Here is a 57671-nt window from a genome sequence, read left to right as displayed (position 1 = left end):
TCGTCTGCCAAGCGCACTCTTCGTAGTTGATGTAATGAAGGAGAACATTGCCGTTCGCGAGGCTAACCGTCTGGGTATCCCCGTATTCGGTATCGTTGATACTAACTCTGATCCTAACAATATCGACTTCGTTATCCCTGCTAACGACGATGCTAAGGACTCTGTAGAGGCTATCCTGAATGCCTGCTGCACCGCTATCGCCGAGGGTATCGAGGAGCGTAAGGTAGAGAAGGCCGACGAGAAGGCTGCTGATGCTCAGGCTGAGGGCGAGGAGCCTAAGGCTAAGCGTGCTCCACGCAAGGCTCGCAAGGATGCTGAGCCAAAGGCTGAGGCTGCTGCTGAGTAAAATGTAATAATGTAAAAATTAAAAAATTAAAAGATAATGGCTATTTCAATTGATGATATCAAGAAGCTTCGCGCAATGACTGGCGCTGGTCTGGCTGACGTAAAGAAGGCTCTGACCGAGGCTGAGGGCGACTTCGACAAGGCTAAGGAGCTCCTGCGTGAGCGTGGCCTCGCTATTGCTGCTAAGCGTAGCGACCGTGAGACATCTAATGGTTGTGTACTCGTTAAGAGCGTTGATGGCTTCGCTGCTATGATCGCCCTGAAGTGTGAGACCGACTTCGTTGCTAACGGTGCCGATTTCATTGCTCTTACTCAGAGCATCCTCGACGCTGCTATTGCTGCTAAGGCTAAGGATATTGAGGCTGTTAAGGAGCTTACTCTGGCCGACGGTCAGAAGGTTCAGGACGCAGTTACTCAGCGCTCTGGTATCACCGGTGAGAAGATGGAGCTGGATGGCTACCTGACTCTCGAGGGTGAGAACATTGAGATCTACAACCACATGGCAAAGAACACTCTCTGCACCATGGTTCAGACCAACAAGCCCGCTGCCGAGCAGGGTCACCTGGTAGCTATGCAGGTTGCTGCTATGAAGCCAGTAGCTCTCGACGCTCAGAGCATCGATCCAAAGATTCTCGACGAGGAGTACAAGACTGCTGTTGAGAAGTCAAAGCTCGAGCAGGTTCAGAAGTTCGTTGATATGAAGCTCAAGAAGGCTGGTTTGAACCCCAACCTGGTTGATTCTGAGGATCACATCGAGAGCAACATGTCGAAGGGCTGGCTCACACAGGAGCAGGCCGACGAGGCTCGCAAGATCATTGCTGATGCAAAGGTTGAGGGCGAGGCTAACCTGAAGATGCCAATGATTGAGGGTATCGCTAAGGGTCGTGTTGAGAAGTTCAAGAAGGAGAACTGCCTGGTTGACCAGGAGTTCCAGTTCGGCGACGGCGACAAGGCTACTGTTGCTCAGTGGCTCGCTAAGCAGGACAAGGATCTGAAGATCGTTGCCTTCCAGCGCTTCACACTCGTTGCTGACTAATTCATTTAGCAATATAGACAGGATCGGCATTGCGAAAGCAGTGCCGATTTTTTATGAGACTATGAGAAAAGTAATAGGAATAGGAGAAACTATACTGGACATCATCTTCCGCGACGATCAGCCTATTGGTGCTGTGCCTGGCGGTTCGATGTTCAACGGACTGATATCGCTTGGTCGTAGCGGCGTAGATGCGGCTTTTATCAGCGAAACGGGCAACGACCGTGTGGGGCGTCGCATCATCAGTTTCCTGGAGGATAATCATGTTGATGCCTCGAATATCAGCGTGTATCCCGAGGCCAAATCGCCCATATCTCTGGCATTTCTGAACGAGAACAACGATGCCGAGTATATCTTTTATAAGGATCATCCCCACGACCGCCTGGAGTTTATCACGCCCGATATCCAGCCTAACGATGTGGTGATGTTTGGCTCGTTCTATGCCATCAACCCTGTTATCCGTCCACAGATGCTGGCATTTCTGCAGTATGCACACGAGCAGGGTGCCATTCTTTACTACGATGTAAACTATCGTGCGTCGCATCTCAAGGATCTGGTAAAGGTTACGGCCAATATCCTTGAGAACTTTGAGTTGGCCGATATCATCAAAGGCAGCTCGGAGGATTTTGAGAATATGTATAACAAGACGGGGGCCGATAGCGTGTACCGTTCGCAGATAGATTTCTACTGCAAGAACTTTATCTATACGCAGGGTGCCCAGCCTATCGAGTTCCGTGCGCAGGGTGGTTTGGCCAAGCAGTATCCTGTAGCAGCCACACAAACGGTTAGTACCATTGGCGCAGGCGATAACTTTAATGCCGGCTTTGTGTACGGACTGCTTAAGTATGGCGTTACACGTGATATGCTGCACGAGGGCGTTGATGCGGCCATCTGGGATAAGGTGATAGCCGAGGCCCAGCAGTTTGCAGCCAATGTGTGTGGTAGCATTAACAACAGCGTTGATACCGCCTTTGGCGAACGCAAAAAAACAGAATACCTTTCTGAGCTTGAAGCAATGGAATAGTTTTTTTGGCACGGATTACACGGCTTTTTTTATAAAAAAGACACGGCTTTAGCATTGCAACTATAGCCGTGTTTTTAATTTATTAAAGCCGTGTTCGCTCGGCTTTGCCGCTTGGCTCGTCCAAGAATCCGTGCCTAATACTATCAGCCTAATTACTTCTTTTTCTTGCGGGGCTTGCGCATGGCCCAGCCTTCTTCGCTAAAGTCGGGCTCCTTGCCTTTCAATTCGCGTGGTGCCTTGCCCATCAGCTCGCGCCAGTTATCTTTCTTCTGGCGCTTGGGCTTGCTTGAACGCTCGCCGCCCTTGCCCTGTCGCTCGCCACCCTTGCTGGCATCATCGGCGTCGTTGCAACGCACCGTCTGACCCTTGTAGCGGATACCTGTCAGCTGCAGCATTACCTTCTTAGCATCCTTTTCGGGCACCTCAAAGTACGAAATGCTATCCAGCAGGTCGATATGGCCCACCTCCTGGCGTCCGCCCACAAATCGGTTCAGCGTCTGCATCAGCTCGCCTGGGTAGAAACCGTTGCGCTTACCAAGGTTGATAAACAGTCGGCGGTAACCCTTCTGCGGCTTGTTCTGCAACTTCTGCTTGTCGCTCTGCTGGCGTCGGTCCTTCTTTTCAGGCACCACAGGCTCAATCTCTGGTGCGTCGGCATAGTAGGCCAGGAACTTACCAAACTCAAGCGATACAATCTTCTTTATCAGCTCGTCCTTGTCGATATACTCAAAGTAGCGGTTGATATCCTGCATGAATGGGGCAATCTCCTCGTCGTCAACGTCGGTCTTAACAATCTGGTCCATCACCTTATAGAGCTGCTTTTTGCAGATCTCTTCGGCCGATGGAATCTCGGCCTTTACAAACTCTTTGCCGATAATCTTCTCGATGTTACGGATCTTAAATTTTTCGCGACTGTGTACAATCGAGATAGATGTACCTTTCTTGCCCGCACGGCCTGTACGGCCTGAGCGGTGAGTGTAGCTCTCGATGTCATCGGGCAATCCGAAGTTAATCACGTGCGTCAAGTCGTCAACGTCCAGTCCGCGTGCAGCCACATCGGTAGCTACCAGCAGCTGTGTCAGGTGGTTGCGGAACTTCTGCATCGTCTGGTCGCGCTGCTGCTGGTTCAGGTCGCCATGCAGCGATTCGGCATTATAGCCGTCCTTAATCAGCTTGTCGGCCACCTCTTGTGTCTCTACCTTGGTGCGACAGAAGATAATGGCAAAGATGCGTGGATAGAAGTCTACGATACGTTTCAGCGCCAGATATTTATCCTTGGCGTTCACCATATAATAGATGTGGTTTACGCTCTCGGCGCCCTCGTTGCGGCTGCCCACAACTATCTCTTTGTAGTCGTGCAGATACTTCTTGGCCACACGCTCCACCTCTTTGCTCATAGTGGCCGAGAACATCAGCGTGTGATGATCGGCCGAGAGCGACTCGAATATCTCGTTGATACTGTCTGAGAAGCCCATATTCAGCATCTCATCAGCCTCGTCGAGCACAATGTTAGTTACTTGCTCCAGGCGGGCAATGCCGCGATGCATCAGGTCAACCAGTCGGCCTGGTGTGGCCACGATAATCTCAACACCCTTTTTCAGCGCGCGCATCTGCGGCTCGATGGCAGCGCCACCATACACGGCCTCTACATGCACGCCATCCATATATTTGGCAAAGTCGCGCAGGTCGTCGGCTATCTGCAGGCACAGCTCACGTGTTGGCGAGAGCACCAGTGCCTGTGTGTAGCGCTGTGTTGTGTCGATGCGCTCAAGCAATGGAATGCCGAACGCTGCTGTTTTTCCGGTACCAGTCTGGGCCAGGGCTATCACATCGTTTTCGTTGCCCAGCAGGTATGGTATTACCGCCTCCTGTACAGGCATCGGATGTACAAACCCTAACTCTTCGATGGCTTTGCGAATCTGCTCGCAAACGCCTAATTCTTCAAATGTCTTCATTAAATAAATTTATCTTACTACTTCTGTAAATTCTGGCTTGCCGCCCTTTTCTACGGTTACGTAGATGGTTGCGGTGGCCTCTTTGCCGTTCATGCCGCGTGTTTTTACGCTGAACTCATAGTCGGTGCCATCGGGCGTTTCGCGCTTACCTACTGTCTGAGGTGTGCCGAGAGGGAACTGATAGCTCGAGCAGGCGGCGTCAAACAGCGCCTTCTCGGCATCGGTTACGGGCTTCTGTGCTGTATAGGCTGGCAGGGCTTTTACGCGGCCTTTCTTGTAGCCGTTCTCTGTCAGAAAACGGTCCAGCTCCTTGGCTGCTTTAGCCACGCGGGCTGTACGTACGCCATAGCCCTGGGCAATCTTGGCCTTGGGCAGTGCCTTTTTCAGGTCGGCCGATGATGTGTTCAGTCCGCCGCTGCCAAAGGTGCAGAAGGGCACAATCGTCTTACCTGCAAAATCCTGCCCGTTTAGCAGGGTTACTATCGGATTGGCATAGGTGCCAAACCAGATGGGGTATCCTAAAAAGATAACATCGTACTTACTCATATCCTTTTTAAGGGGCTTGATAGCTGGCCACTGGCCGTTAGCTCGCTCCTTGTTGCCACGCTGGATGGTAGCCTGAAAATCGCCTGTATAAGGCTCAACAGCCTCTACGGCTTCGATGTCAGCACCCAGTTGTTTCTGGATTTCCTCGGCTACGGTCTTGGTTGTACCATTCTCTGAGTAGTAAAGCACCAGCTTCTGCTGTGCCCAGCTCGTTGCAATGCCTGTAATCATTGCCAATGATAAAAATAGTTTTCGCATAATAATTTTGTTTAATTGTCTATAATCGTTTGCAAAGATACAAAATAATTTGTAATTTTGCAAGCATTATGAAAATATGTGTGTTTTGTTCTGCCAACGAGCAGATTGATGCCGAGTTTTTTACGCTAACTGCCGAGCTTGGCAAGTGGGCTGCTGAGAGTGGTCATAGCATCGTGTATGGCGGTGTTAACCAGGGCCTGATGGAGTGTGTGGCCAAGGCTGCCAAAACGGCTGGCGGCCGTACCATCGGTGTGGTGCCTACCAAGGTAGAAGAAACGGGACGCACCAGCGATTACGTAGAGATAGAGATACCTTGCGATAACCTGACCGACCGCAAGCAGCTGATGATGGACCAGAGCGATGTGTTTATCGCCCTGCCAGGCGGCATCGGCACGCTCGACGAGGTGTTTACTGTTGCCGCATCGGCCACCATCGGCTATCACCACAAGCCCGTCATCCTATATAACATGAAAGGCTTCTGGGATCAGCTGATAGCCCTGATGGACGATCTGCAGGCCCGCGGCATGATTCGCGGCGATTGGCACCAGTACATCAAAGTGGCCAACAGCTTAGACGACATCAAAACTCTTTGTAGTTGCTAAGCAACTCAAACATGTAAGGTATAAAGGCATACGTATCGTCGCGCTTGCCAAAACGTACCATGATGAGGTTCTTGTATGGGTTTACATACAGCACCTGTGCACGTATGCCGTGGGCGTAGAATCCGGGATATTCGGGCTTTTCGGTCATCCAGCTGGTGTTGTACCAGTTAAAGTGGTAGCCTTCGTTATCGGTATTGTAATCGGTTGACTGCTTAATCCACTCCTCGCTCACAATACGTTTGCCGTTCCACATACCCTTGTTCAGATACAGTCGACCTATCTTGGCCAGGTCTTTCATGCTGGTGCTGATGCCGCCAAAGGCATGCGCCATACGGTGTTTCTTGCTATCGATGTTTACGATGGCAGGCGATTCCATCTGTAGTGGCTTCCATACCTTCTCGCTCAGGTAGCTGGTATAGCTTTGACCAGTGGCACGCTGTATTACCACGCCCAGTATCTGTGTGGTCATACTCTCGTATTTGTGCTTGGTTCCCGGTTCGTTCTCGAATTTCAAACCGCGAATCTGCTTCATTACGTTTTTGCCATAGTTAAGCTTGGCCATGGCGTTCAGGCGTTTCAGGTCCTTCAGTCGCAGCGAGTAAGTATCGTCAAAGTCCAGGCCGCTACGCATGTCAAGCAAGTGTCGGATGGTAAGTTTCTGCCACATCTTATCCTTCTTTTTCAGTTCGGGCAGATAGTCGGTTACAGGGTCGTCGATGCTTTTAATATAGCCCTCGTCAACCGCAATGCCACAAAGCAGCGATGTGATGGATTTTGAAACCGAGAACACCGTAGCCAGTCTGTCGGTAGTGATATCGCCTACGCATTTTTCGTAGATGATGCTGTCGTTCTGTATAATCAGCACGCCCTGTGTATCGGTCTTGCCGTCGAGCGCCTGCCATAGCGTTCTTGGCTTTTTGTAGGCGGGTGGTTGCGTAAAAAAGTGCAGGGTGTCTATCCATTCGGCCTGCTGCTTGGCGTAAGGAAAGCTGAATGCGGTTGGGCCGTTGGCAATCGTATCGTGCACGTGATGCTCAAAGCTGTAGGATGTAGGTCCGGCTGCGCCGTCGGCCTTGTAGCCGCGAACGATGGCGCACGATGTAAAAATCAGGCAACTTGCAGCTAAGGCAAGGTTGTTAAGTAATTGCAGTTTCTTCATTTTTTCTACTATCTGTTTTGTTAATTCCGGCTGCAAAAGTACAAATAGTTTTTCATATTCCAAGCGCCTGTTTGCAAAACGTCTAAATATTATACATTCCCATTTATGGGAGCATAATGTTCTTCGACAAGCGAAGCGGCAAAGCCGATTTCCCACGTTGGGAATGAAACGTTCCCAGGTTGGGAACAAAACATTCCCAAGTTGGGAAAAAATTCGCGCTTTTGCAGGCGATGGGACAAGGCATCTGCTAACGTTTTTGATTTATAGTCTATAGGCCGGCATCGAAGCCAAGGCCCGAAAAGAAGCAGTGTGGATTACCATCAGGTAGTCCACACTGGCTTTTTATCATTGTAAGTGCTAATATTTACTTGGCACCAATCTCTTTAATCAGGCGGTCGGCTTTTCCCCAGCTTTCCATCATGTACAGCACGTAGCGGATATCAACGCCGATGCAGCGGGCCAGCTGCTTGTCGAAGAAGATGTCTGAACTGAGTGAATCCCAGTTGCCATCAAAGGCCAGGCCGATGAGCTCGCCCTTGCCGTTGAACATAGGCGAACCTGAGTTACCACCGGTGATGTCGTTGTTCGACAGGAAACACAGGTGCATCTTGCCTGTGGTTTTATCGGTATATTTACCAAAATCCTTCTTAGAGAGCAGCTCCTTCATGATAGGCTCGGCCTCGTAGTCGATAACGCCATTCTCGCCTTGCTTCATCTTCTCAACAATGCTCTCGGCGGTAGTGTAATAGCCTGAGGGCTTGCCGGCCAGCAGGTACTCGCCTACCTGACCGTACGAGAGGCGCATGGTGAAGTTGGCATCGCTGTAGTTAGGCATATCCTCCTCCATGCGCAGCTTGGCAGCACACAGGTAGCGCTCCTGCACGGCGATAGAATCGTAAACCTCGGTAGCCTCGGCTATAATGTCGCTTATGGTGTTGTTAAGACTCTCGCCAAAGGCCACACCAGGATCCTTACGGAAGCTCTTCTTGTTGATATAGATTTTCTTGCCGTTCTTCATCAGCTGCGACTTCTTGAAAAGATAGTCGATATACTTCTGATAGTTGCCGCCAAAGTCGCGATCAACTACCTGATAGAAGTCTGGCAGGTATTTCTCTTCAACCTGAGTGCGATAGAATGCCATGGCTGCAGCCTGAATCTCCTTGTCGGTAGCCTCGTCCCACTCGTTGCTGTTGTCTTCGAACTCTATGTACTGGCTCTTGGGCTTATTCTCATCGCCCTTAACGGCAGCGCCGTTCTGGGCACGATAAGCACGGCGTGTAAGCTCGTCGGCGCTACGGCCGCCAAAGGTCTCGCTAAAGTAGGTGAGTGCCTTAATGGCCTTGAACTGCTTAGCGTACAGGCGCTCCAGAAGGTCGAAGTCGAGTTTGCCCTTCAGGAATCCAGTTGAATCCTGCCAGCAGCGTATCTTCTGTTCGAACTCGGCCTTCTGCTTAATCAATCCGATAGAGTCGATACACTTGTTCATACCGATAGAGTTCTTCCAGTAGTTTGAGCTCTGGGCGTACTTAGAGTCGTACTTGATACGTACAGCCTCGTCGGCGCGCATGTGGCGGATCATGATGTCCTGCTTAATCTCACGAGTCTTATAGCGTGGCTCATTTTCGGCATCGCGACGCTCGCGGATACCATAGCTTGAGAGGTAGCGGTTGGTAGAGCCTGGATAGCCGATGGTCATAGAGAACGAACCTGGCACGTAGCCCTGCAGCGATACGGGTGCCCACTTCTTTGGGTGGTAAGGCACGTTATCCTTTGAGTACTTGGCAGGACCGCCGTTTTTTGGATCAACATAGATGCGGAAAACCGAGAAGTCGCAAGTCTGTCGGGGCCACATCCAGTTATCGGTCTCGCCACCAAACTTACCCATCGACTTGGGCAGGGCGAACACCAGGCGCACATCGTTGAAGTCGCGATAGGTAGTAAGGAAGTAGCGGTTGCCCTCGTAGAAAGGCTTCAGCTCTACGCGCAGGGTTGAATCCTGCTGGCGGATGGCCTTGCTCATAGCGTTTTCTACAGAATCAACAAACTGGGCGCGCTTGCTTTGCGCCAGGTTGTTAAGTCCTAATGAGTCGAGATAGGCTGTTACATCCTTCTGCTCAATCATAAAGCTTACAAACAGGCGCTCGTTGGGCAGTTCCTCTTCGTAAGAGTTAGCTACAAAGCCGTTCAGCATGTAATCGTGCTCAACGGTAGAGTGCGAGCGGATGGCCTCGAAACCGCAGTGGTGATTGGTAAACACCAGTCCATCGGGCGAAACGACTACACCCGAGCAGAAACCGCCAAAGTTAACCACGCAGTTTTTAACGGCATCTTCGCCGTAGTACAGCGCGCTGTAAGGCAACTCAAAGTTCTCCTGCTTCATGGTTTCGTAAACGGCATTGGGCAGGTTGTAAAGTGTCCACATGCCCTCGTCGGCCTTAGTGCTTGTAAGGCTGCATGCAGCAAGTAAAGTAAAAAGTAACTTTTTCATATATTTATTTTGTTTTCTTGAATTTCTTTCCGATAACGGGCAGGCTTGAAAGGGGCATGTCGGTTTTGATGATGCGGTAGATAAAGCCTAAAATCATCAGGCTGTTCCAGATGAGTGATGCCCAGGCAGGCAGTCGCTGCTCGCCCCATTTCATCAGGGCAAAGAAGGCACCTGCGGCAATAAAGTAAATAATGATATCCTTCATAGGATAGGGGATGGGATTCTGTTTCTGACCAACGATATAGCTCAGTACCATAGCTGTGCCATAACCTGCCAGTCCGCCCCAAGCGCAGGCCCAGTAGCCTATCTGGGGGATGAAGATAACGTTAACGCCAAACAGCACAGCGCAGCCTGCCAGCGAGAACCAGGCACCATAGATGGTCTTGTCGATAAGCTTGTACCAGAACGACAGGTTGAAGTAAACGCCCATAAATATCTCGGCCATCATCACTATCGGCACAATGCCCAGTCCCTCGCGGAACTTATCGCCTACCAGGTACTTGAAGATATCGATATAACCCATCACGCACAGGAATGCCAGCAGCGTGAATATCACAAAGAACTTCATCGACTTGGCATACAGCTCCTTGCTGTTCTTATCCTTGGCCGAACCGAATACGATGGGCTCGTAGGCAAAACGGAAGGCCTGGGTAATCAGGGCCATTATCATTGCAATTTTGATGCAGGCACCATAGATACCTAACTGATGGCGCCCCTCCTCAGAGTCGAGGATACGTGGCAGCAGTATCTGTCCGGCCACCTGGTTCAGTATGCCTGCAATACCCAGCACCAGCAAGGGCCACGAGTAGCTAAGCATCTGTTTGCACTTCTGGCTATCGAACTGCCATTTAAAGCCCACCAGCTCGCTGATGAGGCAGAACGATATAATAGTGGTACACAGCAGGTTGATGGCAAAGGCATAACCGATGTGTATCTGCCACTCGGGGTTGATTTGCGGCATCAGCCAGTAAGCCACCACGTTAAGCGTAACGCTCATGAAGATAAACAGCAACTTGAGCGATGCAAACTTAATGGGGCGATGCTTGTAGCGCAGATAGGCAAAGGGGATGGCCTGGAAGGCATCTTGAGCCACGGTTACAAACATCATGCCTACGTACCACTTGTGGTTGGGGTAGTCGAGCACGCTGGCGATGGGGTTGATAAACAGCAGTACCAGTGCAGCAAACGTGAGGCACACGCCGCCAACCATCATCAGCGCCGTGCTATATACACGCATCTTGTCGCCCTCTTCCTTATTCATAAAGCGGAAGAAGGTGGTTTCCATACCAAACGTCAGCAGCACCATCAGTAGGGCTGTCTGGGCATAGATATCGTTGTAGATGCCGTAGTCGGCACAACTCTTAAGCGTATAAGTATAGAGAGGCACCATCAGGTAGTTCAGGAATCTACCAACAATGCTCGAAAGGCCGTAGATAGCCGTGTCTTTTGCTAATGATTTTAAATTTGCCATAGTTTTTATCCGAAGAACATATATGCTATTGCGATGGCTGCGATGATGCCAGCCAAGTCGGCTAACAGTCCGCATGCCACAGCGTGACGTGTTTTAACAATGCCTACGCTACCAAAATAAACTGCAAGAATATAGAATGTGGTATCGGTAGAGCCCTGGAAAATACAGCTCAGTCGGCCTACAAACGAGTCGGCACCATAGGTGGTCATCGCATCAACCATCATGCCGCGGGCGCCGCTGCCACTCAGCGGTTTCATCAGCGCAGTAGGCAGCGCGCCTACAAAATCGGTATTACCTCCGCAGGCCTCTACACCATATTTCACGCCATCAATCAGCATGTCCATCGCACCTGAGGCACGGAATACACCGATGCCCACCAAAATGGCTACCAGGTAGGGGATGATGCGTACGGCAGTAGTAAAGCCCTCTTTGGCACCCTCGATAAACGCATCGTACACATTAATCTTCTTGCGAACGCCTGCCAGTATAAAGGCGATGATAATCAGCATCAGCATAATGTTAGCGGCGCTGGTGCTTACTTTGTTCATCAATATCGAGTCCATCTGTCCGAAGCCCCAGATAACTGTGGCTACCACCAGAGCTGCACCGCCAAGGGTAAGCAGCATGGTTTTATTGAGCAGATTGATCTTCTGGAAAAAGCTGGTGATGATGATACCTGCCAACGTAGAGAAGAACGTGGCCAGCAGGATGGGTATAAAAATATCCGTGGGCTGTGCAGCACCCATCTGGGCACGATACACCAGGATAGATATTGGTATGAGTGTAAGTCCGCTGGTGTTCAGTACCAGGAACATAATCATCGGGTTGCTGGCTGTATCCTTTTTCTGGTTCAGATCCTGCAACTGCTCCATCGCCTTAAGACCTAAAGGAGTGGCAGCATTGTCGAGACCTAACATGTTGGCGGCAATATTCATAAAAATGCTGCCCGTTACTGGATGGCCCTTGGGGATATCGGGGAACAGCTTGGTAAAAACAGGACTCAGCAACTTGGCCAGCACGTTTACCACGCCGCCCTTTTCGCCTATCTTCATAATACCCAGCCACAGCGACAGTACGCCTGTGAGGCCTAAAGATATTTCGAAAGCAGTCTTAGACGATGAGAACGTTGAGTCCATCATAGCTGGGAAGACGTCGAAATCTCCCCAAAACACCAGCTTTATCACAGCAATCACGAATGCGATGATAAAGAATCCTATCCAAATCCAATTAAGTACCATAACAGCGTGCAAAGATACAGTATTTTTCCGATATAAACAAGCATTATAGCTAATAAAAGCAAAAGAGAGCACCTGCTCCCGCAGCCGCTCACTTCAATTTTAGTTTGTTTAAGTATTTGATGCAAAGTAATTGGTTAAAAAAACCGGTTTACTTTTTTACCATGCAAAAATACTAAAAATAGTGCACCGCCAATGATTATTGTTGTTAAAATTCATTAAACGGCAGATTTTTTATTGAAAACAGAAGAGCACCTGCTCCCGCAGATGCCCTCCCCAACATTTATTAAAGTCTTATTTTTATTTTGAAAAATCCAATTATTATGGAATAAGGGTTATCTTATTCAGTTTGAATTTCTGGCCTTGAACCTGCAAGCTTGAACCTGGAGTCCAACCTAAGTTCTTTTCCATAGCCAAAACCTGAGCATCGTCAGAAGTCAGTATATAATCGAAGTATCCCTTACTGATGTCGGTATTTGAGCCGTTTCTATAGCTATTTGCCATTGTCCAGCCTTGCTCATAACCAGTAAAGATTGTGAATTCCCATTCATTTTCATTGCTATTGTAGTTAGTTGCAGTACTTTCTACATAGAAGCGTATGATGCTGCCACCTTTTACACCCTTATTCATAAATGCGTCCAAGGGGAGTGAAATCTTGTTGCTCCATCCAAAGTCAACTGGTCCTGTCCAAATTGCTGTTCCTTCGCTACTTGAGCCACCTGATGAACTGCTATTACTCTTGTTTGTATTATCGTACGTTACGCGGAGCAGTTTGAGGTCTGTACCCCAAAGGCGCATACCATTTGCCTTGAAGTTCGCTGCGGTTGTGGCATTCAGTGTCAACTCGAAATAGCTGCTTAGGCTTGAGTTACTATAAACACAACCATCGCTCCATCTGCTATCACCCAGGTTGGATGCGTCCCAAGTGTTGCCATAAGTGGCTTTTACCTGGAAGTATCCACTGGCCACACCATAGAATCGGATAACAGTTCCAGCACCAACCTCAGAGAAGCTGCTGGCTGGGATTTCTACAGCATAAGCACCATCCCAACCAATAAAGTCGTTGTTACCTGTCCAAATGGTAGTTTCGCTGCTCGATGGTGTAACATCATAGGTGGTGCTCGATGAGCTGTTCTGGGTATCCTTAATATATGTGTACTGGTTGTACTGATCGGTCTTCAGACTATCGGGCACATTATTCAGCGGATACAGCTTCTCATCAACACCATCGTTCCATGGGTCAACTCTGTTTTCAACATACGATGTAAAGCCGCTATAGGCTTCTGTAATATCTGTGCGCTCGTAAGGCCAACGGGTTCCGGGGGGCACACAAATCTTATGAGGTGCTTCGCCCGTATTGGCAGTAAGCTCGTAAGTGGCTGTAGATGAGCGCACAAAAATGTTAATATTGCTAAGGCTTGCCTGGCTTCTAGAGTTAAATGTGTAAATGATGGTTTGTGCTGCAAGACCCTCGGTGTGCGGAGTAGCATAGTCGAGACTGGAATTGCAGGTATTAATCAGCACATTATTTGCTGTACTTGGCACAAACAGACTGTGAATAGGCTGATTGCTTTGGTTGAACCACACTTCATATTCGCCTCCTCCTGCAAGTGGTGTAAGCTTTGCATAGTAGCGGTGGGTGGGGTCGGCCGAGTATGCGCTTTCTGTGCCATCGGCATTCTTTATAATCTTATATTCGTCAACAATTCTTGCATCGAATACCAAGTCGTTATAGTCGAAGTCTCTTCTGTTTGATGAGCTACCTAAGTCCTCGCAGAACACCCACTTGTGCACTAAAACATGCTGCTTGGTGTAAACCTCGGTACTGCTTGTATTTTGATTAATGTTGCCGCCAGTAGAGCCGCCCGAACCAACAGGGGTTGCAGGGCTGATTCTTACAATCCAATCGTTATAAATCCAGTCGCGGGCTACGTCCATGTTTTTATTAGCCTCTTGTCCGGCTGGGTGCGATGCACAGAAGTCGAAGCCTACGTAATAGTATCCAGCCAGCGATGCATCTATATCTGCGCCAGCAATGATAAAGTATTCAAAGTGGTCTTTGCTATCTATGGTGTTATGATATCCAAACTGGTTGTTGGCCGATGCGCTGGTACCCATATTAAGCATCAGGGTAGTACCAATATATTCCTGATGGGTTTCATCATCGGTATAAACAGTGGTGTTGTTGCCATCATTAAAGTTGTTTACATGCTCGTAATAATTACTATTACCACTGGTGTTATAGGCAATAATTTTGTTCATCTTTGTATGTATATCACCAGTGTTCTGGCCGTAGCCATTATAGTACGAGTTGTTGCTCTGGTGTACTTGGTGTACCCAGTAGTTGTTCCAATTAATGGTAATAGCATTTGTTTGGTTTTCGCGTTTTACGCTAAATGCTGTCAATACTTTCGTTGCTTCGTCGGAAGTAACATTAACAGGACGTTGCCAGTTTTGATACCATAAGTTTCCATTAACATTGTGGGCACGCGTAGTGGCTGTTACGCTTGCCAAACTGGCATCGGCAAATCCCCAGTCCTGGTTGGGATTGGGAGTGCCGTAGAATTTTTCAAAATTCTCGGCAAATATAGCCTTCTTTGCTTCTTCCGGGCTGCTGTAGTTTTCCATGTCGTTTTGGCAACTGGTATTAAATACCATGCCAACCAGAGCCAATGCTCCTGTTATCAAATACTTCTTCATATCGCAGACTTTAATAAATTGTTACGTAACTGTTTCGATTTTCGGTGCAAAGATACCATTTTTTTCGATTGTTTGTATCTGTTTGATGGTTAAAATCTGTAAATATTACAGAAATATGCACTGTTGATAGAGATATTTTTGTAATTTTGGCCACAAAAACAGATAGTATTATGCGTAAAAGTCTGATTATTACACTTATAGCAGGTGCGATGGCAATGCTTGGAGTAGCCTCATGCAGCAAGAATGTTTACGATGAGGAAACCCATCGCCAGCTGATAAAATATTTCTCGGCTGTGGATAGTGTCGACCAGCAGCACGAGTGGAAACTTTCTGAATTTAAAAGCTATCGCTACCAAGTACCTTCGGGTTCCTACAAGCAGTTGCGTATTTATTCGGCTAACCCGATTTCAAGCAGCAAGGCCGAATTGATGAATCAGATTTACGTTTCGGGTAGTCAGTCGGGCGTTCTTTCTGTAGATGTACCTTATCAGGTAACAACCCTTTATGCAGCACTTGTAGATGCCAGCGGTAATCTTACTGTTGCCTCTTTTCCCTCTTCGCAAGGATCTGAGACAACGATTGATTTCACTGCTGCTACTACTGGAACGGCCTTGTCGACGTTGAAACCTCAGACTTACACCTATCTGTTTGAGGAAAACTATCCCGAGCCAGGCGATTACGACTACAACGATGTGGTGATGCGTGTTTCGCAGGAGCGTACCGCTGTTAATCAGATTACTGTGAACGTAACCCTCTCGGCTGTTGGCGCCGAAAAGCAGATAGCAGGCTGTATCCGACTGGTGGGTTATTCGTATGATGATATCGACTCGGTTTATACCACCACGGGTGTAACATTCAATGATGGTATCAACGACCAGACGCTTTACCCATTTGGTAATATCTTCAGCGATAAAACAGTGGCTCATTCATTGTTAATGAAGGGACGTAACCAGGAGGCAGTGCTTAATCTGTTTTGCGATGCCCACTGGGCTATGGCCTTTAACATCAATGCCGACTATGGACTGTTTACGCGAAAGAAATACAATGTAATGGACCCTTATAGCGATAAATATAATACAGATACCTATCAGTCGCGCGCAGAACGTACGCTGAGCTATGTGATAACGTTTAAGGATGATAATCAGAAAGTTATCAGTTCACTCGATAACTTCTGTCTCGAAACACTCGATCCCTTTATTATTACCTATTATAATGGTGGCAACTGGGAAACGCATGTTGAGCAGTTTAAGTCGGCTAAGGTGCTTGCCAATTATTCGGTAGCATCGTTTAAGGATCTGCCTTGGGCATTGATGGTGCCTACTGGCGATTTCCGTTACCCCCTTGAAGGCAATGAGATGGGCTATAGAAAGCGTGTGGAATCGGGGGCAGTAGCCATGATAGGTGCTTACACTACCACAGGGCATAGTTTTGGCGAGTGGGCCGAGGACCACACACGGTTCCTCGATTGGTATCTCTATCTTACCAATGCATCAATGGTATATTGATTATCTCATACAAATGACAAAAAGGTGGAGGGGCGTTCACATCGCGTGGACACCCCTCCTTTTTCAATTTGACTTATAATAGAGTTTGAAAAATTATTCGTCGTAAACCATATCTGCTGTTGGGTTCTGATACCAGCCACCTGTTTCGGCTCTTAGCGTCAGATCTGCTTGTTTACCCCATGCAATAAAGCCTTCGTAAGCATTGGTAATATTAATGCGCTCTTTTGGCCACTTCCATTTGTCGGGGATGGCGATACCCAGAGGTGCCTGAGCCAGTCCGCTTGGGTTACCCTCTTTCACAATGCCAATATAGTCGTTACTAACCGACTTTGATAAATCATCAGGGTTGGCACCAATCTTGAATGGGCGGATCTTAAAGTCGGCATTCTGGAAGTCGAAGTCGGCCGATGGCTTATCGATAGTTACTGTTACGGCAGGCAGATCCACACCGCGGCCGCGACCAGTATTTACCATAGTTTTGCTAGGTGCGCCGAATGCAGCATGTACCTCGGCTCCATTGGGCCAACTAATGCGTGTGTCGCCTAAATACACATAGTTGTCGTATTCGCAGCCTGCAGCTACCAGCGTAACGTCTAACTTGTTAGCGTTGTTATCGTTCTCCTTTACCTGAATCACCACGTCGTTCATGTCAAAGTCGCACTTGGTGGTGTTATCCTCAAAGGCGTATGTCCAAGTCTGGTTTTCTACAACAGGTGTAACAACCGATGGGTTGCCACTCCAGTTTGCACCGCAATCAGTGGCGTTGTAAGTTGGATTCAGATCGCTGAAACTAACGAGTGTGTAACCTTCGTTAAGTTGAGTTGTAGGCCATACACCGCAATTGTTTGCACCCAAATCTATAAAGCAGTTGATTCCTATCGTGATATTTCCTGCTGTTTGGAGGCTGTATCTATGCTCAGCTACGACAGTATATCCGCCTAAGCGAACGTAGTTGTTTGTACCTGAGGAATAAAATCCTTGGTAATAACCATCGCCCTGAGCGCCCCAATAGTTATTGCCTTTGATGTTGAATCCTGTGTTTCCACCCATGTAAACCTGGAAGTTATTGCAATCGGCTGATGCTGCTTCCATATATCCACCTGGCATCAGGTTAAATCGTCCGTCGTGCAGATAGGCATCGTTTTCAACAATCAGTTGGCAATAATTATAATAGGTGCCGTTCCAAGCTTGAATCTTAAATTGGTTGGTGGTGTAGTGGCCTTTGTTTATCCACCAAATCTGGCTGTTGCCTTGTGTGCATTCTGTCAAGCCGCCTACTGTTACGGTTCCTTCGTTATAGAAGCTGGCACAAGAGTTAAGCTGGAAGTTACCAGAGAGGGTCAGGCTGCCAAAGTTATAGAAGTACGAGGGGCGATTATCGCCAGGTGCGCTACTGATGTTTGTACCGTTGATGGTACCCTCGTTGTATATAACGGCGTCTTGATTGGCCTGGAAATTTTCAGGCAGGTTCAGAGTGCCGCGGTTAAATATAATACCGCCACCTGTCTGCTTATACAGCATGCTGAAGTTGTAATAAAGTGTGGCATTGTTGGCAACATAAATCTCAAGGTCGTTGATGTAGTTGCTCATATTGAAATGCAAGGTAGAATTAGGCAAAAGATAGATACGAGCCTGATTCATAGAATTTGAATTATCAACGTTAAGCGTTACCTCGCCTGAGATATAAATATCGCGTGTTCCACCCCAGAAATGGTAGGCTGCAGTTTCGTTTTCCAGTTTGATTTCAGTATACGACTGATATGCATTCTGGTCGTTAGGGTTAATTTGCGAGGTAGTCTTTGCTGTTGATGGCGCGCTGGTCTTATATTTGGCATTAACTTCACTCGAAGAGTAGTATGGGAATGGGTCGCCAATCTCGTTAACCATGCTTCTTGTGCGGGTGTTGGCAACGTTGGCGGCATTTTCGGTATCGCTGAAATCGTAATCGGCAGTAATCTGGTTGTTCTCTACGTCAACGTACTTATAAACCATATTGCCATTGCTTTCTTTCAGACCAACATATACACCCTCTAAGTAAGAGGGAATGCGGAAATCGCTAAGCGTGGTGGTAGTACCTGTAGTCTGGCCACTTGCCAAAACGCTACCATAACCATCACCATATGGGTTGTTTGAGAATACGTATACAGTTGCTTCGTCGCTCAGTCCCTTTACGTTAAAGGTGGCTGTAGCGGTAGTGGTCATCACCCAGTCCTGGTTGGCGGGGATGTAGAATCCAAGTGTTTGTTGGGCATTATCGAGTGAGGCCTGCTGCTCCTGCACTTCAACGTTAACCTCCTTCATACAAGAGGTCATAGCCACTCCCATAGTAAGGAATGCGAATCCATTCAAAAGGTACTTTTTCATACTCTACTATTAGCTAAATTCTAAGTCAAATATATTTTTCCGGTGCAAAGATACGGACTTTATCTGTAGCAGCCAAATATTTTTGCGAATATTATACATTTTGAACAAATCAGAACGGTTTTGAACAAATCAGAAAACGTTGTAACTGATTTGAACATAGGTGAAAAACAAAAGTACGCAATCGAAAGCAACATTCTGAAAGATTGTTTACCTTTGCACTCGCAAGTTTCAAAATATTATCGTATATTTGCACCCAGAAACCAAATTCATAATAACTAAAAAATATAAATTAAACAATGAAAATTTCGTTTCATAACATTTGTTTGGTTGTAATGGCTGTAGCTGCCATGTGTGGCTGCAGCCTTAATGCAACTGCCCAGCAGTTAAAGGCTGAAAACATTGATGAGATTGTAAAGGCAATGACCCTGGAGGAAAAGTGCCACATGGTACTGGGGCGCGGCATGCATTTTAACGATGAGGCCAAATTCCCTGGTACAGCCGGTAGTACATTCTCGGTGGCTCGTTTGGGTATCCCCGAAACCTATTGTGCCGACTCTCAGCAAGGTTTGCGCATGAATGCCACCCGCGCTTGGGATCATAACGATTACTATCCTACAGATTTCGTGGCTTCGATGACGTTGGCTTCTACCTGGGATCGCGAGGCTGCCTTTATGGTTGGTCAGGGTATTGGTAACGAGGTGCGTGAGTTCGGACTCGATTGGATTCTGTCGCCTGCCATGAATCTTATCCGTAACCCATTGTGTGGACGCAACCATGAGTATTATTCTGAGGATCCTTATCTCTCAGGAACCATCGCTGCAGGCTATGTACGTGGCGTGCAGAGCGAGGGTACAGCTGCCTGTCCGAAGCATTTCGTGGCTAACAACCAGGAAACTAATCGCAATAACAATATCTCTCAGGTGTCGCAGCGCGCACTCCGTGAGATTTACTTGAAGGCTTTTGAAATAATGGTTAAGGAGAGCAATCCTTGGACTATTATGACCTCTTATAATAAGCTGAATGGTCCATACGCTGTACAGAACCGTGAGCTGCTTACTACTATCGTTCGCGACGAGTGGGGCTGGAAGGGTATGTTTGTGAGCGACTGGAATGCTGGCGACGATGCCGTAGCTGCGATGCTTGCTGGCAACGATATGTTGCAGCCTGGTCAGGACAAGCAATATCAGGCCATACTCGAGGCTGCCAAGAGTGGCAAATTGCCCATGGAGGTGCTCGATGCCAACGTTAAACGCATTCTTGAGTATGTGATAAAGACTCATAACTTTAAAGGTTATAAGTATAACAACGAACCTGATTTAAAGGCTCATGCCCAGACGGTTCGTCAGGTAGGTGCCGATGGTATCGTACTGCTTAAGAATAGTGGTATTCTGCCATTGATGGGTAAGCGTGTGGCTTTGTTTGGTTGCACATCTTATGATTGGATTTCGGGTGGTTCTGGTTTTGGTGGCACCTCAGTTGGTCACTATACCGTATCGCTTGTTGAGGGTATGCGCTCAGCTGGCTACGAAGTTTATAAGCCACTGATTCGTACTTACACCCAGCATATTGCTGCCGAGGAAAAGCGTTTGTTCCCCAATGGTCGTCCACCATTCTCACTCATGCCACCTGCACGTGCCGAAGAGAAGCAGTTTACTGCCGATGAACTCAATGCTGCTATCGAAGGTTCGGATGTGGCCATTATCTCATTAGGTCGTAAGAGTGGCGAGGCTGCCGATCGCAGCGAGGCCGACTTCTACCTGAAAGAGGGCGAGGCCAAGCTTATCAAGGCTGTAAGCGAGGCTTATCATGCTAAGGGTAAGCAGGTGATTGTACTGCTGGATATCTGTAGTCCTATCGATGTAGCTTCTTGGCAGAATCAGGTTGATGCCCTGGTTTGCACATGGCAAGGTGGACAGGAGAGTGGTTTTGCTGTGGCCGATGTACTGAGCGGCAAGGTGAACCCTAGCGGCAAGCTGCCTATGACTTTCCAGTTTAAATATGGCGATGCTTATGCCGATAAGAACTTCCCCGCTAATGTTGATGATAAGACCTTAGGTGCTATGTTTATGTGGGGGTATAATAAGGATCAGGCTCCAAAAGAGCGCAAGCCTCAGGCCAATATCGACTTTACCAACTACGAAGAGGATATCTACGTAGGCTATCGTTACTTTGATAGCTTTGGTAAGCCTGTGGCTTATCCGTTCGGTTTCGGACTGAGTTACACCACCTTTGCTTATGAGAATATGAGCGTGAGCGAAGCTAATGGCGTTTACACCGTTAAGGTTGATGTAAAGAACACCGGTAAGAAGGCTGGACGCAATGTGGTAGAGCTCTTTGTGGCTGCACCAAACAGCAAGAAACTGAACAAACCTGAAAAGGAACTGCGCAACTATGCTAAGACAAGTTTGCTGCAGCCTGGACAGACAGAGACTGTTACCATGCTGGTAAAGGTAGAGGACTTAGCTTCGTTCAACGAGAAAGCTTCTGCTTGGAAAACCGATGCTGGTCGCTACAACTTCCTGATTTGTTCATCGGCTAACGATGTTGAGGCTAAGGCATCAGCCAATGTAAAGGGCTGGACCAAGAAGGTAAACAACGTAATGAAACCCAATGTGAAACTTAACTTATTAAAAAGGTAATATAACAATCGTATGAACAAAAAAATCATGACTTTAGCGCTGGCAGCCATGTGCTGTGTTGGCGCTCAGGCACAGGAGAAACTCTTCAATAGTGCCAGTGTTCAATCCCCCGTTGTAAACAAAGACGGAACCGTAACATTCAATCTCTTTGCTCCTAAAGCCGTAAAGGTTGAGGTGACAGGCGACTTCCTGCCAACTCAGCAGATCGACATTCCTGGCTATGGCAAGTACGATGCCCCAGGTGTTGCTGAACTGAAAGAGGGTAAGAATGGCGTGTGGAGCTACACAACAGACAAACTGGCTCCTGAGATGTACAGCTATACCTTTAATATCGATGGTATGACTGGCGTAAAGGACCCCGCTAACATCTATGTAAATCGCGATATCGTTTCGTTTACAAATATCTTTATTGTAAGCGACCAGAAGGGAGATAAAGGCGATTTGTATAAGGTAAACGAGGTGCCTCATGGAAACCTGAGTAAGGTTTGGTACAATAGTCCTACACTGAAAATGCAGCGTCGTATGACTATCTATACCCCTGCTGGTTATGATAAGGGTGGTAAGTATCCTGTGCTGTATCTGTTGCATGGTGCAGGTGGCGATGAGAATGCTTGGAGCGAGCTCGGTCGTGCCGCACAGATTCTCGATAACCTGATTGCTACAGGTAAGGCAAAGCCTATGATTGTAGTTATGCCAAACGGTAATCCCAACTGCCAGGCTGCTCCTGGTGAGTGGTCATGGGGTATGTACACTCCAGGCTTCCGCGACGGAGGTACTGGTCCTACAGCTCCTGCAGCAGCATCAATCCCTGAGAGTTTTATGGATATCGTAAACTATGTTGATGCCAACTATCGTACTCTGAAGGATCGTTCTCACCGTGCTATCTGTGGCTTGTCGATGGGTGGTGGTCACACTTTCCACGTAAGTCTGCTCTATCCTAACAAGTTCGATTACTTTGGTCTTTTCTCGGCTGGTCTGCACTTGGAGAATGGTACATACGAGGCTTCGTTTGCCAAGCAGATTGAGAATAGTAAAACCTTCGCACAGCAGAGTGCTAAGCTGTTCGGTAGCAAGCCAAAGCTCTACTGGATGGGTATGGGTAAGACTGATTTCCTGTATCAGAGCACAGTCGACCTGCGTAACTACTGGGATAGCAAGGGTTACAAGTATGAGTATGTTGAGACCGATGGTGGTCATATCTGGCGCAACTGGCGTATTTATCTCACCATGTTCGCCCAGAAGATTTTTAAGTAAGGTTGATTTTATAATTGTGAAAGGTCATAGCCCCCGCGAGTCTATGGCCTTTCTTTTATTTTATAAAAATATCACTCATCTCTCAAGAAATCTCTCGAAATACCTTTAAACACGGGCGTTTCACGTCATGAGAGATTCTAGAAATCTCTCCCTAATCTCTCACCTATCCCTCATTTAACCCTCAAAGATAATATCTTGTATCGTATCTTGTTGGAGACATTCTTGAGAGATTGCTGAGAGATTAGGGAGGGATTCCGATAATCTCTCATGCCTCTCAAACCCTTTGTACACAAGGGTTTTGAGAGTTTTTGTGAGAGATGAGTGATTTTTTTTATAGAAACTTATATAAATCACCAATAAGAGCTCGCACCTTTTACATCATAAGGGTCCAGTTTTTTCCCCTTATTGGGAACAATTGATTCCCAACTTGGGAACATTTGTTTCCCAGTAAGGGAACGTTTTGTTCCCAACCTGGGAATAAATCTCGAGCCTAACGTTCTGATTTAATAAATGAAGTTTTTCGCCAAAACATATGGTAGTATTCATAGTTTTTATTACCTTTGCATCATGAATCAGCAAGATAACCATATAGCACGACTGCGAGAGGGCATGGAGACAAAGGCCGGTCGCCAGATGCATACGCCAAAAGATTTCGACTTTTTGTCGGAAAGTATCTTCGAAACATTGCATCAAAAGGTAAGTGCTACAACGCTGAAACGTCTTTGGGGATATCTGCAAGAGAGTTCTGCACCCCGAACTTCAACACTCGACTTGCTGGCGCAATACGTTGGTTATGCTAATTGGGATAGCTTTTGTAACCAAGAAGAGAAACCGATTGAGCAGATTGATGAACCTGAAGCAAATACGCTCCAATCCCAATATCATATTAAATGGATAGTTGCAGCACTGGTTGCAGTAGCAGCAATAGCACTCGTTATCTTATTTGTTGGTCAATCCAAATCTACTGAAAAGCCCAAAGATGATAAATATGTACTGAGAATTGGTCAAACCTTCAAAACTCCTCACGATTACCTTCGTGTGTTTGGTATCGTAGCCAAGGACTCACTATGGGGAAGACAAATTCCTCATCACCCAAGCATTTGGACTTGGGGGCCAATGTATCATCATCCACGTTGGCACAACGATGGCGACAGCGCCAAGTTACTTCCCACTATTACCGAATATTGGCAACATCCCAGCATAAACAAGCAAGCCGAAGAAAGGCGCAATAAGGATCACTATTATCTCTATAAGCGTCTTAATGAACTCCGTATTACTTTTGTTAAGAATCTAGTAGATACGGGCTATGTCTTCACTGGTGTTTATCGCATGTCAATAGAGCAATCAGATACCACCAAGACCGTTTGGGTGCGCGTTGCCGATGAGGTAGATCTCGACCATCTCGATTATCTTGAAAACCTCCGAAACTAGGTTTTTTATCGACAAAAGTCCATTTGGACTGATTTGAACTTATTTGGACTAATAAATGGACTAGCGTATTGTTGGTGCTTTATCTTTATTATACTTATTTTTGCAGGATAAAATTAAAAATCAACTCTAAAAAGATAATAATTATAATAAAGATTTATAGTATGAAGAGACTATTGTTAGTAGTGCTTAGCATCTTTTGTTCAATTTCTGTATGGTGTGCAGATGGTGATACTTTCACCGCTAAAACAGTTGAAGGCGTGGATATGACCTTTACAATCATTAGCGAAGAACAAAAGACCTGTAAAGTAGGCTATACTTACGAGAAAAAGAAAGGTATTAGAATAGCCATTGATAAATCAACATTAGGAGCCATAACCATTCCTGCAATTGCAAATGGATATAATGTTAAGGCTATTGCAGATGATGCCTTTTATTACTGCAGTCAAATAACTTCAATTGTTGTTCCTGATGGCGTGACTTCTGTGGGTGAATCTGCTTTCTTTGGTTGCGCTAAAGCAGAAACTATTAGTATTCCTAATAGTGTTACTGGTGATTCGTTTGGTAATCGTACATTTACCAGCTGCGAAAGTTTAACAGCCATTAATATTCCTGAGGGAGTAAATAATATCGGAATGCTTGCTTTTAAAGGATGTAAGAGTTTAAAGTCAGTTGCTATTCCATCAACTGTAACTACTATTTATGAGCAAGCTTTCTCTGGCTGTTCAAGTCTCGGTTCTATAACTCTTCCTGACAACCTAAAATATATTGGATTTTGTGCACTTGATGGTACTTGTATCACATCCCTTACTTTACCAAAGAGTTTTACCACTTCATATGGAATTGATTACCTCTCTTATTCTGGGACAACGATTGGCACAATCAAGACTTTGAAAACTGTTTATATCAGTAAAGGTGTAGGTAGTTTGAAAGAGGTTTTTAAGGATTGTCCTTATATTGAAAAAATTATATGCTATAATGAAAAGCCAGTGTACGCTGCTAATTGTTGGAAATCTATTATACCAATATTATATGTTCCTGAAGGATCAAAAGAATTATATAAGGCAGATGACTATTGGAAGCATCTCACGATTACTGAGATGAAAAAAGTAACATTTGTTGATGCCAATGCCAAAAATATCTGTATTAACAAGTGGGATTTAGATGGTGATGGAGAAATAAATCAATTGGAACTAAGTGAAATAACAGACATTGAACAAACATTCAGAAATCATGCAGATATTACTAATTTTGCAGAACTTAAGTATTTTGCGAATTTGACGTCGATTGGAGATAATGCTTTTTCAGGCTGCAGCAACTTAAATAGTGTAACCATTCCTGCCAATGTTAAATCTATAGGCAATAGCGCCTTTGCTGGTTGCAATAAATTGACATCAGTGTATGCTGAAAGCCCGGAGCCCAGCATGTTATCCTTTAATTCATTTCCAAATAGGAGAAACGCAATATTATATGTTCCTGCAGGTAGCAAGTCTGCTTACAGTTCTGCAAGCTTTTGGCAGAATTTTAAGAGTATAGAAGAAATTGACATGTCTTCAATAAACATTGCTTTTGCCGATAGCGATGTAAAAGCAATCTGTGTTGCTAATGCTAATTGGGATACAAATGGAGATGGCGAACTGAGTATGGCAGAGGCAGCAGCAATAACAGATTTAGGCACAACTTTTTATGATAAGAAGAGTATTAGAAAATTCAATGAATTACAATATTTTACAGGGTTATCAGCCCTTGGAAATTCGGCTTTCTGTGAATGCAATTATTTAGAATCAATAGTGCTACCGCAAACAATCACATCAATAGGTAGTTATGCTTTTGCAAACTGTCGCTCACTGACATCAATCACAGTTCCCGATAAGGTGGAAAACATAGAAAAGCAAGCTTTTTCGTATTGCTCAGGGTTGAACAGTATTATTTTGGGAAACGGAGTAAAGAACATAGGTGAAAATGCATTTTTATGTAATTCTTCACTGACTGATTTTTATTGCTATGCAAATGAGGTGCCTACGACACATAATACTGCATTTGAGAATTCAAATATATCATCCTCCACTCTGTATGTGCCAAGTGGTGCAATCGATGCTTACAAATCTAATTCGCCTTGGAGTGATTTCATGACAACCAACCCTATTCCTATGGAAGTCGAGATAGCTATTAATGAGACCAATTTCCCAGATGCGTTTTTCCGTGACTACCTTATAGCCCAGTCGTATGGTAGCGATGGGGTAATTACTGATGAAGAAATTGCAACTATTAAAATAATGGAAGTTGCTAGTAGAAATATTTCTAATTTGAAAGGAATTAATTATTTTACTGCGATAACAAAGTTGACATGCCAAAACAATAATCTAACAACGCTCGATCTCTCAATGAATACTGCATTGACAGAGATAAATTGCAGCATGAATCGATTAACAACGCTCGATGTTTCAAACAACACAGAGTTGATAACATTGAATTGCCAAGGAAACCAATTAACATCACTTGATGTCTCAAAGAACACCACATTAAAAACGATTAACTGCTATTCTAACCAGATAAATGGCGAAGAAATGGATGTTCTTGTCGAGAGTCTTCCAAATACAGAAAATGGTATGTTATTTATTATCATTAATGAAAATGAGGGCAATGTCATGACTTCCACTCAGGTGGCCGCTGCTAAATCTAAGGGGTGGATACCAAAATACTTTGACGGTTCCGATTGGTTGGGGTATGAAGGCATTGTTGGCGTTGTAATTAATGAAACCAATTTTCCGGATGAGAATTTCCGTAATTATCTAAAATCCCAGTCATATGGTCGTGATGGTGTGATTACTGATAATGAAAAAGGTGGTAATGGTTTAATAGCTGTTGATGAACTGAAAATTACTAATCTTAAAGGAATTGAGTATTTTACAGAATTGAGGTGGTTGAGTTGTCCTAATAACCAATTAACCTCTCTGGATCTCTCAAAAAATACAGAGTTAGAAATGTTGTGGTGTAATAATAATCTGTTAACTTCGCTTGATGTATCAAAGAATACGAAGTTGATATATTTGGTTTGCTCTGACAACCAATTAACCTCGCTTGATGTTTCAAAGAATACATTGTTGACAGGATTGTATTGCGTTGATAATCAGATAACCTCGCTTGATGTTTTAAAGAATATTGACTTGAGAAGTTTGAATTGTAATAACAATCAGTTAACAGCACTCGATGTTTCAAAGAATACTAAGTTGGGAAGTTTGGATTGCTCTGACAACCAGTTTACCTCACTTGATGTTTCAAATAATACGGCGTTGACATATTTGGGTTGCAATAATAACCAGTTATCCACACTTGATGTTTCAAATAATACAGCTTTGACACGTTTGGAATGTGGTATTAACCAGTTAACCTCAATCGATCTTTCAAAGAATACAGCTTTGACAAGGCTGTTTTGTCATCAGAACAAATTAGCCTCGCTTGATGTGTCAAACAATACAAAGTTGACTCGGTTATTTTGCCAAGAGAACCAATTAACCTCGCTTGATGTATCAAAGCATACAGCATTGACAATGTTGTTTTGCTATAGTAACCAAATAAAAGACGAGGCGATGGACGTGCTCATTACGGGCCTGCCAACTGTTAAGAAAGGTGTACTAGCAGCTGCCTCTAATGAAAACGAGGGAAATGTTTTGACCACAGTCCAAGCGGCGGCTGCAGAAGCCAAGGGGTGGACTCTCCAACAAATAGACAATAACAATTGGAAGGAATGGGGGGATATGCCAGAATTTGGGATTGAAATCAATGAAACCAATTTCCCAGATGAGAGATTCCGTCATTATTTGAAAGATCAGTCATATGGTATAGATGGTGTGCTTACTGATGCTGAAATTGCTTCTATTACGTCAATGAATGTTAATCGTCAGAATATCTCTGATTTGAAGGGAATTGAGATTTTCTCAGCATTGACGAGTTTGAGTTGCAGTAATAACCAGCTTACCTCACTTGATATCTCAAAGAATACTGAGTTGACCATATTGTGGTGTAATTATAATCAGTTAACTTCACTAGACATTTCAAAGAATACTTTGCTGACAGAATTATATTGTTATGATAATCAGATAACCTCGCTTGATGTTTCAAAGAATACGGCATTGACAAGGCTGGGATGTGATAACAACCAATTATCCTCTCTTGATGTTTCAAAGAATACTAAGTTGACATTTTTGTATTGTGGTAATAGACAATTAACATCACTCGATGTCTCAAATAATACTGCGTTAGAAACGTTGTACTGCAATGATAGCCAATTAACCTCGCTCGATGTCTCAAAAAATACAGAATTAACGAAATTGTATTGTCAACAGAACCAATTAACATCACTCGATGTCTCAAAGAACACTGTGTTGTCATTGTTATATTGCTACAATAATCAAATAAAAGACAAGGCGATGGATGCACTAGTCGCAAGTCTACCAAATGCAAATAATGGCATATTGCAAATTATAAACAACGAAAACGAGGGCAATGTTATGACTACCATACAGGTAGCTGATGCTAGAGTAAAGGGCTGGATTCCTATGTGCAACGATGGTAGCAACTGGGTTGAATATGCTGGAAGAACTTCGGGAGTGATAGAAATCAACGAAACCAATTTCCCAGATGCTAATTTCCGAAATTATTTGGCTACTCAGACATATGGAAAGGATGGTGTGATTACTGAGGAAGAATCTTCTCTTATAACATCAATAAATGTTGAGGGTTTGCAGATCTCTAATCTAAAAGGAATTGAGTATTTTGCAGGATTGAGTATTCTAAGCTGCAATAATAACCAGTTAACCTCGCTTGATGTGTCAAATAATACTGCATTGACTATATTGGATTGTAATAATAATCAGTTGACATCACTCGATGTTTCTAAAAATACTAAGTTGATAGAGGTGTGGTGTTATTACAACCAACTGTCGTCACTTGATGTGACAAAGAATACGGTATTGACAGTGCTAGGCTGCTTTTGTAATCAGCTAACCTCACTTGATGTGTCAAATAATACTGCATTGACAAGATTACATTGTAATGTTAACCAGTTAACTTCGCTTGATGTGTCAAATAATACAGCTTTGACAAATTTGGAATGTGGTACTAACCAATTAACCTCGCTTGATGTGTCAAATAATACAGCATTGATTGAATTGGTTTGTAATAATAATCAGTTAACATCACTTGATGTATCAAAGAATACTGCATTGACAATGTTGTTTTGCTATAGTAACCAACTAGCATTACTCGATGTGTCAAAGAATACGGCATTGACAATGCTAAGATGCCATTATAATCAGCTAACCTCACTTGATGTCTCAAAGAATACTACATTGACTAGATTGGATTGTGATAATAATCAGTTAACCACAATTGATGTTTCAAAGAATACGGCGTTGCAAGTTTTTTGGTGTTCTAATAATTTGTTAACATCGCTTGATGTTTCAAAAAATATTGTGCTGAATACACTGTATTGCTATGGCAACCAGATAAAAGGCGAGGCAATGGACGCACTAGTTTCGGGTCTGCCGATAGTAGAAAACGGCGGATTGTATATTATGTTTTATGAGAACGAAGGTAATGTCATGACTACCATTCAGGTGGCTGCAGCTAAAGCCAAGGGGTGGATTCCTATGTATGGTAATGGCAATAATTATACAGAATATGCTGGCAGCATGCCAAAGTTTAAACTGACTTATATGGTGGATGGTGTGGAGTATAAGAGCTCAGAAGTTGAATATGGCTCAGCGATCACTCCCGAAGCATATCCAGAAAAAGATACCTACAAATTCTCAGGCTGGAGTGAAATTCCAGAAACAATGCCTGCAAACGATGTGACTATTACAGGTTCGTTCGAACGATACTTTACGATTGGAAATGTAGTAAGGTTGATAAGCTTCATTATTAATGAAAATGCAACCTCAGACGAGTTGAACTTATACGATCAGAACACTGATGGCGAACTGAATATTGGTGATATTATTCTTGTTGTAAAATGGATACTAAATAATAATGATAATAATGAAAATTCGAGCCTCTCAAGAACTCGTTCTTATAGTGTGCTAGACTTTATTCAGTATACTGCTGTTCAGTTTGATGTTAAGGTTGCTGCTGATACAAATATCAAGGAGATGCGCCTTGTTAAAAGTATGGAGCAGACTCATCAGATGATGTATCAACAGAAGGATGTAAACACTTACACCGTGGTAGTTTACTCGCTTTCGAACCAGTTGATGAAACCTGAGAATGGAAACATCGTTGAGATAACAACGGATAATAATACCCTAAACGGCGTTTCTATAGAAAATGTGATTGTTGCCTTGCCAACGGGCGAAACGGAATCCTATAATGGCGCACATCTATCTACAAATATCCTGCAGATAGAAGGCGAAGAAGGACCTGCTGTTGTTTACGACCTTAATGGAAACTGTATGAACGTGAACAGCAACCTAAAGAAAGGTGTTTATATTGTAAATGGTAAAAAAGTCATCGTAAAATGAAGCATAGAATTATATTAACACTTGCTGCATTGCTTTGTTTGGCAACTGCTTTTGCTGGCAATCTCCTGATTGACAACGTTACGCTAAAACCTGGAGAGACGAAGGATTTGAAGATCTCTCTGGCATCTACAGCAACTGATGTCTATGGCGTGCAGTTTGATATAACAATTCCAGATGGGCTCTCTTTAGAATCAATAAACGACTATGTATATCGTTTGTCTGATAATCAGCCTAATGATATGAATTGTAATGTTAGCAGTTTAGCAGGCAATACATATCGATTCGTACTATATTCAAATTCGTTACAGGTTTTAAAAGGTGGCGAACTGATATTCTTGAATCTTAAAGCAAGTAACACTATGTCTTTGGCTAAATACTCCCTCAATTTCACAGGGATAGCATTCTCAGACATAGATGGTAAGGTTACAAAAGAAAATGGAGTAGTAAATGCCACTGCGACTGTTACTAATAGTTTTAAACTATCTTATCTGGTAGATGGTGTAGAGTATAAAAGCTACGAAATAGAATATGGTAAGGCAATCACTCCGGAGCCTGCTCCAACTAAAGAAGGATATACATTCTCAGGTTGGAGCACTATTCCAGAGACTATGCCTGCTCACGATGTAACGATTACTGGTACATTCTCTATTAATAAGTATAAGTTGACCTATAAGGTTGATGGTGTTGATTACAAAAACATCAGCTACGATTATGGTACAAATATTACCGCTGAGCCCGCACCAACCAAGGAGGGTTTTGAATTTTCAGGGTGGAGCGATATTCCAGTAACGATGCCTGCTCATGACGTAACCATTACAGGTACATTTAAGGTGATAGAGTATAATGTAGATAATGCAACCTACGAGGTTTCTGACGGCGAAGCTACTTTTGTTGGTGGCGAGAACTGTAGCGGAGATGTTGAGGTCCCTTCAACTGTTGTTATCAACAATAAGACATATCCTGTAACAACCATCTCTGATGGCGCATTTCTGAATAATCCATATATTACAAGTGTAACTATTCCCCAAAGTGTTATCTGTATAGGTGCAAATGCCTTTAATGGCTGTAGTGGTCTTATTTCGATTATAATTGGTGAGGATGTGTCCGTGATAGGCTCCAAGGCCTTTGCAAACTTAGGATCAGGGGCTGCGGCTAGAAGAGCAAATACTCGTGGAACTAGTGGCTTGATAATTAAATGTTATGCAGTAAACGTGCCTACAACTGCTGCTGATGCATTCGAGAATACGTCGATTGGTAACGCAAGTCTGTTTGTGGATGATAACTCAGTGACCGCATATAAGACCACAGTACCATGGAATGGCTTTGGGACCATTATGGGATTCAACGAGGCTACAGATATTAATGGCGTTTGGATTGATGATGGTGTTCGAGCTAAGATATTCTCAATTGATGGCAAGCCGCTTAACAATCTGCAAAAAGGCATTAATATCATCCGAATGGATAATGGAAAGACCAAGAAAGTGGTTGTAAAATAGTGACTAAATAATAAAGAAAAGAGGCCACAACCTCTTTTCTTGTTATTGATTACCGCGGTGGCGGTCGAACTTGCGGAGGACGAAGTTAAAGGCCTCTAAGCCTACAAGAACCAGAACGGTTGCGGCGATGGAGAGGATGTACATGCCGCCTCCACAAGCCAGACCGATGGCGGCTGTAACCCACAAACCTGCTGCGGTGGTTAAACCACGTACCACATTCTCGCTTTTATGGAAGATAATGGTACCGGCGCCAATAAAACCGATACCCGATACAACCTGGGCAGCTACACGCGATACATCCCAACGGTGTTCAGGCGTATTCATAACGCCGTCGAATCCGTAAGCCGAGACTATCATAAATACTGCCGAGCCTAATGCCACTAAAAAGTGGGTGCGCAAACCTGCCTCTTTGGCTCGATATTCGCGCTCCAGTCCGATAGCACCTCCAAGGAGTGCTGCTACGAATATGCGTAATATAAACTCCCAAGTCATATCCATAACTATATCTTTTTACGATAACAACGATGTCGTCTGTGAATAGTGGCATCCAGATACTGCCACTGCGAGAGTACACCCTCGTTGGTCTCCATCTGCGGGCCTGTTTCTGCCCATTTAAAGCCATAGCGCTGGAACTGGCGGATCAGGTCGTCGAAAATCAGGGCGTTGGCACCTTTGCCACGATACTCGGGTAGTACACCTATCAGTAACAGGTCGACGGTATCAGTGTTATGCCATTTCAGTGTTTTCAGCAATTCCCACCAACCAAAAGGCAGGAATCGGCCATCGCGAGTGCGCTGGAGGGTACGTGAGAACGAGGGGAAGGTTACACCAAATCCCACCATTTTATCGCCGTCCATAATTCCTGTAACCAGGTTCAGGTCGGCAATCTTAATGTAATCGTTCACCAGTTTGTCTATCTGGTGTTGTGAAAGTTCCGAGAATCCGTACAAATCCTTGTAGGTTGCATTCAGCAGATGGAATACCTCGCGGCCCCAGCCATCGCTTACCAGTTCCTTGCGGGTAAACTTGTGCACCCTCAAGCCATAGCGCTTACGTACCATTTCGGTAATTTTGGCAAACTTGGCAGGCACTACTTCAGGTACTTTTACCTTGCATTCTACATAGTCGTTGTCCTTAACGAATCCCCCCTTCTGCTCCATGTGCTCAGGATAGTAGGGGTAGTTGTAGTTAATGTACATGGTAGATAACTGGTCGAATCCATCAACAAGCATGCCCTCACGGTCGGTATCGATAAAGCCTAACGGACCGGCTATCTCTGTCATGCTTTTTGCTTTGCCCCAGTCTTCTACAGCTTTTAAGAGTGCTGTGCTCACTTCGGGGTCGTCGATAAAATCGAACCAACCGAAGCGTACCTGTCGGCACCCCCAGCGCTCATTGGCGCGATGGTTAATGATGGCAGCCACGCGTCCTGCAATCTCTCCATTCTTGTATGCTAAGAAATATTCTGCTTCACAGCATTCAAACGAAGGGTTCTTATCGCGGCGAAGCGTTGACATCTCATCTGAAAAGAGATAGGGCACAGCACTGTCGCATCCCCTGTACAGGTCGTAATAGAACTGTACGAACTGCTTAAGCTCACGCTTGGTTTCAACCCTTTTTATCTTTATCATAGGTGCAAAAGTAATACAAAAAAACGAAACTCGCAAACATTTATGAAGTTTTTTATAGGGCTTCTATGTAATCGTAGAGCTTCTTGTAGAATGGATGGCGGGTCAGTGTCGAGGCGTCGCCAAGTATGATTAGTTTCATCCTGGCGCGAGTGATGGCCACGTTCATACGGCGCAAATCGCGTAGGAAACCAATCTGTCCTTCGTCGTTGGCACGTACCAGCGAAATCATAATAATGTCGCGCTCCTGTCCTTGGAATCCATCTACGGTATTTATGCTGATAAGACCTTTGAAAGGCTTGAAGAATTCGCGTTTTTTCAGTTGCTGGCGCAGATACTGTACTTGGGCGCGATAGGGCGAAATAACACCCACATCTATGCGCTCTTCAAGAATGCGTTCCTTACCAATCTTCTCAAAATACTGTTGCAGCGCCAGCATGGTCAATTCTGCCTCGGCCTTGTTAATTCTACCAAAACTCTCGCCTACAAACTCTTCTTTGAATGTGATGCCGCTCTCCTCGGGGAAATCGAATTGTGAGGTGTCTATCCATGTCATCGGTACATCCAGGTCCAGAATGCTGCGATACTTTACATCTGGTGCACTTTCCACCTGGTTGTTGTAAAACCAGTCGCTCGAGAATCGCATAATCTCTTCGTTCATGCGGTATTGCATCTTCAGCAGCGTCACCACTTCAGGCTTGTTCTCTACAATGCGCTCCATCAGTGTTTTTCCTAATCCTGCCTTCAAGGCCTCGTAGCATTTTACGGTGGGTGGCAACTGACAGTGGTCGCCAGCTAGTATTACTCTCGATACACGTCGCATAGGAATCCAGCAGGCTGCTTCGAGCGCCTGGGCTGCTTCGTCAATAAATAAGGTGCCGAATTTCTGACCATCAAGCACTTTATTGGCCGAGCCTACCAAGGTGCAGGCGATAACACGCGCCTCGCTGAACAGGTCGTTCTTGATGCGCAATTCCAGTTCGGTGGCTCGTTCCTTTAGGCGCTCTACTTTCTGGTGGAATTTCTGGTCGCCTCTTTTGCGATTGGCTCGAACCTCGCGGATAGCCTTTCTTAATGCCCATAGCATCTCGTAGTCGGGATGGGCCTCAAAACGGCGCTCATAGGTAAACGATAGCATCTTATCGTTCACGCGGGTGGGATTACCTATTCTCAGGACGTTTACGCCGCGATCGACCAATTTCTCTGATATCCAGTCAACTGCCATATTACTCTGTGCGCAAACCAATACCTGGTTCTCACGCATCAGGGTTTCGTAAATGGCTTCTACCAGCGTGGTGGTCTTACCTGTGCCTGGAGGTCCGTGCACAATGGCTACATCCTTGGCTCTCAGCACCTTGTTTACAGCATCTTCCTGTGTGGCATTCAGATATGTGAAGTGTAGTGGACTGAAATTGAAAGTCTCTGCCTTCTGCCTGTTATAAAACAGGTCGCGTAGATAGCCTAAGCGTCCTTTGGCGCTCATCACTCTGTCAAGCGCATCAAACATCATCTTATAGCTAGTCTCGTCGAAGAAGAGTTGTACACCTAACTTTTCGGCACTCTGTATCTCCACTAGTCCCATGCCATCGGGCACAGCTACAACCATTCTGTCGCCATCTACATAGCTTACGCTGGCTGTCATCTTAAAATAGCTGATTTTCCCGTCGGCATCCACGCTGAAGAATACTACGGGCTTGCCATATTCAAAATTATGTTCAATCTCCTCGTCGGTTTGTCTTAAAACCTCTATAACGCGTTGGTTCAGCGAGTTGTAATAAGTTTTGCTAACGGTGAGCGGAAACCATACGTCACCACGTTTTATCTTCCGCTGCAGCCCCATTTGTTCTGTCTGCTGGCGGAATTCTTCTTTCTCGGCCTCATACTCCATCTGTAGCAGTTGCCGTTGTTTCTGTAGTGCCAATATCGGCGAATCAAGTTGTTTTTCCATAAACGTGTGCAAAGTTAGCAAAAAAATAGGAAAGTATTATCGACTTATCTTAAAAAAATAGTAACTTTGCAGCCGAAATGAAACAGATATTGCTTATTAACGATGTTGTGGGCTATGGAAAGGTTGGCATGGGAGCCATGCTGCCTATCCTCTCTTACTTAGGCATCCCTACGTATAGCTTGCCTACTGCCCTTGTGTCTAATACACTCGACTACGGAAAGTTTAATATCCAGGATACCACCGATTACATCCGTGGTACTCTGCCTGTGTGGAAAGAACTTGGCTTTGGTTTTGATGCCATCTGTACAGGACTGATGTTCAGCGATGAGCAGGCTAAACTGGTGGCTGGCTACTGCAAAGAGCAGGGCGAACAAGGCACAACGGTATTCGTTGACCCGATTCTGGGTGATGGTGGACGATTGTATAATGGCATGACGGAACGTCAGGTGGAGCTGATGCGCGAGATGGTATCGGTTGCGCATCTCTGTTTTCCTAACTATACCGAGGCTTGCTACCTGACCAATACACCAATCAAAATGGAAGGTATTAGCTGGGAAGAGGCTGGCGATTTGTTGGACGAGTTGCGCAAGATAGGCACCAAGTCGGCTCTGATAACAAGCTGTAAGGTAGACGGACGCAATGCGGTGGTGGGCTATAATCACTACGATGATAGCTACTTCCACCTAGAGTATCACGAGATTCCTGGTTTGTTCCATGGTACTGGCGATATCTTCTCGGCTGTATTGATTGGTCATCTGCTGAATGGCGAGAGCTTGAAGACAAGTACTCGTACAGCGATGGATACTGTATTCCGAATGATTGAGCGTTACAAGGATACCGATGATAAAAATCGTGGTATTCCAGTAGAGAAATGTCTCGATCTCTTATGATCATCCATCCTCTTCATACTAACATTCCCAAACCAGAACGGTTCACTTGGCCTTTCTGCTATGAACCTCATCCGCTGTGTTTATTGGCATGCGACGAGGTGAAGCAGGAGATTGAAAGTATAGGTCCGAAAGAGGGTAAGATGTTTGGGGTCCTGGTTGTGGAAGTTAATGGCGGCTTAGGTTTCCTAGCTGCTTATTCTGGATTGTTAGAAGGGCGGAACGACTGGCCCTATTTTGTGCCGCCGGTTTTTGATGCCCAGCAGCCTGATGGCTATTTTAAGCAGAAAGAGCGCGAGATATCTGCACTTAACCAACACCCATCATCTGAAACTCAAAACCTGCACAAAGAGATGTCGCAGAATTTACAACTGTGGCTATTCCAACAATACAGAATATTAAATGCCCATGGCGAAATTAAAGATCTGGTGGAGATATGGCGCGACTATCACCAGAACCCCAAAATACAAAAGAAATTTCCCTTACCACCAGGTGGCACAGGTGATTGCTGTGCACCAAAACTGTTGCAGTATGCTTATCTGCAACATTTAAAACCTGTATGCATGGCAGAATTCTGGTGGGGACCTTCGCCTAAAAGCGAAGTGCGATACCATGGTGAGTTTTATCCTGCCTGCAGAGGTAAGTGTAAGCCTGTGCTGACTTGGATGTTGCAAGGTTTGGAAGTGGATCCCGATCCGGAAACCTCAGGCTTTTTGCATCAAGGCATCGAAATCGTCTATGAGGACGAGGCGATTGCGGCTGTTTATAAGCCATCAGGTATGCTGAGTGTACCAGGTAAGACTGATGATTACTCGGTCGCTACATGGGCTAAGGATCGATGGGCTGCATCTATGTTGCCTCATCGTTTGGATTTGATGACTTCCGGTATTATGCTGGTAGCCAAAACACCCGAGGCTTATCACCATTTGCAGAATCAGTTTGCGGCTCGTACTATCAAGAAGAAATACTTAGCAGTTGTCGAGGGCGAAATACAACAACCTCATGGTGTAATCGATCTGCCATTGAGTAGCGATCCGATGAATCGCCCTTGTCAGATAGTTGACTATGAGCACGGCAAACGTGCCATTACCGAATATCGTGTATTAGACCGTCAGCAATCCCCTACCACTCATCGTCCAGTAACCCTTCTTGCCCTTTATCCTCATACGGGGCGTACGCATCAATTGAGGATGCACTGTGCGCATCAAGACGGGTTAGGGTGTCCGATTTTGGGTGATGAACTCTATGGTCATAAGTCAGATCGACTTTATCTTCAGGCCGAGTCGATAGCTTTTGAACATCCAACTACTGGCAAGCGTTTGCATCTTTTTTGCCCGCAAGACAAAAAAATATGGCCAATTTGATGGATGTTTGCAGATAATTAGCTATTTTTGCAGGCAAATAAAAACAATAATTGTATGAAAGCTATTAAATATTTATGTTTGTGCATGCTAAGTTTCTTTACACTTGGTGTGTATGCTCAGGCTGATAGTCGTGTGGGCAATATTACTGGTATCCTATATCAGCTGACGTTTAATGTGCCAGAGAATCCTCAGGCAAAGGTAACAGGTAAGGCTACAATTACCTTCGATACCAGAACCAAGCAGGATGTGGTACTCGATTTTCAGGGAACACCAGGTAATGTGTTGGTATATAAAGGAAACAAAGGTAAAGGTAAGCAGGCCAGTGTAAAGATTCAGAATAATCAGATTATTATTCCAGGAAAACTGTTTAAGGCAGGTACAAATAAGGTTTCACTCGACTTTACTAGTCAGGACAAAGCTTTTGTTCGTAGTGGTAGCGTGCTGTATACTCAGGTGCAGGCCGACGAAGGCCGTGCCCTCTTCCCCTGTTTCGATGTAGAGGGTTTGCGTGCTCAGTATCAGACTACCATCAATGCCCCTGCTGGTTGGAAAGCTATTACTGTGGATATATCTGAGAAGATGGCACCATCGCACTACGCTTTTGCAGTTGGTAAATTCAACGAGAAATCGTCTACAGTAGATGGTCGTACTTTGCGTGTGTTCTACACAGAAACCGATCCTGCCAAGGTGGCCCAGATAGATGATGTGTTTAAAGAGGTTACTAAGGCCATGAAGTGGATGGAGGGTTACACTGGTATAGCTAACCCTTATGATAAAGAAGGTGTGGTTTATATCCTGCCCAGTTTCCAGTTGGGCGGTTTGGAGCGTCGTGGCGCTGTAGCCCTGAGCGAGAAGACCATTTTCTTAGGCAAGAAGCCTTCGAAGGAGGATTTGATGAAACGTACCGAATTGATTGCCCACGAAACGGCTCATATATGGTTCGGTAATATCACTGCTATCGACGAGCCTTGGGCTAAGGAGGTGCTGGCCAACTTTATGGCATCAAAGATTACCAGCAGTCAGTATAAGAAGAATGAGTTTGAGATAAACTTCATGAATACCTATATGCGTAATGCGATGAATCTGGATAGAACCGAAGTCTCTCATCCCATTGCAGGTGAGTATGGTGATCCGCATGACCCCGTATGGATGTACGACCATATTAACTATTGCAAAGCACCAGTAATGATGCGTATGCTTGAAGATGAGATGGGAGCCGAGGCCATGCAGAAAGGTCTGCAACAGTGCATTAAGGATCACTATCTGGGTCATATCAGTTGGAATCAGATTGTTGAAACACTCGACAAGCAGGCTCCTGGTGCTGGTGTACGTCAGTTCTGTGATGTATGGGTAAATCAGAAAGGTATGCCAATTATCACAACCTCTTTTAAGAATGGTGATGTGATTGTATCGCAGACCGATCCTTATGGACGTGGATTGTGCTGGCGCCAGAAGTTTGAGCTGAAGGTGATCAGCAATTTAGGACAGTCGCAGACTATCAAGGTTGATATGCAGCAGCCAACCATGACCTTCAAGCAGAAGAGTGGTGCAGCTCCTGGCTATATTATTCCAAACCAGGATGGTCGCGGTTATGGTCGCTTTACACTCGATGATAACTATGTGAAGATTCTGCCCATGCGTCTCATCACAACACGTAATGACTTGCACCGCTATACCTTGCTGAATCTGATTCACGATAATTACCTGCAGGGTAAGTTGGCGCCATCGCACTTTGGCGAACTGTTCCGTTTCTTGGGGCGTGAGAAGAATCCGATGATTATGGAAACAGCCATCGACCAGATGCATAAGATTGCTTCAGACTTGACCATGCAGCAGCGTTATACACTCGAATTGGTAATTATGGATCTGCTGGGTGAGAATAAAACCAAGGAGTGCCGCCAGTTGGTATGGCGTAAGTTGGGTACCAGTGCTATCTCGCCTGAGGTACTGAATAAGTTGCAGACCATTCTGGATCGCCATAACGAGAGCGTTTTGGATGAGCACGACTATATGGAGATAGCCTATCGTCTGGCCATCACCCGTCCTGACCGTCGTCAGCAGATTCTGGAAAAGGAGCGCGCTCGCCTCACTACCGATGAATTGCGACAGGAGTTCGATTTCGTAAGTCGTGCTACTGATCCTATTGCCAGCAATCGTGTAGAGGTTTTCAAGAGCTTGCTGAAGCCTGAGAACCGTCAGAACGAGGCGTGGGTACTGAATACCCTGCGTTTGTTGAACTCGGATGTGTATGAGCCACAGAGCAATGTTTACATTGTTGAGGGCTTGAAGGCACTGCCTGAGATACAGAAGACTAACAGTTTGGCTTTTCCAAGTCGCTGGACCAGAACGTTGATTTCTTCGCATAAGAGCGCTGAGGCTAAGACCGAGGTACAGAAGTTCTTGAATAGCTCGGCTGGCTTCCCTGCTAATCTGAAGAACTACGTATATGAGTCGGCCTGGGTGCTGATGAATCAGATTCCATACGTGGATAAGACAGTAAAGGCAGCGCCTGCTTCGGCTAAGAAGACTGCCACCAAGAAAAGAAAGTAATAATCTAAAGAGCCTCTCCTAATTGTATGGAGGGGCTTTTAATTTAAGTTTTAGGTAAATATATTTGTGATTTCAAATTAAAAATAGTACCTTTGCACGCAAATTAAAATATTATAAAATAAGTAAGGTATGATACGCTTCTTTCAGACCCCACAGAAATCGGTGATCGCCACGGAGGTTGATCACGTACTGAGTGAACAGGAAATCAAGGAATTAAACTGGCTTTATGGTGATGCCACGCTATTAGATGCAGAGCAGCTGGAGGGCTACTATGTTGGCCCACGCCGCGAGATGGTAACACCATGGAGTACAAATGCCGTTGAGATTACACAGAATATGGGCCTCAGCGGCATTTCTCGTATAGAGGAATATTTTGCCGTAGACTCAAAGGATGCTGAGCACGACGAGATGTTGCAGCGTATGTATAATGGCCTGAATCAGGACATTTTTACCATCAACATCAAGCCAGAGCCAATTAAGTATGTGGATAATTTGGAGGAATATAACGAGCAGGAAGGTCTGGCTCTTAGTCCAGAGGAGATTGAATATCTGCACGGACTGGAGAAGAAGAACGGACGTCCATTGACCGATTCAGAGATCTTCGGTTTTGCCCAGATCAACTCTGAGCACTGCCGTCATAAGATCTTTGGCGGAACCTTTATCATTGACGGTAAGGAGATGGAGTCAAGCCTCTTTGCAATGATTAAGAAGACTACACAGGAGAATCCTAACAAGATTCTTTCGGCTTATAAGGATAATGTAGCTTTTGCGCAGGGTCCTGTGGTTGAGCAGTTCGCTCCAAAGGATCAGAGTACTAGCGACTACTTCCAGGTAAAAGATATCGAGAGTGTTATCTCTCTGAAGGCTGAGACACACAACTTCCCCACAACCGTAGAGCCATTCAATGGTGCTGCTACAGGTACTGGTGGTGAAATCCGCGACCGTATGGGTGGTGGTGTTGGTTCATGGCCTATCGCTGGTACAGCTGTTTATATGACCGCTTATCCACGTTTGACCGACGATGACAAGCTGACTCGCGACTGGGAGGATATTCTTCCCGTTCGTCAGTGGTTGTATCAGACACCAGAGCAGATTTTGATTAAGGCGTCGAATGGTGCTTCTGACTTCGGAAATAAGTTCGGTCAGCCACTGATCTGCGGTTCTGTACTCACCTTCGAGCACCAGGAGCCAAACGATACCAAGTATGCTTACGATAAGGTTATCATGCTGGCTGGTGGTGTTGGTTATGGTACTAAGCGTGACTGCCTGAAGAAAGAGCCTCAGAAGGGTAATAAGGTGGTAGTAGTAGGTGGTGATAACTACCGTATCGGTCTTGGTGGTGGCTCTGTATCATCAGTTGATACTGGTCGCTACAGCAATGGTATCGAGTTGAACGCTGTTCAGCGCGCTAACCCTGAGATGCAGAAGCGCGCCTATAACCTGGTTCGTGCTCTCTGTGAGGAGGATGTGAACCCCGTTGTTTCAATTCACGACCATGGTTCAGCCGGTCACCTCAACTGTCTCTCTGAGCTTGTTGAGGAGTGCGGTGGTGAGATTGATATGACTAAACTGCCTATTGGCGACAAGACTCTGAGTTCTAAGGAGATCATTGCTAACGAGAGTCAGGAGCGTATGGGACTGCTCATCGACGAGAAGCATATCGAACATGTACGTAAGATTGCTGAGCGCGAGCGTGCTCCACTGTATGTAGTAGGTGAAACTACTGGCGATGCTCACTTCTCGTTCAAGCAGGGCGATGGTGTGAAACCATTCGATTTGGATGTGGCTCAGATGTTCGGTCACTCACCAAAGACTATTATGAAGGATAATACTGTAGAACGCCACTATGCTGACGTAACCTACAGTCAGGATAAGATTAACGAGTACCTCGACCGCGTGCTCCAGCTTGAGGCTGTGGCTTGTAAAGACTGGTTGACTAACAAGGTCGACCGTTCGGTTACAGGTAAGATTGCACGTCAGCAGTGTCAGGGTGAGATTCAGTTGCCTCTGAGCGACTGTGGTGTTGTAGCCCTCGACTATCGTGGTGTTAAGGGTATCGCCACAGCGCTTGGTCATGCACCTCAGGCTGGTCTGGCTGATCCTGCTGCTGGTTCTGTACTCTCTGTTGCTGAGGCACTGACCAACATCGTTTGGGCTCCTCTGGCTGAGGGAATGGATTCGCTGAGCCTCTCTGCTAACTGGATGTGGCCTTGCCGCTCTCAGGAGGGTGAGGATGCTCGCTTGTATGCTGGTGTTAAAGCTCTGAGCGATTTCTGCTGCGACCTGCACATCAACGTACCAACAGGTAAGGACTCGCTGTCACTCTCTCAGCAGTATCCTAATGGCGAGAAGATTATCTCTCCAGGAACAGTGATTGTATCAGCTGGTGGTGAGGTTTCTGACATTAAGAAAGTTGTATCGCCTGTATTGGTTAACGATAAGAATGCGTCACTCTATCATATCGACTTCTCGTTCGACGAGCAGCGCCTTGGTGGTTCGGCCTTTGCCCAGAGCTTAGGTAAGGTAGGCGACGATGTTCCTACTGTTAAGAATGCCGAGTATTTTGCCGATGCCTTCATGGCCGTTCAGGAGATGATTAATCGTGGTTGGATTATGGCTGGTCACGATATCTCAGCCGGTGGTTTGATTACCACTCTGCTCGAGATGTGCTTTGCCAATACTAAGGGTGGTATGCATATCAACCTGCACGAGATTTGTGCCGATGGCGATGTTGTTAAGACTCTCTTCGCTGAGAACCCAGGTGTAGTTATCGAGGTAAGCGATGACTACAAGCAGGAGTTCAAGGACTTCATGGAGGAGCAGGGCGTTGGCTATGCTAAGATTGGTTATCCTGTTGAGGATGCCCGCACTATTGTTGTGAAGGCTGGTGATGCAGAGCAGACATTCGACATCGATGCTCTCCGTGATACATGGTATAAGACTTCTTATTTGCTCGATCGCAAGCAGAGCTTCAATGGCAAGGCTGCTGAGCGCTTCGCTAACTATAAGAAGCAGCCTATCGAGATGCAGTTTAATAAGGACTTCACTGGTAAGTTGGCTCAGTATGGAATCTCAGCCGATCGCCGTCAGGCTTCTGGCATCAAGGCTGCCATCATCCGTGAGAAGGGAACCAACGGTGAACGTGAGATGGCTTACTGCTTGTATCTGGCTGGTTTTGATGTAAAGGATGTGATGATGACCGACCTGATTTCTGGTCGCGAGACACTCGAGGACATCAATATGATTGTATTCTGTGGTGGATTCTCTAACTCCGACGTACTTGGTTCGGCTAAGGGTTGGGCTGGTGCCTTCCTCTTCAATCCTAAGGCTAAGGAGGCTCTCGATAAGTTCTATGCTCGCGAGAATACTCTGTCGCTGGGTATCTGTAACGGTTGTCAGTTGATGGTAGAACTCGGTCTCACAGGTGCTAAGGGTGCTAAGATGCTGCACAACGACTCTCATAAGTTCGAGAGTGAGTTCATCAGCCTGAGCATTCCTCAGAACAACAGCGTGATGTTTGGCTCACTGAGTGGCAACAAACTTGGTCTTTGGGTAGCTCATGGCGAGGGTAAGTTCTCACTGCCAGAGGCTGAGAGCGCTTACAATGTGATTGCTAAGTACAACTATGCTGGCTATCCCGCTAATCCTAACGGATCCGACTATAATGTAGCTGGTATCTGCTCAGCCGATGGTCGTCATCTCTGCATGATGCCTCACTTAGAGCGAGCCGTATTCCCATGGCAGAACGCCTGGTATCCTGCCGATCGTCGTCAGGACGAGGTTACTCCATGGATTGAGGCCTTCGTCAATGCACGTAAATGGGTGGAGGCTCACAAGTAATGAATATATATTGGGATTCTTTTAAGACCTTCTTTCACATTGGCATATTCACCCTTGGCGGTGGATATGCCATGATACCTTTGATAGAGGAAGAAGTTGTGAACAAGAAGAAGTGGGTAGCCAAGGACGAGATGCTCGATTTGATAGCTATCGCCCAGAGTTGCCCTGGCGTGTTTGCCATCAACATCGCAACCTTTATTGGTTATAAGCTGCGCAAAACACGTGGTGCCATCTGTACCACGCTTGGAACGGCTTTGCCTTCGTTCCTGATTATTCTGGCGATAGCCATGTTCTTCAGCCAGTTTAAGGATAATAAGGTGGTGGCAGCAATGTTCCGTGGCATCCGTCCGGCAGTGGTGGCTCTGATAGCTGTACCTACATTTAATTTGGGTAAACGTGCCAAACTCAACTGGTACACCATCTGGATTCCCATCGCCTGCGCCCTGGCTATCTGGGCTTTAGGTGTTTCACCTATTTATATTATTATGATAGCTGCTGTTGGAGGTTATATCTACGGCAGAATAAATAAGACATCGTGTAATTCGTGAAATTCGTGCTTGAAATATGATTTTCGTTAGTTTATTTATCACATTTTTCGAGATAGGTCTTTTTGGCTTTGGTGGAGGTTATGGTATGCTTTCACTCATTCAGCACGAAACGGTCGAGGCACATCATTGGCTCTCAACATCAGAATTCACCGATATTGTTGCCATCTCTCAGATGACACCTGGTCCTATTGGTATCAACTCGGCCACTTATTGTGGTTATACTGCCATTCATAATGCGGGTTATGGTCATCTGGTTTCTATTTTGGGTTCTGCCACAGCTACCTTTGCTTTGGTGTTGCCATCGCTTATCCTGATGATACTTATCAGTAAGATGTTTATGAAGTATATGAACACATCGCTGGTACAGTCGATTTTTACAGGTTTGCGCCCTGCTGTTGTGGGTCTGTTGGCAGCTGCCACCCTGTTGCTTTGCAACACCGAGAACTTCTCTACACCTATCGAGAATCCTTGGCAGTTTGGTATCAGTTGCGCCCTTTTTGTGGCTACCGCTTTTGGTACAGGTTATCTTAAAATCAATCCCATCCGCATGATCTGCTATGCTGCATTTGCGGGGTTATTGTTGCTGTACTAATAATTTTTTTGATATTTTGGGATGCTTTTCGCAAAGATTTATTATCTTTGCACGCGGAATAATTGGAAACCGATGGAAGAAAAGGCGCCAATGACAATGAAGGATATCGCACGGGAGTTTGGTATTTCCGTGGCTACCGTGTCGCGTGCACTCAAGGATTCACCCCGTATCAGCGAAGAGCGTCGCAGGGCTATCCAGCAGTTTGCACGCGAGCATAACTTCTATCCTAATGCCATTGGCGAGGCTCTTCGCCATAGTCGTGTTATGCCCCAACGTGTTATTGGTGTAATAGTACCAGAGTTCACGCATTATTATTTCTCGTCCATCCTTACAGGTATCGAGGAGGCTGCTGCTGCCCGTGGCTATCGTATCATGGTGGCGCTTAGTGGCGAACAGTACGAGCGTGAGGCACAGATATGTGATAACTTCCATCGCTTTAAGGTGTGCGGTGTTATTGTGTCGCAAGCCAAGGATACCAAGAACTACGATCACTATCAGAAGTTGATTGATGCAGGTGTGCCCATCGTGTTTTACGATAGAATATGCACGGGTGTAAATGCCAGTCGTGTGGTTGTTGATGACTATATGGGTGCCATGAACGCCGTTAATTACCTGATAGAGTCGGGCTGCAAACGTATTGCTTTCTATGGCGGTCCGCTTCAGCTCGAGATATCCAAGAACCGTTTTAATGGTTATAAGGATGCCTTGTTGAGTCATGGTATGCAGATTGATGAGAGTATTGTGCAGGTGTGCGATAATCGTGCCGAAGCCGAGGAACTTACACCTAAACTGATGGCGATGGATAATCCGCCGGATGGTTATTTTGCAGTGAATGACGATACGGCTATCGGTGTGCTCTATACCGTTAAGCATGCAGGCTTCAAAGTGCCAGAGGAAGTGCAGATATGTGGCTTTACTAACGGACAGCGTGCTGTGGCCTGCGACCCGATGCTGACTACCGTTGAGCAGCGTGGTCATCGTGTAGGCGAGGAGGCTGCTACCATTCTGATGGATAAGGTCGAAGGTTTGTCGCCACTCGATAAGGTAGAGAAACACGTGGTTAAAACCCGTCTCGTTGTACGAGGAACAACCAAATAATTGAGAACTAAGAATTAAGAGATATGAAACAAAAACCTGATTTGTCTTTTTGGAAATTGTGGAATCTGAGTTTCGGATTCTTTGGCGTGCAGATTGCTTATGCTCTGCAGAGTGCTAATATTTCACGTATCTTCCGCACGTTAGGTGCCGATCCTCACTCTCTGAGTTTCTTCTGGATATTACCCCCGTTGATGGGTATTCTGGTGCAGCCTATCGTGGGTACGCTGAGCGATAGAACTTGGACCCGTTTCGGTCGTCGTATACCTTATCTGTTTATTGGCGCCTTGACTGCTGTAGCAGTAATGTGTCTGTTGCCAAATGCTGGTTCGCTAGGTCTTAGCATCTCCATGGTAATGATCTTCGGTTTGCTCATGCTGATGTTGCTCGATACCAGTATTAATATGGCCATGCAGCCATTTAAGATGATGGTGGGCGACATGGTAAACGAAGAGCAAAAGGGTAAAGCTTACTCTATCCAGTCGTTCCTGTGTAATGCGGGTAGTGTAGTGGGGTTCCTGTTCCCGTTCATATTTGCCTGGATTGGCCTGAAGAATGTGGCTCCCGAAGGCGTTGTACCCGATACGGTTATCTGGTCGTTCTATATTGGTGCTGCCATTCTTATTCTCTGCGTTATCTATACTACGCTCAAAGTCAAGGAGTGGACGCCTGAGGAGTATGCCGAATACAATCCTGTATCTAACGAGAAAGAAGATTCGGGCAACTGGTTCGTATTGCTTAAGAATGCCCCTTCGGCATTCTGGCGTATCGGCTTGGTGCAGTTCTTCAGTTGGGCTGCTTTCCTTTATATGTGGACATATGTGGTTGATGCAGTGTCGATTACGGTTTGGGATACTGCAGATTCTGCCAGCGAAGCTTATCAGGTGGCTGGTAACTGGACGGGTGTGCTCTATGCCATTCAGGCTATGAGCTCGGTAGCTTGGGCAGCCCTTATTCCACGCTTCAAGAGTATCAAATTGGCTTATGCTGTCAGCATGGCGCTGGGAGGTTTAGGCTTTGCACTTATTCCATTCTGTCCTGGTCAGTACCTGCAGATTGTACCATTCCTGTTTATCGGATGTGCTTGGGCTGCCCAGCTGGCATGTCCGTTCACACTGGTTACTAATGCCTTGCAGGGCTATGGTCACATGGGTGCTTATCTTGGACTCTTCAACGGAACCATTTGTGTGCCTCAGATTGTAGCAGCCTTGTTGGGTGGCTCTATCCTCACACTTGTTGGTAGCAACCAGGCCTATATGATGATTGTATCAGGTATCCTGTTGTTTGCCGGAGCCTGTGCCGTGTTCAATATCAAGACTAAAAAGTGAATCGATTAACTACGATTATACTTTCTTGTATGTTGTCGCTTACCATGTTGGCCAGCGGCAACATATTAACTGAGCGGTATAATCTGTCGTATATCAACCTCGAGAACGGCTTGCCGCATAACAATGTCAGTTCGCTTTATACCGATTCTAATGGTTTTTTGTGGATAGCAACATATGGTGGCGGATTAGTGCGTTACGACGGCTATGGTATGATGTCGCCGATGCTTGGTCTGAAGAGCCTGTCGTGTAAGTCGATAGCCGAGGACCGTTTTAAACGCCTGTGGGTTACCTTCGACGAAGGTACGAATGTCATCGACCTGCGTACGATGCTTACTGTCGTTCCCAAATCGCCTAATGCCGATTTGGTGTCGCTGCTTTCTCAGTCAGGTGTAAAATCCTACTGCGATGCTCTTGGACGTATCTGGCTTATTACCGACAAACGCGTTAATCTGATTACTTTTGCCGAGGATGGTAGTGTAAATCATGTCGCCTCGTATCAGTATCGCGGTAACACCCCTGAGATCTGCATCTGTGATGTTGAAGGAAATGGCAAACCTTGGGTAGGTATCGATTACGGTATCTATCGTATGGTAGAGAAGGATGGCAAACTGGTAAGAGAAGAGATATCTACCTTGCTCCATCCCTTGTATGGTCTTTATATTACCGATATCCTGAAGCGTGGTAATACTGTTTGGCTCACCACTAACCATGGTCTTTTCCGCTACGATCCATATCTGCAGCGTTTGGATCAGACGCCCATCCAGCATCTCTCGCACGAGTTTTTGTCGAGTCTCGCCCTGATGCCAGATAATACACTGTTGGTGGGTTCGCTATGCGGTGTGAACATCTACGACGAAAAGTCGGGCACTTTTACGGCTTGGACACAGGCCAGTACACCGCCATTAAAGAACGATTTTGTTCATTGTCTGTTGGTAAACGATGGTCTGATATACGTAGGTACCGAGGCAGGTGGCGTTATCCGATTGGTTCCCAGGCAGCTGCTGCTGCAGAATAGTGTGCATTCGCAGGATCCCAGTTCATTATCACCCAATCCGGTTAATGCGATGTTTGCTGCCCCTGATGGTACGCTGTGGGTGGGTACTGTTGAAGGTGGATTGAACCATAGAATCAAGGGCGAGCGTAACTTTATTCACTATACTAAGACCAACTCGGCCTTGCCACATAATAGTGTATCAACATTAACTGCCGATGCTTACGGTCGGTTATGGATTGGTACTTGGGGTGGGGGCGTTTGTTGGATTGATATGAAGAATCCTCAAACCATTGTCCGTCTTGAGCTTCCTGCCGAACAGGCCCGGTTAACCAATTATATCGGCGCCATGGCTTACGATGCCATTAACGGCGGCATGTGGATTGGTAGTAATGATGGTTTGTTTTTCTATAGTTTTAAAAACAAACAGTTGATAGAACCATTCGAAGAGTGCCAGTTGGTGCGAGGTTGTATAGGCTCGATCGTAACGCGCGATGGTCACTTGTGGATGGGGTGCATGCAAGGTGTTGTGATCGTCGATTTGAAATCAGAGAAGAATGGACAGTTTGCAACTCGCAATATCCGCCATCTTTTGGCCGATCCTACATCCAAAATCGTTGATAAGATTTCTTCGTTCTGCGAAACCAGCGATGGTACTCTGTGGTTGGGTAGTAACGGATACGGACTCTATAAACGCGTATTGGATGAGAATGGTGATGAGCGCTTTGAAGTGCTGACACAAGAAAATGGTCTGGTATATAATGGCGTGAAAGGTATTGTTGAGGATCGTAATGGCCGCTTGTGGATTACCACCCAGAATGGTTTGTCGGTTTATGATCCAAAACTGCAGGCATTTACCAACTACTCGCAGTACGATGGTCTTATCAGTCCACATTTCTATTGGAACTCGGCAGTGAAGGATGCTGCTGGCAATATTTGTCTGGGTAGTGAAGCTGGTTTGATTGAGATGTTGGATGACAATTCTGATACGCATTACCACGGGCATCTTACGTTTACACATCTGATGGTGGATAATCAGGAAGCTATCGCAGGTAGCGATTATCTTTCAGAGGATATCTCGGTGGCTAACACTATTTGGTTGAAAGAGGGCCATCGCTCCTTCTCTATCGACTTCTCTGCGCTCGACTATGGCTATGAGATGCAGGGCGTGTATAGCTACCGTATGAAGGGGCTCGATAATGATTGGGAAGTATTGAAACCTGGTCAGCATTCTGTACGATATAGTGCTCTGCCTGCAGGTAATTATACTTTCGAAGTAAAATACAAGTCCGTACAGATGGCTGGCGAGGGTGACACTATCTCGATAGAGGTGGTGGTGAAACCCTACTTCTGGCGTAGCTGGTGGTTCCGTTTGCTGTTAGGCATTCTGTTTGTGGTTCTCATGGTTTACCTATATAATAGATGGGCTACTATTGTCAAGCGTCGCGAGGCCGAGCAACTCATTACACCAATCCGTAAGGTGCTGGAAGAATCCGACGACCCACGCCAGTTGCAGTCACGTATTCAGAATATCTTAGATAATCAGGAGCGCTACAAACAAAGTGTAACAAAGAGCGTTGAGGCTGATAAGGAAGAGCAGCTGAAGAGTACACGCCCCTTTATGGAACGTGTGATGGAAATCATGGAAACGCACTATATGGACTCTGAATTTGGTGTGCAGGAGTTTTGTGACGCTTTGGGTATGAGCCGTAGTGTAGCCAGTAAGCATCTCAATGCCGAGGCTGGACTGCCTGTTGGACAGTTCATCCGCAATTACCGCTTGAATATGGCTAAGGAGATGTTATCGTCTAAAACCACTAACCGTAATATTACTGAGATAGCCTATGCAGTAGGCTTTAATGATCCTAAATATTTTACTCGTTGCTTCACAAAGATGTATGGTGTCAACCCCAGTTCTTGGTCTTGATTTAGCTCAAGGATAGGTCTTGATATATCTCAAGAAGTGGAAAATGTGCGTGCAGGAGGACAAAAAACGTTTTGTCCACCTTATTAATCGTTTTGTCCACCATCGCATTATTATATATCAGTATCTTTGCGCCAGATTATTTCAAATTTTAACTAATTCAAATTAAAACTTAAAACAATTAGCAATGAGAAAACATGTATTATTCTCTGCGATGCTTGCGTTAGGTATGCTGGGCGGCCTGTCGGCTTATCCGGTGCCTGCCATGGCATTAGTGGCACAGCAAACTATTAAGGTTAGCGGCCAGGTTGTAGACCAAGAGGGAGAACCACTCATTGGTGCTACAGTGAAGTTGAAGGGGGCACAGAATGGTGTCATTACCGACTTCGACGGAAAGTTTACCATCGATGCACCTGCCAATGGTACACTCGTGGTGAGCTATGTTGGTTACAAAGATCGCGAAATAGCTGTACGCGGACGCGCGATTATTGAAACTATTGAAATGGAAAGCGACGCCATGATGCTCGACCAGGTTGTTGTGGTAGGTTATGGTGTACAGAAGAAAGCCGACCTTACAGGTTCTGTATCTATTGTGAATGCCGACGAGTTGAAGCGCGTTTCACATTCTAACATTTCTTCTATGCTCGAGGGTAAGGTAGCTGGTGTGCAGATTACCTCTGATGGTCAGCCTGGTGCCGACCCAACGGTACGTATCCGTGGTATCGGTAGCTTTGGTAGCACAGCACCTCTTTATGTTATCGATGGTGTGCCCGTAGGTACCAGTATTCGTGATTTCTCTCCAAACGATATCGAGACCATTCAGGTACTCAAGGATGCTTCTGCTGGTGCTATCTATGGTAGCCGTGCTGCAAACGGTGTGGTAATTATCACCACCAAGGGCGGAAAGAAGGAGCAGCCACTGAAGGTAGATTATAAGGGCTATTTCGGTGTGGATAAGATCCAGACAGGTGTTTACGATCTGACCAATGCCGAACAGTATAGTCGTTATCTGGGTATTGCTGCCGAGAATGCTGGTATTCCTGTTCCCGGTGGATATAGCTTGGGTTCTGATGGTTACTATCATTTCCGCGATAATACCGATACCGATTGGTTGGCCGAGGCCTTCAAGACAGGTATCCGTCAGAACCACAGCGTGAACCTGAGTGGTGGTGGTATTAATAATACCTATAATATAAGTCTTGATTACTATAATCAGAAGGGTACCCTCGAGGGTGCTGGTCCAAACTTCGAGCGTTATACTGCTCGTGTTAACAACACGATGGATACAAAGTTCGTGAAGTTCCGTACCAGTCTGGTTTATTCTCACTCCGATCAGGACAACCTGGCAGTATCTAATGCCAATGAGTATGTACAGGGTTTGTATGGTAATCTGGGTAACGTGCTGGGTGGTGTGCTTAACATGCAGCCCACCATTAAGGCTTACGACGCTTCAACATGGGTACTCGACGATGTGGTAGGCTCTGCCAGTGGCTACAAGTACGATGCTTATGGCTATGGTGTTTACTATGATACCGTACATGGCGATATCTCGGCTATGAACCCACTGCTGGTAAATAAGATGCTTACACGTAATACCATCGTCGATCGTTTTGTAGGTACCGCTTCTGCCGATGTCGATCTGCTGTCGATGGTAGGTATTAAGAGCAAGAATCATCAGCTCACTTATAAGATCAACCTGTCATATAGCACCACATCTTGTAATGATAAAACCTGGATTCCTGCATGGATTCAGAGTAACCGTGTATATCTGGCTAAGGAGAACGAGCGCCTTACCAAGGCTCATCGTAAGTACACTGATGCACTGATTGAGAATACACTTACTTACGATGGTACCATTGGTCTGCATCACGCTAACATCGTTGTAGGTCAGACCTATCAGGAGGAGAACACCCAGACACAGTCGGCTACTGGTGTTAACTTGTCGCAGCCTTACTTCCTGCAGCTGCAGAATGCCAGCTCTTGGAGTGCCGAAAGCTATGAGTACAAGCACACTTTGGCTTCTTACCTGGCTCGTTTGAACTACGACTTCGATGGCAAGTACCTCATTTCGGGTATCGTACGTCGCGATGGTAGCTCTCGTTTGTCAAAGGATATCCGCTGGGATACTTTCACATCTGTATCTCTTGGTTGGCGTTTCGATAAGGAGAAGTTCTTCCCCATCAATCGCGACATCGTGAATATGTTCAAGCTCCGTGCCAGCTATGGTGAGCTGGGTTACGAGGCTGCTGTAGGCGACTATGCCATCGAGGCAACTATGGCTCGTAACAACATGACCTATAGCTTCGGTAATCAGCCTGTTACTGGTTCGGCTGTTTCTACTTTCGTAAACGAGAACCTGACATGGGAGAAGAGAAAGACTATGAACGTAGGTCTTGATCTGGCTTTCTTCAATAACCGCATCGAGTTTACTGCCGAGTGGTATAAGAATAAGTCAGAGGATCTGCTTTATAACGTGCCTGTTCCTGCCAATGCAGGTGTGGCTAACACTTCAGTAACCATGAATGCCGCTTCGATGGAGAACAGCGGATTCGAGTTCTCACTCACCTATCGTAACCGCGACCACGCTCTGAAGCACGAAATCAGTGCTAACCTGAGCACCTTGAAGAATAAGGTTACATCGCTTGGTTTCGGTACAGAGAAGTATATCACTGGTTCTTATATCACCGAGGTTGGTCAGGAAGTTGGTAAGTTCTATGGTTGGGATTACCAGGGTATTATCCGTACCCAGGAGCAGCTCGATCAGCTGAACGCACTTGCACAGGCTCAAGGTCTGGAAGAGTATCAGCCAGGTGCCCATGTAGGTGATTGCTACTATCGCGATGTAAATGGCGACGGTCAGATTAATGCCGACGACCAGACAGTTCTGGGTAGCGGTCTGCCAAAGGTTAACTTTGGTCTGAGTGCACACCTCGAGTACAAGATTTTCGATTTGAGTATCTCAACTTACGGTGCCCTTGGTTACCATGTAACCGATTATCTCTATAACACCCTGAATTCAAGCTACGGCTACGGTAATAAGAGTGTTGATATTCTTGCTGCTAACCAGTGGGACGGTGGTACCTACGTATCAAACATCCCCCGTACTTACCTCTCTAACAGTGCAACCTTGGCTTGGAACGACCTGTTCAGCTGCCGCCAGATTCAGAATGCCGCTTACTGGAAGATTGCTAACGTAGAGCTTGGCTGCAACCTGCCTAACAAGTGGTTCGCCAACTACGTAACTGGTGTACGAGTATATGTTTCGGCTCAGAACCTCTTCACCTTCACAGGTTATAAGGGTTACAATGTCGATTATGCCGGTGGTACCTTCACTCCTGGATTCAACTACTGTTCGTACCCAACTGCCAGAAGCTTTATGGCTGGTTTGAATTTCACTTTCTAAGATGAGCATTGATATAATAATTGATAAATTGAAGTATATGAAACTACATAAAATTTCATTGGCTGTACTGGTAGGTCTTGGCACTCTCGCTTCGTGCGATAGCAAGTTGGATGTATCGAACCCTAACCAGCAAACCACAGCCACATTCGGCAACGATGTCGAATCATTAGAGGAGAATGTGATTGCTGCCTACAACCACATCCGTATGGAGGGCACCTATGCCCGTGTGGGCTATACACTCGACGTTTGTCGTGGTGATGAAGTTTGGAACTCATCGCAGGTATGGTATATGCCTTTCGATGACCTGAATGCACCTTTCACCGACGAGATTGGTCAGTGGTCATGGCGTGACTGGTATTACACCATCAACGTATGTAACTACACTATTACTCGTTGTGGCGAGGATAACTCAGTTCTTTCTGAGACTATGAAGCGCATCAAGGGACAGATGCTGTTCCTGCGCGGTCTGGCTTACTATAACCTGACTGGTTACTATCAGAACCCTATTCTGATTACCGATTATAATACCTATTCTACACTCGATGGTCTTTATGGTACTAACAGCACCTACGATGAGGCTTGGGATCAGGTAGAGAAGGACTTTGCCGAGGCTATGACCCTGCTGCCCAGTCGCGATGCAGGCAGTCAGTGGGCGCTGGGCCGTGCTACCAACGGTGCTGCTGCCGGCTATTATGCCCGTGCACTGATGATGCGTCATAAGTACAGCGAGGCTCTTGCCGTACTGAAGGATATCATTGGCGGAAAGTATGGTCACTATGAGTTGATGAAGAACTATGGCGATAACTTCCGCGAGGGCTCTGCTTATGAGAACAATGCTGAGAGCCTGTTCGAGATTCAGTATCTGGATTACGGCTCACAGGGTACCGACGACGAGTGGACACCTGTAAACACCAGTCCTAACGCTACTCAGGGTCATGCCGTTGAGAGTAACTTTGGTCCTGGTGACATGGGTGGATGGGCCGACCTTTCTGCCTCTCCATGGCTCTATCAGCTCTTTAAGTCTGAGAAGACCACCAGTGGTTCGCTCGATCCACGCCTGTATTGGACCATCGGTACTTACGAGCCCGAGTGGGATGGCTTTGAGTATGGTAACGTTTGCTATACCGTGCCTATGACAGCCGATGCCCCCGTGGTAACCAATAACAACAATGGTGGACTGCCTATTGCTAAGAATACCAACCTGCGTACTGGTCTTTACGATAAGGTGGTAACAGGTCTGCACTGCGGTATCAACCTGCGAATGATGCGTTACTCTGATGTACTGCTGCGTGCTGCTGAGTGCGAGAACGAGGTAAATGGTCCTACACAGCAGGCTATCGACTGGATTAACCAGGTTCGTAACCGTGCCGGTTTGGCCGATCTGAAGCTAGCTGATTTCTCTGGCAATGCCGATAAGCTGTTCGAGCAGATTGCTAACGTTGAGCGTCCTAAGGAGTTTGGTTGTGAGTTCGGTCGTGGTTTCGACCTCGTTCGCTGGGGCTTCTTCTACAGCGCCGATCGTCTGCAGCAGATTAAGGAGCATGGCACCTTCCGTCGTACCAACGACAAGACCCGTGTAAAAGAGCCTGTAAGCTATGCCGAGGTAGGTCTCGATCCTGAGCTCAAGAGTTCGTACGACAGTTGGATCCAGGGTCATGAGTTCTTCCCCATCTATCAGGGAACACTGAATGATAACCCCAACCTGGTTGGTAACTCAGCCAACAAGAGCGAGAGCAATGCCGATAAACTTTACGGCCCTGTTCATCCTGTGGTGAACCTCAAATAAAAGGTAAATAAGAAAAAGGTAAAAAAGTAAAAACTATAAGATTATGAAATACAATAAAATAGCAACAGTCATCTGTTCGGCTGCCTTGAGCTTGCTCACGCTGACAGGTTGCGAAGGTGGTGATTTGTTCAGCATCAATGCACCCGATTGGCTTTCGTCAAAGGCTGATTCTATTGCTGCCGAAAAGGCTAAGAATCAGGGCGACGATGTGATTGAAGGTATGGAGGAGGATGTGTACACCGTTGGTGCTACCGATTACTCTACAGGCTGGTGGGCTCAGTTCTCTAAGTACTATCAGATTCCCGAAGGCGGCAAGTGGATTGCTCAGTTCAACCTGAATATCAATCCCAGTGCCTCTAACACTTATAAGAACTTTGCCATGATTATTACTAACGACGAGGATCGTGGTGCTGGCAACTATAAGGAGTATGGTGCTATCCGATACGACTATCAGCCCAGTGGTAACTCTGAGTGGGGTGACTATATCGACCGTAGTCTGGCATCGAGCGACTTGGAGTTTGCTACCGATACCGATACTGGTGTTGATAAGTTAGGTGGTAAGGTAACACTCACTATCGACCGTACCAATGGTGGATTGGTGGTTACCATGACTAATGGCGTGGTTACAAAGACCTATAACCAGACTTCGGCTCTGGTTAACCTGAATGCTGATGCCTCTAACGGCACTATCCGCGCATTCCTGGTTCCCGAGGGTTCTTATATTAGCTGGCTGGGTTCTACCATCGAGCCTATCGGTGGCTTTACCTCTAAGGAGGATAAGCAGCCACTTTCGATGACACTGAATGGTGTGCCCAAGAAGGTGCTGCAGGGTACCGAGGCTGCCGATGCCTTTGCTAATGTTACTGCTACAGTTCAGTTCGAGCAGGGTGTATCTAAGGAGGTTACAGCCAAGGATCTTACCTTCCAGGCTATTCCAAATATGGATCAGTTGGGCAGTAAGACGCTGGTGGCCGTTTACAACAAGACCTATAAGGGCGAGGCTGCTAATCCTATTATCGCATACGCTTCATTCCAGGTGGTTGATAAGATGTACACCAGCATTGGTGCTACCGATAACACGACTGCCTTCTGGGGTGCTCATTCTGAGAATATCAAGGTTGGTGCTAAGGAAACGTTTGTTTCGCGCTTTACCAACTATACCAATGGTCAGAACAACTGGAACAACTTCTGCGTTGTTCTCTGTGCTGCCGATAATTCTGAGTATGCCGTAGTACGTGCCGATAACTATGGTTGGGGTGCAGGCTATGAGAATAATGCCGCCCTCGAACTTTCTGGTGGTCAGAGCGACTGGGGTGCATGGCTCAAGGCTATGGATGGTGCCAAGGTTACTACCTATGTTACTAACCATGGTAACGGTTCTGCCGATGTGAAGGCTGTGATGGTTGGCAACAACGGCGTTACCTATACACAGGAGTATAAGGGTATCAAGATTAACTCCGACGACTTCTACTTCCGCTTTACCGTGGATGGTAGCCATCTTGAGTTCGATGATGTGGTTGGTGCCGAGGATAACTCTACAGCCTTCTGGGGTGCTCACTCTCAGGACTTCAACGTACCTTCGGGCTATACCGTTAGCACACGCATCAAGAACTTTACAAACCTCCAGAACAACTGGAATAACTTCTGTGTAGTTCTTACCAGCGATGGTACCAACGAGTATGGTGTGGTACGTGCCGACAACTATGGCTGGGGCGACAGCTATGGTGCTTGCACACCAAGTGGTGGTCAGAGCGACTGGGGTGCATG

General features: G+C 45.9%; 32 protein-coding genes and 1 pseudogene (1 of these 33 cut by a window edge). 22 read left to right on the top strand and 11 right to left on the bottom strand.

All coding sequences use genetic code 11. The annotated features are described in order from the left end of the window. The 3 genes from rpsB to BLR73_RS06775 form a co-directional block, all read left to right on the top strand. Positions 1-346, top strand: partial view of a 30S ribosomal protein S2 gene (gene rpsB, locus BLR73_RS06785; RefSeq protein WP_013065523.1) — the end only. 464 nt of this gene lie to the left of the window's left edge; 346 of the gene's 810 nt are visible here — the last part of the coding sequence; its start codon lies beyond the left edge, outside the window; its stop codon occupies positions 344-346. Positions 347-382: 36 nt separating this feature from the next. Beyond that, complete coding sequence (gene tsf / locus BLR73_RS06780) at positions 383-1381, top strand: translation elongation factor Ts (RefSeq protein WP_013064482.1); 999 nt, start codon at positions 383-385, stop codon at positions 1379-1381. 61 nt (positions 1382-1442) lie between these two features. Next, positions 1443-2402 carry a carbohydrate kinase family protein gene (locus BLR73_RS06775; protein WP_091860460.1) on the top strand — a complete coding sequence of 320 codons (960 nt, stop codon included), beginning with the start codon at positions 1443-1445 and terminating at the stop codon, positions 2400-2402. A 152-nt stretch (positions 2403-2554) separates the two neighbouring features. On the opposite strand, the gene BLR73_RS06770 is transcribed toward BLR73_RS06775, so the two are convergent. After that, a complete protein-coding gene (locus BLR73_RS06770) occupies positions 2555-4357 on the bottom strand; it encodes a DEAD/DEAH box helicase (protein WP_091860457.1) in 1803 nt (600 codons plus the stop codon). 9 nt (positions 4358-4366) lie between these two features. Beyond that, complete coding sequence (locus BLR73_RS06765) at positions 4367-5161, bottom strand: flavodoxin (RefSeq protein WP_233456373.1); 795 nt, start codon at positions 5159-5161, stop codon at positions 4367-4369. Positions 5162-5229: 68 nt separating this feature from the next. On the opposite strand from BLR73_RS06765, the gene BLR73_RS06760 reads away from it, so the two are divergent. Beyond that, positions 5230-5763: an LOG family protein gene (locus BLR73_RS06760; RefSeq protein WP_013064753.1), complete on the top strand. Its 534-nt coding sequence runs from the start codon at positions 5230-5232 to the stop codon at positions 5761-5763. Here the strand turns inward: BLR73_RS06760 and BLR73_RS06755 are convergent. The 5 genes from BLR73_RS06755 to BLR73_RS06735 form a co-directional block, all read right to left on the bottom strand. After that, a complete protein-coding gene (locus BLR73_RS06755; RefSeq protein WP_091860455.1) occupies positions 5741-6922 on the bottom strand; it encodes a serine hydrolase domain-containing protein in 1182 nt (393 codons plus the stop codon). The genes BLR73_RS06760 and BLR73_RS06755 overlap by 23 nt on opposite strands. A gap of 364 nt (positions 6923-7286) precedes the next feature. Beyond that, positions 7287-9410: a S46 family peptidase gene (locus BLR73_RS06750; RefSeq protein ID WP_091860452.1), complete on the bottom strand. Its 2124-nt coding sequence runs from the start codon at positions 9408-9410 to the stop codon at positions 7287-7289. Between the two features lie 4 nt (positions 9411-9414). Beyond that, on the bottom strand, positions 9415-10881 hold the full coding sequence (locus BLR73_RS06745) for a lipopolysaccharide biosynthesis protein (protein WP_091860449.1): 1467 nt from the start codon (positions 10879-10881) through the stop codon (positions 9415-9417). 5 nt (positions 10882-10886) lie between these two features. Then, the gene (locus tag BLR73_RS06740) at positions 10887-12119 is read right to left on the bottom strand and encodes a nucleoside recognition domain-containing protein (protein ID WP_091860446.1); all 1233 of its coding nucleotides are present in this window, start codon (positions 12117-12119) and stop codon (positions 10887-10889) included. Between the two features lie 318 nt (positions 12120-12437). After that, a complete protein-coding gene (locus BLR73_RS06735) occupies positions 12438-14816 on the bottom strand; it encodes a DUF4842 domain-containing protein (protein ID WP_091860443.1) in 2379 nt (792 codons plus the stop codon). Positions 14817-14986: 170 nt separating this feature from the next. On the opposite strand from BLR73_RS06735, the gene BLR73_RS06730 reads away from it, so the two are divergent. Continuing rightward, positions 14987-16321 carry an LruC domain-containing protein gene (locus tag BLR73_RS06730; RefSeq protein ID WP_091860440.1) on the top strand — a complete coding sequence of 445 codons (1335 nt, stop codon included), beginning with the start codon at positions 14987-14989 and terminating at the stop codon, positions 16319-16321. Between the two features lie 93 nt (positions 16322-16414). Here BLR73_RS06730 and BLR73_RS06725 read toward each other — a convergent pair whose 3' ends face one another. Then, positions 16415-18685, bottom strand: coding sequence for a DUF4842 domain-containing protein (locus BLR73_RS06725; protein ID WP_213605543.1), 2271 nt, complete (start codon positions 18683-18685; stop codon positions 16415-16417). Positions 18686-18981: 296 nt separating this feature from the next. Here BLR73_RS06725 and BLR73_RS06720 point away from each other — a divergent pair, with 296 nt between their 5' ends. The 5 genes from BLR73_RS06720 to BLR73_RS06700 all read left to right on the top strand — a co-directional run bounded on the left by BLR73_RS06720 (position 18982) and on the right by BLR73_RS06700 (position 32020). After that, entirely contained in the window at positions 18982-21324 is a 2343-nt protein-coding gene (locus BLR73_RS06720) for a beta-glucosidase (protein ID WP_091860434.1), read from the top strand. A gap of 12 nt (positions 21325-21336) precedes the next feature. Beyond that, positions 21337-22578, top strand: a complete 1242-nt coding sequence (locus BLR73_RS06715; protein WP_091860430.1) for an esterase — start codon at positions 21337-21339, stop codon at positions 22576-22578. A 567-nt stretch (positions 22579-23145) separates the two neighbouring features. Next, entirely contained in the window at positions 23146-24009 is an 864-nt protein-coding gene (locus BLR73_RS06710) for a hypothetical protein (RefSeq protein WP_091860427.1), read from the top strand. Positions 24010-24170: 161 nt separating this feature from the next. Beyond that, positions 24171-30524, top strand: coding sequence for a leucine-rich repeat protein (locus BLR73_RS06705; RefSeq protein WP_143010898.1), 6354 nt, complete (start codon positions 24171-24173; stop codon positions 30522-30524). Continuing rightward, the gene (locus BLR73_RS06700) at positions 30521-32020 is read left to right on the top strand and encodes an InlB B-repeat-containing protein (RefSeq protein WP_091860422.1); all 1500 of its coding nucleotides are present in this window, start codon (positions 30521-30523) and stop codon (positions 32018-32020) included. Before BLR73_RS06705 ends, BLR73_RS06700 begins: the two co-directional genes overlap by 4 nt. Positions 32021-32062: 42 nt before the next feature. Here BLR73_RS06700 and BLR73_RS06695 read toward each other — a convergent pair whose 3' ends face one another. From BLR73_RS06695 to BLR73_RS06685, 3 genes are read right to left on the bottom strand one after another with little or no spacing between them, the layout of a single operon-like run. Continuing rightward, positions 32063-32518, bottom strand: coding sequence for an MgtC/SapB family protein (locus BLR73_RS06695; RefSeq protein ID WP_091860419.1), 456 nt, complete (start codon positions 32516-32518; stop codon positions 32063-32065). Positions 32519-32520: 2 nt separating this feature from the next. Beyond that, positions 32521-33651 (bottom strand): N-acetyltransferase, encoded by a 1131-nt coding sequence (locus BLR73_RS06690; protein ID WP_091860416.1) that lies wholly within the window; start codon positions 33649-33651, stop codon positions 32521-32523. Between the two features lie 52 nt (positions 33652-33703). Further along, positions 33704-35596: an AAA domain-containing protein gene (locus tag BLR73_RS06685; protein ID WP_091860413.1), complete on the bottom strand. Its 1893-nt coding sequence runs from the start codon at positions 35594-35596 to the stop codon at positions 33704-33706. A gap of 77 nt (positions 35597-35673) precedes the next feature. Between BLR73_RS06685 and BLR73_RS06680 the strand changes: the two genes are divergently transcribed. The 12 genes and pseudogenes from BLR73_RS06680 to BLR73_RS06625 form a co-directional block, all read left to right on the top strand. Beyond that, positions 35674-36486: a bifunctional hydroxymethylpyrimidine kinase/phosphomethylpyrimidine kinase gene (locus BLR73_RS06680; RefSeq protein WP_013064698.1), complete on the top strand. Its 813-nt coding sequence runs from the start codon at positions 35674-35676 to the stop codon at positions 36484-36486. Beyond that, positions 36483-37847 (top strand): RluA family pseudouridine synthase, encoded by a 1365-nt coding sequence (locus BLR73_RS06675; protein ID WP_091860410.1) that lies wholly within the window; start codon positions 36483-36485, stop codon positions 37845-37847. The genes BLR73_RS06680 and BLR73_RS06675 overlap by 4 nt, the downstream gene beginning before the upstream one ends. Positions 37848-37901: 54 nt before the next feature. Next, entirely contained in the window at positions 37902-40397 is a 2496-nt protein-coding gene (locus BLR73_RS06670) for a M1 family aminopeptidase (protein WP_091860408.1), read from the top strand. A 129-nt stretch (positions 40398-40526) separates the two neighbouring features. After that, complete coding sequence (gene purL, locus BLR73_RS06665; RefSeq protein ID WP_033150337.1) at positions 40527-44237, top strand: phosphoribosylformylglycinamidine synthase; 3711 nt, start codon at positions 40527-40529, stop codon at positions 44235-44237. Further along, positions 44237-44785 (top strand): chromate transporter, encoded by a 549-nt coding sequence (locus BLR73_RS06660; RefSeq protein WP_091860405.1) that lies wholly within the window; start codon positions 44237-44239, stop codon positions 44783-44785. Before purL ends, BLR73_RS06660 begins: the two co-directional genes overlap by 1 nt. Positions 44786-44801: 16 nt before the next feature. Next, positions 44802-45377: a chromate transporter gene (locus tag BLR73_RS06655; RefSeq protein ID WP_013063661.1), complete on the top strand. Its 576-nt coding sequence runs from the start codon at positions 44802-44804 to the stop codon at positions 45375-45377. A gap of 72 nt (positions 45378-45449) precedes the next feature. Further along, positions 45450-46475 carry a LacI family DNA-binding transcriptional regulator gene (locus BLR73_RS06650; protein ID WP_013065485.1) on the top strand — a complete coding sequence of 342 codons (1026 nt, stop codon included), beginning with the start codon at positions 45450-45452 and terminating at the stop codon, positions 46473-46475. Between the two features lie 23 nt (positions 46476-46498). After that, positions 46499-47800: an MFS transporter gene (locus BLR73_RS06645; RefSeq protein WP_013064553.1), complete on the top strand. Its 1302-nt coding sequence runs from the start codon at positions 46499-46501 to the stop codon at positions 47798-47800. Then, a complete protein-coding gene (locus tag BLR73_RS06640) occupies positions 47797-50718 on the top strand; it encodes a two-component regulator propeller domain-containing protein (protein ID WP_091860402.1) in 2922 nt (973 codons plus the stop codon). Before BLR73_RS06645 ends, BLR73_RS06640 begins: the two co-directional genes overlap by 4 nt. Before the next feature lie 184 nt (positions 50719-50902). Next, the gene (locus BLR73_RS06635; protein WP_091860399.1) at positions 50903-54118 is read left to right on the top strand and encodes a SusC/RagA family TonB-linked outer membrane protein; all 3216 of its coding nucleotides are present in this window, start codon (positions 50903-50905) and stop codon (positions 54116-54118) included. A gap of 37 nt (positions 54119-54155) precedes the next feature. Further along, positions 54156-55904, top strand: coding sequence for a RagB/SusD family nutrient uptake outer membrane protein (locus tag BLR73_RS06630; protein WP_091861253.1), 1749 nt, complete (start codon positions 54156-54158; stop codon positions 55902-55904). 43 nt (positions 55905-55947) lie between these two features. Then, positions 55948-57411: pseudogene (locus tag BLR73_RS06625) on the top strand (hypothetical protein); the annotation flags it as partial. Between the last annotated feature and the right edge of the window lie 260 nt (positions 57412-57671).

The organism is Prevotella sp. khp1, assembly GCF_900102205.1.
GTDB classification, from domain to species: domain Bacteria; phylum Bacteroidota; class Bacteroidia; order Bacteroidales; family Bacteroidaceae; genus Prevotella; species Prevotella ruminicola.
Note: the sequence above shows the minus strand (reverse complement) of the source record. Positions and strands in the feature narration are given on the sequence as shown.

What these genes read in the sequence shown, in the direction of transcription:
- tsf (WP_013064482.1), top strand. Translation starts at nt 383, where the DNA reads ATGGCTATTTCAATTGATGATATCAAGAAGCTTCGCGCAATGACTGGC.
- BLR73_RS06775 (WP_091860460.1), top strand. Translation starts at nt 1,443, where the DNA reads ATGAGAAAAGTAATAGGAATAGGAGAAACTATACTGGACATCATCTTC.
- BLR73_RS06770 (WP_091860457.1), bottom strand. Translation starts at nt 4,357, where the DNA reads ATGAAGACATTTGAAGAATTAGGCGTTTGCGAGCAGATTCGCAAAGCC.
- BLR73_RS06765 (WP_233456373.1), bottom strand. Translation starts at nt 5,161, where the DNA reads ATGCGAAAACTATTTTTATCATTGGCAATGATTACAGGCATTGCAACG.
- BLR73_RS06760 (WP_013064753.1), top strand. Translation starts at nt 5,230, where the DNA reads ATGAAAATATGTGTGTTTTGTTCTGCCAACGAGCAGATTGATGCCGAG.
- BLR73_RS06755 (WP_091860455.1), bottom strand. Translation starts at nt 6,922, where the DNA reads ATGAAGAAACTGCAATTACTTAACAACCTTGCCTTAGCTGCAAGTTGC.
- BLR73_RS06750 (WP_091860452.1), bottom strand. Translation starts at nt 9,410, where the DNA reads ATGAAAAAGTTACTTTTTACTTTACTTGCTGCATGCAGCCTTACAAGC.
- BLR73_RS06745 (WP_091860449.1), bottom strand. Translation starts at nt 10,881, where the DNA reads ATGGCAAATTTAAAATCATTAGCAAAAGACACGGCTATCTACGGCCTT.
- BLR73_RS06740 (WP_091860446.1), bottom strand. Translation starts at nt 12,119, where the DNA reads ATGGTACTTAATTGGATTTGGATAGGATTCTTTATCATCGCATTCGTG.
- BLR73_RS06735 (WP_091860443.1), bottom strand. Translation starts at nt 14,816, where the DNA reads ATGAAGAAGTATTTGATAACAGGAGCATTGGCTCTGGTTGGCATGGTA.
- BLR73_RS06730 (WP_091860440.1), top strand. Translation starts at nt 14,987, where the DNA reads ATGCGTAAAAGTCTGATTATTACACTTATAGCAGGTGCGATGGCAATG.
- BLR73_RS06725 (WP_213605543.1), bottom strand. Translation starts at nt 18,685, where the DNA reads ATGAAAAAGTACCTTTTGAATGGATTCGCATTCCTTACTATGGGAGTG.
- BLR73_RS06720 (WP_091860434.1), top strand. Translation starts at nt 18,982, where the DNA reads ATGAAAATTTCGTTTCATAACATTTGTTTGGTTGTAATGGCTGTAGCT.
- BLR73_RS06715 (WP_091860430.1), top strand. Translation starts at nt 21,337, where the DNA reads ATGAACAAAAAAATCATGACTTTAGCGCTGGCAGCCATGTGCTGTGTT.
- BLR73_RS06710 (WP_091860427.1), top strand. Translation starts at nt 23,146, where the DNA reads ATGAATCAGCAAGATAACCATATAGCACGACTGCGAGAGGGCATGGAG.
- BLR73_RS06705 (WP_143010898.1), top strand. Translation starts at nt 24,171, where the DNA reads ATGAAGAGACTATTGTTAGTAGTGCTTAGCATCTTTTGTTCAATTTCT.
- BLR73_RS06700 (WP_091860422.1), top strand. Translation starts at nt 30,521, where the DNA reads ATGAAGCATAGAATTATATTAACACTTGCTGCATTGCTTTGTTTGGCA.
- BLR73_RS06695 (WP_091860419.1), bottom strand. Translation starts at nt 32,518, where the DNA reads ATGGATATGACTTGGGAGTTTATATTACGCATATTCGTAGCAGCACTC.
- BLR73_RS06690 (WP_091860416.1), bottom strand. Translation starts at nt 33,651, where the DNA reads ATGATAAAGATAAAAAGGGTTGAAACCAAGCGTGAGCTTAAGCAGTTC.
- BLR73_RS06685 (WP_091860413.1), bottom strand. Translation starts at nt 35,596, where the DNA reads ATGGAAAAACAACTTGATTCGCCGATATTGGCACTACAGAAACAACGG.
- BLR73_RS06680 (WP_013064698.1), top strand. Translation starts at nt 35,674, where the DNA reads ATGAAACAGATATTGCTTATTAACGATGTTGTGGGCTATGGAAAGGTT.
- BLR73_RS06675 (WP_091860410.1), top strand. Translation starts at nt 36,483, where the DNA reads ATGATCATCCATCCTCTTCATACTAACATTCCCAAACCAGAACGGTTC.
- BLR73_RS06670 (WP_091860408.1), top strand. Translation starts at nt 37,902, where the DNA reads ATGAAAGCTATTAAATATTTATGTTTGTGCATGCTAAGTTTCTTTACA.
- purL (WP_033150337.1), top strand. Translation starts at nt 40,527, where the DNA reads ATGATACGCTTCTTTCAGACCCCACAGAAATCGGTGATCGCCACGGAG.
- BLR73_RS06660 (WP_091860405.1), top strand. Translation starts at nt 44,237, where the DNA reads ATGAATATATATTGGGATTCTTTTAAGACCTTCTTTCACATTGGCATA.
- BLR73_RS06655 (WP_013063661.1), top strand. Translation starts at nt 44,802, where the DNA reads ATGATTTTCGTTAGTTTATTTATCACATTTTTCGAGATAGGTCTTTTT.
- BLR73_RS06650 (WP_013065485.1), top strand. Translation starts at nt 45,450, where the DNA reads ATGGAAGAAAAGGCGCCAATGACAATGAAGGATATCGCACGGGAGTTT.
- BLR73_RS06645 (WP_013064553.1), top strand. Translation starts at nt 46,499, where the DNA reads ATGAAACAAAAACCTGATTTGTCTTTTTGGAAATTGTGGAATCTGAGT.
- BLR73_RS06635 (WP_091860399.1), top strand. Translation starts at nt 50,903, where the DNA reads ATGAGAAAACATGTATTATTCTCTGCGATGCTTGCGTTAGGTATGCTG.
- BLR73_RS06630 (WP_091861253.1), top strand. Translation starts at nt 54,156, where the DNA reads ATGAAACTACATAAAATTTCATTGGCTGTACTGGTAGGTCTTGGCACT.